This window comes from Telluria sp. LT1R51-2, from assembly GCF_059685775.1.
Window position 1 is genome coordinate 2,979,240 of record NZ_JCASIM010000001.1, and the last position, 57,671, is coordinate 3,036,910.

General features: G+C 64.0%; 45 protein-coding genes (2 of these 45 cut by a window edge). 5 read left to right on the forward strand and 40 right to left on the reverse strand.

The features are described from left to right. The 19 genes from AC56LH_RS13220 to AC56LH_RS13310 all read right to left on the reverse strand — a co-directional run. Positions 1–171, reverse strand: partial view of a cystathionine gamma-synthase family protein gene (locus AC56LH_RS13220; protein ID WP_499646693.1) — the 5' portion only. 1,071 nt of this gene lie to the left of the window's left edge; 171 of the gene's 1,242 nt are visible here — the first part of the coding sequence; it begins with the start codon at positions 169–171; the stop codon falls past the left edge of the window. Between the two features lie 2 nt (positions 172–173). After that, positions 174–1,694: an amidophosphoribosyltransferase gene (gene purF / locus AC56LH_RS13225; RefSeq protein ID WP_183555519.1), complete on the reverse strand. Its 1,521-nt coding sequence runs from the start codon at positions 1,692–1,694 to the stop codon at positions 174–176. A 76-nt stretch (positions 1,695–1,770) separates the two neighbouring features. Further along, entirely contained in the window at positions 1,771–2,259 is a 489-nt protein-coding gene (locus AC56LH_RS13230) for a CvpA family protein (protein WP_499646695.1), read from the reverse strand. A gap of 13 nt (positions 2,260–2,272) precedes the next feature. Further along, entirely contained in the window at positions 2,273–3,268 is a 996-nt protein-coding gene (locus tag AC56LH_RS13235) for an SPOR domain-containing protein (RefSeq protein WP_499646697.1), read from the reverse strand. Positions 3,269–3,280: 12 nt separating this feature from the next. After that, positions 3,281–4,579, reverse strand: a complete 1,299-nt coding sequence (gene folC, locus AC56LH_RS13240) for a bifunctional tetrahydrofolate synthase/dihydrofolate synthase (protein ID WP_499646699.1) — start codon at positions 4,577–4,579, stop codon at positions 3,281–3,283. A 139-nt stretch (positions 4,580–4,718) separates the two neighbouring features. Next, the gene (gene accD / locus AC56LH_RS13245; RefSeq protein ID WP_499646701.1) at positions 4,719–5,591 is read right to left on the reverse strand and encodes an acetyl-CoA carboxylase, carboxyltransferase subunit beta; all 873 of its coding nucleotides are present in this window, start codon (positions 5,589–5,591) and stop codon (positions 4,719–4,721) included. A 387-nt stretch (positions 5,592–5,978) separates the two neighbouring features. After that, on the reverse strand, positions 5,979–6,263 hold the full coding sequence (locus tag AC56LH_RS13250) for a hypothetical protein (protein ID WP_499646703.1): 285 nt from the start codon (positions 6,261–6,263) through the stop codon (positions 5,979–5,981). A gap of 321 nt (positions 6,264–6,584) precedes the next feature. Then, positions 6,585–7,385 carry a tryptophan synthase subunit alpha gene (gene trpA / locus AC56LH_RS13255; RefSeq protein WP_499646704.1) on the reverse strand — a complete coding sequence of 267 codons (801 nt, stop codon included), beginning with the start codon at positions 7,383–7,385 and terminating at the stop codon, positions 6,585–6,587. 75 nt (positions 7,386–7,460) lie between these two features. Then, positions 7,461–8,714, reverse strand: a complete 1,254-nt coding sequence (gene trpB / locus AC56LH_RS13260; RefSeq protein ID WP_499646707.1) for a tryptophan synthase subunit beta — start codon at positions 8,712–8,714, stop codon at positions 7,461–7,463. Continuing rightward, the gene (locus tag AC56LH_RS13265) at positions 8,683–9,390 is read right to left on the reverse strand and encodes a phosphoribosylanthranilate isomerase (RefSeq protein WP_499646709.1); all 708 of its coding nucleotides are present in this window, start codon (positions 9,388–9,390) and stop codon (positions 8,683–8,685) included. Before AC56LH_RS13265 ends, trpB begins: the two co-directional genes overlap by 32 nt. Before the next feature lie 8 nt (positions 9,391–9,398). Beyond that, entirely contained in the window at positions 9,399–10,199 is an 801-nt protein-coding gene (truA, locus tag AC56LH_RS13270; RefSeq protein WP_499646711.1) for a tRNA pseudouridine(38-40) synthase TruA, read from the reverse strand. Continuing rightward, positions 10,196–13,261, reverse strand: a complete 3,066-nt coding sequence (locus AC56LH_RS13275; RefSeq protein WP_499646713.1) for a motility hub landmark protein FimV — start codon at positions 13,259–13,261, stop codon at positions 10,196–10,198. The genes truA and AC56LH_RS13275 overlap by 4 nt, the downstream gene beginning before the upstream one ends. A 288-nt stretch (positions 13,262–13,549) precedes the next feature. Then, entirely contained in the window at positions 13,550–14,677 is a 1,128-nt protein-coding gene (gene asd, locus AC56LH_RS13280) for an aspartate-semialdehyde dehydrogenase (protein ID WP_499646715.1), read from the reverse strand. Positions 14,678–14,703: 26 nt separating this feature from the next. After that, a complete protein-coding gene (gene leuB, locus AC56LH_RS13285; protein ID WP_499646717.1) occupies positions 14,704–15,774 on the reverse strand; it encodes a 3-isopropylmalate dehydrogenase in 1,071 nt (356 codons plus the stop codon). A gap of 80 nt (positions 15,775–15,854) precedes the next feature. Then, entirely contained in the window at positions 15,855–16,502 is a 648-nt protein-coding gene (gene leuD / locus AC56LH_RS13290; RefSeq protein ID WP_499646720.1) for a 3-isopropylmalate dehydratase small subunit, read from the reverse strand. 10 nt (positions 16,503–16,512) lie between these two features. Continuing rightward, positions 16,513–16,635: a hypothetical protein gene (locus AC56LH_RS13295; RefSeq protein WP_258835162.1), complete on the reverse strand. Its 123-nt coding sequence runs from the start codon at positions 16,633–16,635 to the stop codon at positions 16,513–16,515. Between the two features lie 66 nt (positions 16,636–16,701). Continuing rightward, entirely contained in the window at positions 16,702–18,102 is a 1,401-nt protein-coding gene (gene leuC / locus AC56LH_RS13300) for a 3-isopropylmalate dehydratase large subunit (protein ID WP_499646722.1), read from the reverse strand. A 260-nt stretch (positions 18,103–18,362) separates the two neighbouring features. Further along, the gene (locus tag AC56LH_RS13305; RefSeq protein WP_499646724.1) at positions 18,363–20,282 is read right to left on the reverse strand and encodes a chemotaxis protein CheA; all 1,920 of its coding nucleotides are present in this window, start codon (positions 20,280–20,282) and stop codon (positions 18,363–18,365) included. Continuing rightward, positions 20,282–21,154: a protein phosphatase CheZ gene (locus AC56LH_RS13310; protein WP_499646726.1), complete on the reverse strand. Its 873-nt coding sequence runs from the start codon at positions 21,152–21,154 to the stop codon at positions 20,282–20,284. The genes AC56LH_RS13305 and AC56LH_RS13310 overlap by 1 nt, the downstream gene beginning before the upstream one ends. Positions 21,155–21,539: 385 nt before the next feature. Between AC56LH_RS13310 and AC56LH_RS13315 the strand changes: the two genes are divergently transcribed. From AC56LH_RS13315 to AC56LH_RS13325, 3 genes are all read left to right on the forward strand, one after another. Further along, positions 21,540–22,004, forward strand: a complete 465-nt coding sequence (locus AC56LH_RS13315; RefSeq protein ID WP_499646728.1) for a universal stress protein — start codon at positions 21,540–21,542, stop codon at positions 22,002–22,004. 143 nt (positions 22,005–22,147) lie between these two features. After that, the gene (locus AC56LH_RS13320; protein ID WP_183555538.1) at positions 22,148–22,792 is read left to right on the forward strand and encodes a response regulator; all 645 of its coding nucleotides are present in this window, start codon (positions 22,148–22,150) and stop codon (positions 22,790–22,792) included. A 422-nt stretch (positions 22,793–23,214) separates the two neighbouring features. Beyond that, positions 23,215–24,009: a Crp/Fnr family transcriptional regulator gene (locus AC56LH_RS13325; protein ID WP_499582047.1), complete on the forward strand. Its 795-nt coding sequence runs from the start codon at positions 23,215–23,217 to the stop codon at positions 24,007–24,009. 68 nt (positions 24,010–24,077) lie between these two features. On the opposite strand, the gene AC56LH_RS13330 is transcribed toward AC56LH_RS13325, so the two are convergent. From AC56LH_RS13330 to AC56LH_RS13430, 21 genes are all read right to left on the reverse strand, one after another. Further along, the gene (locus AC56LH_RS13330; protein WP_499646730.1) at positions 24,078–24,839 is read right to left on the reverse strand and encodes a hypothetical protein; all 762 of its coding nucleotides are present in this window, start codon (positions 24,837–24,839) and stop codon (positions 24,078–24,080) included. A gap of 83 nt (positions 24,840–24,922) precedes the next feature. Beyond that, positions 24,923–25,573: a ligase-associated DNA damage response endonuclease PdeM gene (gene pdeM, locus AC56LH_RS13335; protein ID WP_499646732.1), complete on the reverse strand. Its 651-nt coding sequence runs from the start codon at positions 25,571–25,573 to the stop codon at positions 24,923–24,925. Further along, complete coding sequence (locus tag AC56LH_RS13340) at positions 25,570–28,029, reverse strand: ligase-associated DNA damage response DEXH box helicase (protein WP_499646734.1); 2,460 nt, start codon at positions 28,027–28,029, stop codon at positions 25,570–25,572. The genes pdeM and AC56LH_RS13340 overlap by 4 nt, the downstream gene beginning before the upstream one ends. Further along, positions 28,026–29,660: an ATP-dependent DNA ligase gene (locus AC56LH_RS13345; RefSeq protein ID WP_499646736.1), complete on the reverse strand. Its 1,635-nt coding sequence runs from the start codon at positions 29,658–29,660 to the stop codon at positions 28,026–28,028. The genes AC56LH_RS13340 and AC56LH_RS13345 overlap by 4 nt, the downstream gene beginning before the upstream one ends. Then, on the reverse strand, positions 29,653–30,747 hold the full coding sequence (locus AC56LH_RS13350; protein ID WP_499646738.1) for a ligase-associated DNA damage response exonuclease: 1,095 nt from the start codon (positions 30,745–30,747) through the stop codon (positions 29,653–29,655). Before AC56LH_RS13350 ends, AC56LH_RS13345 begins: the two co-directional genes overlap by 8 nt. A gap of 8 nt (positions 30,748–30,755) precedes the next feature. Next, positions 30,756–32,462 (reverse strand): RecQ family ATP-dependent DNA helicase, encoded by a 1,707-nt coding sequence (locus AC56LH_RS13355; protein ID WP_499646740.1) that lies wholly within the window; start codon positions 32,460–32,462, stop codon positions 30,756–30,758. Positions 32,463–32,922: 460 nt separating this feature from the next. Continuing rightward, entirely contained in the window at positions 32,923–34,497 is a 1,575-nt protein-coding gene (gene ahpF / locus AC56LH_RS13360) for an alkyl hydroperoxide reductase subunit F (RefSeq protein WP_499646742.1), read from the reverse strand. 100 nt (positions 34,498–34,597) lie between these two features. Further along, positions 34,598–35,161 carry an alkyl hydroperoxide reductase subunit C gene (gene ahpC, locus AC56LH_RS13365; RefSeq protein ID WP_258835175.1) on the reverse strand — a complete coding sequence of 188 codons (564 nt, stop codon included), beginning with the start codon at positions 35,159–35,161 and terminating at the stop codon, positions 34,598–34,600. Positions 35,162–35,307: 146 nt separating this feature from the next. Further along, positions 35,308–36,510, reverse strand: coding sequence for a hybrid sensor histidine kinase/response regulator (locus AC56LH_RS13370; RefSeq protein WP_499646744.1), 1,203 nt, complete (start codon positions 36,508–36,510; stop codon positions 35,308–35,310). Then, positions 36,507–37,112, reverse strand: a complete 606-nt coding sequence (locus tag AC56LH_RS13375) for a chemotaxis protein CheB (RefSeq protein ID WP_499646746.1) — start codon at positions 37,110–37,112, stop codon at positions 36,507–36,509. The genes AC56LH_RS13370 and AC56LH_RS13375 overlap by 4 nt, the downstream gene beginning before the upstream one ends. Beyond that, the gene (locus AC56LH_RS13380; protein WP_499648474.1) at positions 37,109–37,900 is read right to left on the reverse strand and encodes a CheR family methyltransferase; all 792 of its coding nucleotides are present in this window, start codon (positions 37,898–37,900) and stop codon (positions 37,109–37,111) included. The genes AC56LH_RS13375 and AC56LH_RS13380 overlap by 4 nt, the downstream gene beginning before the upstream one ends. Before the next feature lie 35 nt (positions 37,901–37,935). Then, on the reverse strand, positions 37,936–41,454 hold the full coding sequence (locus AC56LH_RS13385; RefSeq protein ID WP_499646748.1) for a response regulator: 3,519 nt from the start codon (positions 41,452–41,454) through the stop codon (positions 37,936–37,938). 153 nt (positions 41,455–41,607) lie between these two features. Continuing rightward, positions 41,608–44,151 (reverse strand): excinuclease ABC subunit UvrA, encoded by a 2,544-nt coding sequence (gene uvrA / locus AC56LH_RS13390; RefSeq protein WP_499646750.1) that lies wholly within the window; start codon positions 44,149–44,151, stop codon positions 41,608–41,610. Between the two features lie 87 nt (positions 44,152–44,238). Next, positions 44,239–45,207: an IS1595 family transposase gene (locus AC56LH_RS13395; protein WP_499646752.1), complete on the reverse strand. Its 969-nt coding sequence runs from the start codon at positions 45,205–45,207 to the stop codon at positions 44,239–44,241. A gap of 116 nt (positions 45,208–45,323) precedes the next feature. After that, positions 45,324–46,235, reverse strand: coding sequence for a phytanoyl-CoA dioxygenase family protein (locus AC56LH_RS13400; RefSeq protein ID WP_499646754.1), 912 nt, complete (start codon positions 46,233–46,235; stop codon positions 45,324–45,326). Then, entirely contained in the window at positions 46,186–47,349 is a 1,164-nt protein-coding gene (locus AC56LH_RS13405) for a TIGR03088 family PEP-CTERM/XrtA system glycosyltransferase (protein WP_499646756.1), read from the reverse strand. Before AC56LH_RS13405 ends, AC56LH_RS13400 begins: the two co-directional genes overlap by 50 nt. Next, entirely contained in the window at positions 47,336–48,562 is a 1,227-nt protein-coding gene (locus AC56LH_RS13410; RefSeq protein WP_499646758.1) for a glycosyltransferase family 4 protein, read from the reverse strand. The genes AC56LH_RS13405 and AC56LH_RS13410 overlap by 14 nt, the downstream gene beginning before the upstream one ends. A gap of 116 nt (positions 48,563–48,678) precedes the next feature. Next, positions 48,679–49,941, reverse strand: a complete 1,263-nt coding sequence (locus AC56LH_RS13415) for a glycosyltransferase (protein ID WP_499646761.1) — start codon at positions 49,939–49,941, stop codon at positions 48,679–48,681. An 18-nt stretch (positions 49,942–49,959) separates the two neighbouring features. Then, on the reverse strand, positions 49,960–50,496 hold the full coding sequence (locus AC56LH_RS13420; RefSeq protein ID WP_499646763.1) for a pyridoxamine 5'-phosphate oxidase family protein: 537 nt from the start codon (positions 50,494–50,496) through the stop codon (positions 49,960–49,962). A gap of 135 nt (positions 50,497–50,631) precedes the next feature. Then, positions 50,632–51,114: a cyanophycin metabolism-associated DUF1854 family protein gene (locus tag AC56LH_RS13425; protein ID WP_499646765.1), complete on the reverse strand. Its 483-nt coding sequence runs from the start codon at positions 51,112–51,114 to the stop codon at positions 50,632–50,634. Then, positions 51,111–53,390 (reverse strand): cyanophycin metabolism-associated ABC transporter, encoded by a 2,280-nt coding sequence (locus AC56LH_RS13430; RefSeq protein WP_499646767.1) that lies wholly within the window; start codon positions 53,388–53,390, stop codon positions 51,111–51,113. Before AC56LH_RS13430 ends, AC56LH_RS13425 begins: the two co-directional genes overlap by 4 nt. A 300-nt stretch (positions 53,391–53,690) precedes the next feature. Here AC56LH_RS13430 and AC56LH_RS13435 point away from each other — a divergent pair, with 300 nt between their 5' ends. Both AC56LH_RS13435 and cphA read left to right on the forward strand, forming a co-directional pair. Further along, the gene (locus tag AC56LH_RS13435) at positions 53,691–55,868 is read left to right on the forward strand and encodes a cyanophycin synthetase (RefSeq protein WP_499646769.1); all 2,178 of its coding nucleotides are present in this window, start codon (positions 53,691–53,693) and stop codon (positions 55,866–55,868) included. 87 nt (positions 55,869–55,955) lie between these two features. Continuing rightward, positions 55,956–57,671 carry the 5' portion of a cyanophycin synthetase gene (gene cphA / locus AC56LH_RS13440; RefSeq protein WP_499646771.1) on the forward strand. Its footprint extends 858 nt past the window's final position, so 1,716 of the gene's 2,574 nt are visible here — the first part of the coding sequence; its start codon is at positions 55,956–55,958; the stop codon falls past the right edge of the window.

A 57,671-nucleotide genomic window follows, 5' to 3' on the forward strand; every position in this document is an offset into this window, starting at 1 on the left:
ACGGAAGCCCGGCTCCTTGCCCTGGAACACGGACGCCAGCTGACGCGCATCCGCGTAGCCGAACGCGACCGACGTGTGGATTGGCTTGTGCAGCGAACCGTGCTCGATCGGCTTGTGCCGGTCGTTGTGCAGGATCGTCGTGGTAAAGCCGTAGGTCTTTTTCTCGCTCATGCTTACTCGGCTGGAACGGCAGGGTTCAGATTCAGTTGGGTACGGACCTGGTCTTCATCCTTGGCAGCAGGATTGTGACGCGCGGTTTCCTGGCGATCGAGGTATTCCGGGGTCACGTCGCCCGTCACGTAGATGCCATCGAAGCACGATGCCTCGAAGTTCTTCAGTGCCGGATTGACGTCCGAAATCGAACGCTTGAGGGCGTCGATGTCCTGGTAGATCACGCGGTCGGCCGTGATCTCGCGGCAGACTTCCTCGGTCGTGCGGCCGTAAGCGATCAGCTCGTCGCGGGTCGGCATGTCGATGCCGTACACGTTCGGGTACAGCACCGGAGGCGCGGCCGACGCAAAGTACACCTTGCGCGCGCCGGCTTCACGGGCCATCTGCACGATCTCGCGGCTGGTGGTGCCGCGCACGATCGAGTCGTCGACCAGCAGCACGTTCTTGTCCTTGAATTCGGAAATGATCGCGTTGAGCTTCTGGCGCACCGATTTCTTGCGCATGCCCTGGCCCGGCATGATGAAGGTGCGGCCGATGTAGCGGTTCTTGATGAAACCTTCGCGGTATTCCACACCCAGTTTCAGTGCAAGCTGGATGGCGGCCGGACGCGACGAATCGGGAATCGGCATGACGACGTCGATGTCTTCGACCGGGATTTCACTGAGCACCTTGTCGGCCAGGTATTCACCCATGCGCAGGCGCGTGGCGTAGACCGAGGCGCCGTCGATCACCGAGTCCGGACGGGCCAGGTAGACGAATTCGAACGCGCACGGATTGAGCGATGGATTCTCGGCGCATTGGCGCTCGGACAGCTTGCCATCATTGGTGATGAAGACCGCTTCGCCCGGCGCGATGTCGCGCATAAAGCGGAAGCCCAGGCCCTCGAGGGCGACCGACTCGCTGGCCACCAGGTATTCGTTGCCGTTTTCGGTTTCGTTCACGCCCAGGCACAGCGGACGGATACCGAACGGATCGCGGAAGGCCAGCATGCCATGGCCGGCGATCTGCGCAACGACGGCGTAGGCGCCACGCACGCGGCGGTGCACGACAGCGACCGCCTTGAAGATCGCGTCGGCGTCGAGCGAGAAGCCATCGGCGGCTTCCTGGATTTCGTGGGCCAGCACGTTGAGCAGCACCTCGGAATCGGAATCGGTGTTGATATGACGGCGGTCGTTGCGGAACAGCTCATCCCTGAGCTGGGCCTGGTTGGTCAGGTTGCCGTTGTGCGCCAGCGTGATGCCGAATGGCGCGTTGACGTAGAACGGTTGCGCTTCCTCTTCGCTCGACGAACCTGCGGTCGGATAGCGGCAGTGGCCGATTCCGGTGTTGCCCTGCAGCGAACGCATGTTCCGGGTACGGAAAACGTCACGTACCAGGCCGTTGGCCTTGAACATCGAGAACATGCTGCTGTGATTGGTCGCAATGCCCGCAGCGTCCTGGCCGCGGTGCTGCAGCAGCAGCAATGCATCGTACAGAAGCTGGTTGACGGGAGACTGCGAAACGACGCCGACGATGCCACACATGAGGTGCTCCTAAAAGCTTGGGTGCAAAATGACAGAAAACTGCGAATACAGCAAATACTGGTCTGGTAATACGGATTCAGTAATTAATATGCTCCGCGAAGGCAGCGGGCAAGAATGGTTTGACGGTGCGCGCGCCGGTTTCGGCAATGGGTGACAACAGCGCCTCGCGCCAGAATGCCTGTTGCGGGATCTGCGTCATCCCGCACAATATGACGCCGGCCAGCACGATCACAATGCCCCGTGCCAAGCCGAACAGGCCGCCCAGACCCCGGTCCGCCAGCGACAGGCCGGTGGCGGCAACCACCGCACCGATCGCCATCGACAGCAGGCCCATCAGGATTCGTACGCCCAGGAACAGCACGATGAAGGCGGCCATCAGGCGCGCGCTCCCGCCCGGAATGACCTCGGGCAGCAAGGGTGCGAGCTGGGCGCCATAGACATTCGCCACCACGAAGGCGACGACCCAGCCCACCAGCGACAGGATTTCCTTCACCAGACCGCGCAGCGTGCTGATCACGACGGACGCGATCAGCACGAACAGCACCAGGTAATCGAAACTCGTCACGCGGCAGCGAGGATCAGAGCGGCACCATCGAGCCGGACAGACCGATGCCGCTCAGTTTGGCGCGCACTTTCTCTGCTTCTTCCTTGCTGAACGGGCCGACCCGCACGCGGATCAGTTCGCCAGACTTCTGGGTGAACGAGGCAACGCCGGCAGCGCGCAGGCGGCTTTGCAGCTCGGTGACTTTTTCCTGGCTGGCCAGCGCGGCAACCTGCACCACGAAGCGCGGTGCCGGACCTTCCGCCTTGACTGTTTTCGGCTCGGGCTTGGCGGCCGGCTTGTCTTCGAGGATCGCGATGGCGCGGGCGGCATCGTCCGGACTGGCCGGCTTGGCGACGTGCTCGGCTTTCGGATGCGACTCGGCGGCTTTCTCGGCGACCTTGACCGGCTTTTTCTCGGGCTCGGGCTTTTTCTCGGGCTCCGGTTTGCGCTCGGCCTTGACGGGTTCAGGCTTCGTCACCGGCTTGGCTTCGGGTTCAGCCTTCGGCTTGGCTTCAGGCTTCGGCTTGACAGTCTCGACTGGCTTGGCTGGCTCGAGCATGCGCATCGGTGGCACCTCGCTGGCCGCTGGCGCTGCGGCCACGGCGACCGGCGGCGTGCGCGTACCGGCCGGCGGCGCCGGGACCGGATCGATGATCTCTTCGTCGCTGTCGACGCTGGCTGTTGGCGCGACCTGTTCGGACGGCACCGGCAGCGGCGCAGCCTTGTCCTTGTCGGGGATGTGGATCGCGATGTCGGTGGCCAGCGGCTTGGGCTCGGAATCGAGCAGCATCGGCAGAGCCACGACGGCGGCCAGGACCAGCGCAATGGCGCCGACGAGGCGGCGGCGCGCGCGTTTTTTCTCGGGCAGGATCGGATCGCCACGGCTGGAGCGGCGACCGCCCTCACCGGCCGAGCTGGCGCGCTTGGAGCGTGCGCGCTCGGTGTAGGCGGCCTCATCGTCCTTGACGAAGTGACCGCTGTCGCGAACAGTTTCTTGCTTGTTTTTAGTGCCGAACGAGAACAAGCCCATGCGATTGAGGTATCAGTGTAGTGAGGATTTACGGGCCGCCATCACGCCGGCAACCGTGTAGAACGAACCAAAGACCACAATTCTATCATTCTCCTCAACCCGGCTCAGCGCATTCGCGTAAGCGTCGGCGGGCGAATCGAAGGCAGTCACCGAAAAATCACCCGCTTTCGCACCTGCTGGCTTCAATTGGGCGATCTTGTCGGCCAGCGCCGCAGGGTCGGCCGAGCGCGGCGAATCGAGGCGCGTGACGCACCAGTGGTCAATCACCGAGGCCATCGGCGCGATGACGGCATCAATGTCCTTGTCGTCCATGATGCCGAACACCGCGTACGTAAAACGGTGAAAGCCCATATTGCCAAGGTTCTGCGCGAGCGTCGCGGCGGCGTGCGGATTGTGGGCCACGTCCAGGACCTGGGTCGGGCGGCCGGCCAGCACCTGGAAGCGGCCCGGCAGCTCGACCATCGCGAGGCCGGCGCGGGTTTCCTGGGCGCCGCACGGCAAGGTCATGCGCAGCGCCTCGAGCGCAGCCAGCGCTGCCGACGCATTGAGCAACTGGTTGGCACCGCGCAGGGCCGGATAGGCCAGCGAATTGCGGCGCCCGGTGCGACCGGCAAAGCTCCATTGCTGCTGGTCGCCCTGGTAGTTGAAGTCGCGGCCGAGCAGCCACAGGTCGGCGCCGATGCTGGTCGCGTGGTCGATCAGCGACTGGGGCGGCACCGGGTCGCTGCAGATCGCGGTTTTGCCAGCGCGGAAGATGCCGGCTTTTTCGAAGCCAATTTTTTCGCGTGTGTCGCCCAGATAGGCCGTGTGGTCGATGTCGATGCTGGTGACGATCGACACGTCAGCGTCGATCACGTTGACGGCATCGAGTCGCCCGCCCAGGCCGACTTCGAGGATGGCGACATCGATCTCGCTCGTCGACAGCAGGTGCGTAATGGCCAGCGTCGTGAATTCGAAGTACGTGAGGTCAGTATCCCCGCGCGCGGCTTCGACGGCGTTGAAGGCGGCGACCAACACATCATCGGAGGCCATCTCGCCATTGATGCGGGCGCGCTCGTTGAAGTCGAGGAAGTGCGGCTTGATGTACAGGCCGACACGGTAACCCGACTGCAGCAGCACCGACTCGAGCATCGCGCAGGTCGAGCCCTTGCCGTTGGTGCCGGCCACCATGATCACGGGACACGAGAACGCCAGCTGCAGGCGTTCCTTGACGGCGCGGACGCGGTCCAGGCCCATGTCGATATGGGTTTCGGCATGACGCGATTCGAGCAGCGCCAGCCAGTCGGGCAAGGTAGTCGGAAGTGGGGACATGGGGCTTAGAAAAGAGGAAATCGGCAGGCGGTGCGGGGAATGTAAAAGGCGACCGCAGGGGCCGCCGTCTGGCATGCCCGCGCCGGTCGCCCCTGGCGATCATGTTCGCGGGTTGCCCTCGCGGCGGCCTGTGAATCGATCAGGCCAGGACTTCGGTCGCCTGGTTTTGCAGCAGGGCCAGCAGGCGTGCGATTTCTTCGCGCATCTTGCGGCGGTCGACGATCATGTCGACAGCGCCCTTCTGAACCAGGAACTCGGCGCGCTGGAAGCCTTCCGGCAATTTCTCACGCACCGTGTTCTCGATGACGCGCGGACCGGCAAAGCCGATCAGGGCCTTCGGCTCGGCAATGACGACGTCGCCCATGAACGCGAACGAGGCCGAGACACCGCCCATCGTCGGATCGGTCAGCACGCTGATGAACGGCAGCTTCTTCTCGGACAGCTTGGTCAGCATCGCGGTGGTCTTGGCCATCTGCATCAGCGACAGCAAACCCTCTTGCATGCGCGCGCCGCCAGTGGCGGTAATGCAAATGAACGGCACCTTCTGCTCGAGCGCAATCTGCGCGCCGCGCACGAAGCGCTCACCAACCACAGAGCCCATCGAGCCACCCATGAATTCGAATTCGAAGCAGGCCACAACGACCGGCAAGCTCATGATCGAACCACCCTGGACGATCAGCGCATCGGTCTCGCCGGTCGCTTCCATCGCCGCCTTGAGGCGGTCCGGATACTTCTTGCTGTCCTTGAACTTCAGGGTATCGACTGGCAAGGTCTCCTGGCCAATGTCGTAGCGACCGCCTTCATCGAGCAGCGCATCCAGACGCGCGCGGGCGCGAATGCGCATGTGATGCGAGCACTTCGGGCACACGTGCAGGTTGGACTCGATATCCGCCCGGTACAGCACCGACTCGCACGACGGACACTTGACCCAGAGGCCCTCGGGCATGGTCTTGCGGTTAGCGGCATCGGAGCGCTGGATCCGAGGGGGCAGCAGTTTTTCCAACCAACTCATATTCTCTCCTTTGCGGCAAATCTTACAGTGGGGCGTAGTGTAGCCGCTCGGAGGCAGCTTGTCGAATCATAGCAAGCCACCAATATTGCCAACTAGACATCCTCCATCACCCCGCATCTGAGCCCAAGGCGACCACCACCAAACAATGAGGGTCAGAGTCGAATTGTTTGACAACTTTCGATAATTTCCCAATAAATAGCACCGATCCTCGGCTGAATTCATGCAGCAACAGATCCTCTTTGCAATATCGGGGACAGAGTCACATGGATCAGCTGGATAATCAATTTCTCAATAATTAGGGTCAGAGTAGATTTATTGGGCAATTCCTCAAAGTTGTCAAACAATTCGACTCTGACCCTAATTTATTTGCGCGGCAATTTTCGGCGATTATTTTGCTGGCGAAGCGATTTCGTTGACGGTGTATTCAACGCCTCCCAAGCGCGCAGCCACGATGTTATAGATCCATGCACTTAGCATTCCGGCGAGATAGATGCTGATGATATACATCACTGCAAACAGGATCACCAGGCCGGTACCAATGGGCGGCATCTCTACGCCCGTCAGGATGGCGAGGAGAAATAGCGCCAGGACGGGGAGCAAAGCGACGAAATAAACTGCCGCCAGCATCTTTCCGAACTGGGCCACTGCAATGTGCTTGACACGCTTTTTCATCGAACACTCCCTCAGGTTGAACTACGAAGAGATCAATTTACTGAGGGAAAATGAAAAAGTCTTAAGCTTTCTCAATTAGCAGGACAGATGTGGCGGTATGCCTGTGAAAAACCCGTCGGCCATAACGATCGCAGCCGGACATTGACAGGATTCAAAGGGCAATCGCCAAAAGTTGTCAAACAATTCGACTCTGACCCTAATTGGATTGCAATAGCCGGGAGGCAATCACAGTGAGGGTCAGTGTCGCATTAAGTGACAACATTTTCCGGAGAAATTGCTCAATAATTCGACTCTGACCCTAATTGACATGACGGTGGCGGATTAGCGGGCGTCCAGGGCGGTGCGGATGGTGGTGGTGAAGGCGCGGACGGCGTCGACGGCCTGGTCTGGCGGGCTGTTTTCAATTTCCTGGATGATGCGGCTGCCGATCACGACAGCGTCGGCCACTTCGGCCACGGCTCTCGCCGTGACACCGTCGCGGATGCCGAAGCCCACGCCGATCGGCAGCTTGACGTGCTCGCGGATCGCGGCCACGCGGCGGGCGACGTCAGCGGTGTCGATGGTACCGGCGCCCGTCACGCCTTTCAGCGAGACGTAGTAGCTGAAGCCGCCACCGTACTGGGCCACTTGCTTGACGCGCTCAGTGGTCGACGTTGGCGCGAGCAAGAAGATCAGGTCCAGGCCGTTGTCGCGCATTTCGGTCGCGAACGCCGCGCATTCTTCAGGCGGGTAGTCGACGACGATGGCGCCGTCGGCACCGGCCTCTTTTGCGCAGCGGATGAATTCGGTCTGGCCGATACGTTCGATCGGGTTGGCGTAGCCCATAAGGACGACCGGCGTGTCGGGGTCGTTCTTGCGGAATTCGCGCACGAAGCCGAACACGTCTTTCAGGCCGACATTGAATTTCAAGGCGCGCTCGCAGGCGCGCTGGATGACCGGGCCTTCGGCCATCGGGTCCGAGAATGGCACGCCCAGTTCGAGGACGTTGGCGCCGCCCTCCACCAGTGCGTGCATCAGCGGGACGGTCAGTTCGGGGCCCGGGTCACCGGCCGTGATGAAGGTGACGAGCGCGGTCTTGTTGTGCGCCTTGAGCGCGGTAAAAGTCTGTTCGATGCGGGACATGCTGGGTTCCTCTGGTAATCGGAAAAGGCGACTGCCCCGGCTGGCCGGGGCAGGATGGCATGGTTGACGCCGGCATCAGCCGAAATCAAGCCCCATCCGCTGCGCCACCGTGTGCATGTCCTTGTCGCCGCGGCCCGACAGGTTGACCAGGATGATCTGGTCCTTCGGCAGCGTTGCCGCCAGCTTCACCGCGTACGCGATCGCGTGCGACGATTCCAGTGCCGGAATGATGCCTTCGATGCGGCAGCAGTCGTGGAACGCCTGCAGCGCTTCGTCGTCCGTGATCGACACGTACTCGGCGCGCAGCGTGTCCTTCAGCCACGCGTGTTCCGGCCCGACGCCCGGATAATCCAGGCCCGCCGACACCGAATGCGTCTCGATGATCTGCCCGTTCTCGTCCTGCAGCAGATAGGTGCGGTTACCGTGCAACACACCTGGCAGGCCGGAGGTCAGCGAGGCCGAGTGCTTGCCCGAATCCAGGCCCTCCCCCGCCGCTTCGACGCCCACCAGCTTGACGCCCGGTTCGCCGATATACGGATAGAAGATGCCCATCGCGTTCGAGCCGCCACCGATGCAGGCAAGGACGTAGTCGGGCTGGCGTCCCGTCATCGCAGGCATCTGCACGCGGCACTCTTCGCCGATCACCGCCTGGAAGTCGCGCACCATCATCGGATACGGGTGCGGGCCGGCCACGGTGCCGATGATGTAGAACGTGTTTTCGATGTTCGTGACCCAGTCGCGCATCGCTTCGTTGAGCGCATCCTTGAGCGTCTTCGAGCCCGATTCCACCGGCACCACGGTTGCGCCCAGGAGCTTCATGCGGTACACGTTCTGCGCCTGGCGCTTGACGTCTTCGCTGCCCATGTAGATCACGCATTCCAGGCCGAAGCGCGCGCAAATGGTGGCCGTGGCCACGCCGTGCTGGCCGGCGCCGGTTTCAGCGATGATGCGCGGCTTGCCCATGCGCCGCGCCAGCAGCGCCTGGCCGATCACGTTGTTGATCTTGTGCGCGCCGGTGTGGTTCAGGTCTTCGCGCTTGAGGTAGATCTGCGCGCCGCCCGCCATCTCGGACCAGCGCCGCGCGTGGTACACGGGCGACGGGCGGCCAACGAAGTGGGCCAGCTCGTAGCGGTACTCTTCGAGGAATTCCTGGTCTTGCGCGTACTTTGCGTAGGCTTCGCTCAGTTCGGCCAGTGCGTGCGTCAGCGTCTCGGCGACGAACGAGCCGCCGTAAGGGCCAAAGTGCCCCTGCGCGTTCGGCAGGGCGTAATCAGGGGTCTTGAACAGCGGGGCGGCGTTAGGCGCTGCCTTGAAGGGGATGTTCTGCATGGTATGTCTCGCTATGAATAGTGGCATCGGCTGCCCGCACGGCCGCGACAAACGCGGCCATCTTGCGGGCGTCCTTGATACCTTTTGCGGCTTCGACACCACTGCTGATGTCGACGGCAAAAGGCCGAACGCGTACGACACCGTCAGTGGTGTTGTGTACGTTCAAGCCACCACTCAAAACGACCCGAGGCGCGAGCTCTTTTGGGATGAGAGACCAATCGAAGACCTTTCCTGCCCCGCCATAAGCGTCCACGTAGGTGTCAAGCAGAAGACTTGAAAACCATGGACTGGCGGTGCGGTATGCAAGCTCACATTCTAGCAGCGTGCCAGGGATCGTGTCAGGCTTGACCCGAAATGCGCGCATGAACGGGCGCTGGACAGCTGCCGCGATCGCCGCGCACTGCTCGACCGTCTCATCGCCATGGAACTGGATCAGCGCGAGCGGCATCGCCGCTGCGACTTCCTGCACCTCGGCCAGGGTGGGATTGACGAACAGCGCGACGCCGCTGACGAATGGCGGCAGACCGGCGCACAGAGCGCCGGCGCGCGCTGGCGTCACATAGCGCGGGCTCTTCGGGTAGAACACGAAGCCCAAGGCATCGGCGCCCGCCGCGACAGCGGCGCTCAGGTCTTCTTCGCGGGTGATGCCGCAGATTTTGATACGGGTGCGTTGCATGAGTATCCTTACAACCAGGGCAGCGGCGCGACCGCTTCCTGCGGCAGCTTCCAGCAAGGATCGTACTCGATCTTCGCGAAATACAGGCCGTCGGGCATGAAGGTCGGCGCAGCGACGTCGCGCGAGCGGCTCTCGAGCACCTCGTGCATCCAGTCCGGCTCTTGCCGTCCCAGCCCGACATACACGAGCGAGCCGACGATATTGCGCACCATGTGATGCAGGAAGGCGCTGGCGCGCAGCGTGAAGACGATGATATCGCCATGGCGCTCGATGCGCACTTCGTGCATGTCCTTGACCGGGGTTTTGGCCTGGCAGCTCGAGGCCCGAAACGCCGAGAAGTCGTGCGTGCCGATCAGGTGGCGCGCGGCGTCGATCATGCGCTCGACATCGAGCGGCCGAAACATCCAGCCGGCGCGGTTCGACAGCAGCGCCGATGGCGTCGGATGGTTGTACAGCACATAGTGGTAGGTGCGCGAGCGGGCCGAGAAGCGGGCGTGGAATTCCAGCCCGTCCTCGCCCAGCGGCACCTCTTTGGCCCAGCGCACGACAATGGAATCGGGCAGGAAGGTGTTCACGCCGCGCACCCAGGCTTGGGTCGGGCGCACCAGATCGGTGTCGAAATGGACCACCTGCTCGATCGCGTGCACGCCGGTATCGGTGCGGCCGGCACACGTGGTGGCCAGCGGCGTGCAGGCGAACTTCTCGAGCGCCATTTCAAGACGGTCCTGGACCGTATTGCGTTCCGGCTGTTTTTGGTAGCCGTTCCAACCGGTGCCGATGTACTGGACACCCAGAACAATCCGCGTCACGCCAGCAGCTCTCGCATCGCGCTGGCACGGCCAACCTGCTCGGTGCTGCCGCCCTTGATGACTTCATCGAGCAGTTCGCGTGCGCCTTCCTTGTCGCCGATTTCCTGGTAGGCCACGGCCAGATCGAGCTTGGTTTCCATTTCCATGTGCTCGGGCGACAGCGGCGCCGGGGCTGGCGCCGTGTCATCGACCGGATCAGCATCGAACGCCGCTGGCGGCGGCGTATCGGCCATAGCCGACGCCGGCAGATCCAGGTCGAAGTCGAGCGAGTCGAGCGAATTGCGCTGCAGCGCCGGCGCATCGCTGACCGGCGGCGCCGGCAATTCTTCGGGCGCCGGCACGGGCGCCGGCGTGTCCGGCAGGTCGAACATGTCGAACGGATCGTCCTGGCGGGCCGCGAAGTCTTTCGGCTCGGCGCCGCCGGAAGCGCGCGGCTCGGCCGGCAGGCCGAAGTCCATCGCGTCCAGGTCGAACAGCGGATCTTCGGACACATTCGCGTTCGACGTCCCGCGCACGGCAGGCAGCGGATCATTCACGGGCGCTGGCGTGGCCGGCGTGACCGGTGCGCCGAAGTCCATCGAATCCAGATCGAACAGCGGATCGCTCGGCGCGGCGGCGGCGGGCGCCGGCTGCGCCGGGTTGGCCGGCAGCGACGGCAAGCCGTCGAAGTCCCTGGCCAGGCCGGCCATGTCGACCGGCGTGGCCTGCACTTGCGGCTGCGGCGTCAGGTCGAGCGAGAAGTCGTCGCGCAGGTCAGCCGGAACGGCCGGGGTGGCCGGGGTGGCTGCAGCGGTTTGCCCGGCAGGCGGCGCATCGAAGTCCATGTCGAATTCGAGGTCGTTGACGTCGGTCGACAGTGTCGACGCGGACGTGGCCGCCGCTGCCGGCGGCAGCATGTCGAAGTCGAGGTCAGGCACGGCAGTCGCATCCGGGTCGGGCAGGCTCGTGGTCGCCGGCGTCGGGGTCTCGTCGTGCGTAACCGGCTCGAAAGCCAGTCCACCCAGGTCGAAGTCGAGCGTGTTGTCATCAAGGCGTGGCGCCGGCACCGGCTCGGCATGCGGCGCTGCGGTCTGCTCAGTATCGTCCTTCGACAGCGAGAACGCCGATGCAGCGGCGACAGCACCGGCAGCGGTCGCGCCAGCGACGACGCCCGCGCTGGTGCCCGCATTGGTACCCGACATCGCGGAAGGCTCGTCAGCACGCAGCGCATCCTGGTATTGCTGCGACAGGATCGCCTGCTGGCTGCGCTCCTGCGCCGAAGGCGTCTGCGCAGGAGCCGGCGCGGCGTTTGCGTACAGCGAATTTTGCGGGTCGATGCCCAGGCCCAGCGCCGCGGCGTGCGCCCAGTCGTCGCCCTGGCCGTTCGTGAGCGCATGCAGCTCGCGCGCCTGCACCTCGAACGCGCGGGCATCCTTGCGCGTGGCGTAGATCTCGAGCAGCTTCAAGCGCACCGGATGACGGTCCGGGTGCGTGCGCAGCGCTTCCTTCAGGATTTCCTCGGCCTGCGCGTCGCGGCCGTAGGCGATGTACACGTCGGCTTCGGCCACCGGGTCGACTTCATTCGTATCGAGCTGGCTGGCCGATGGCGCGAAGCTCGAGTTGAAGACGCTGTTGTTGGTGTCGACGCTCTGGCCGCCACTTTCGGCGAACAGCGACTGGGCGCTCGCGCCCTGCCCGCCCAGCACCGACGGTTCGGTCGGCGCCGGCGCCACCGGCTTCGCATTGCGCTTGCGGCGCTGCGCGATGCCGAACAGGATCAAGAGCAGCACCAGCAGCGCTGCGGCGATGTAGAGCATATTGTCCAGCAGTGTGTCGACCAGGCCTTTTTCTGGTTCCGGTTCGGGAACCGGTTTTTTCAGACGTGGATGCGTGACCGGTTTGGCCGGCGTCGCCACGACGGGCGCCGCTGCAGCCTGCTCGGCTTCCGCGCCCGCGCGGCTTGGCACCGTCATCAGGTTTTCCAGTTCGCCGACGTTCTTTTCGAGCTCCTTGACGCGGGCCTCGGCCTGTTCGAGTTCGCGCTGCTTGGCCAGCGTGTCTTCGACGCTGGCGGTGCCGTCCTGCGGCGCGGCGCCGGTGCCCGGCGTGGCCTTCGACAGGCGCAGCTTGTCCTGCGCTTCGTTGGCGGCGGTCGGCTGTTCTTCCACCCGCGCGGTCACGCGCCCGGTGGCGCTCTGGCCGCCCTGCGGCGCGCTGGCTGGGGTGCTGGCGGCGACCTGGCCGGCGAGCTTGTTGCGGTAGGCGTCAAAGTCCGCCGCATGCGCCACGACCACGCCGCGCGCTTCGCTCTGACTCGCGCCGCCACGCAGCGCGTCGCTATCGGGCACGCTCAGGATCTGGCCCGACTTCAGGCGGTTCATATTGTTGCCGATGAAGGCGTCGGGATTGGCGCGGTACAGCGCCACGAGCATCATGTCGAGCGAAATCTGGGCCGGCTTCACGCGGGTGGCGATGCCACTGAGCGTATCGCCGCGCCGCACACGGTAGGTGCTTTCGGCGGCAGCATCGCGCTGCGCCGCCTGGCGCTGGGCGCCTTCGCGTGCGGCAGTGATGCGGGCCCGCTCGGCCGCGTCAGCCGCCGGTGCAGCAGAAGCGGCAGCAGGGGCTGCGGCCGCCGGCTGCGACGCCGCGCGCGGCGCCGGGCTGCCAGCCACCTGCGCCGGCTGCGTCGTGCGCAGTTCGGCCGGATCGAGCAGGAACGTGTACTCGCGCACCAGGCGCCCGTTATTCCAGGTCAGCTCGAGCAGCATGTCGACGAACGGTTCATTCAACGGCTGGCTGGACTCGACGCGGATAACCTGGCGGCCACCGCGCTGCTCGACGGCGAAACGCAGCGACAGCAGGGCCGGATTGAAGTCGATGTTCGCGCTGCGGAAGGCTTCGGGCGTGGCCAGCTTGACGGCCATGCTGGCCGGGTCTTCCCCGGCGCTGGTCGTCAGTACGATTTCGGCGCGCAGTGGCTGGCCAAGTGCCGACAACACGGTCAATTTTCCAAGCCCGGCCGCACTGGCGGCGGAAGTGACGAACACTGCGCTGGCGATCGCTGCAGTGAGGGTTTTCAACGCAGGTGCCATGAGCTGAGATTGTTCCGAAAAATGCATAGTGAGCAGCGAGTTAGTTGGCCGAGGGAAAGACGGTTTCCCGGAGTCTCAACATAACATCATGCTCTAGGGCACGCAAGCGATGCGCACGTTTACAGCAGGGGGAACGGGGTATTTTGTGGCCTGTGAGACATGCCTTTACGGGGTTCGATAACCACCAGACATGGTAGTTGCAATGAATGCAACCGGCGATGACGAACTGGAAATAACGGGCTGGCCGCGAGGCAGCCAGCGCGGTGTACAAGGCGTTTAACGCTCCAGCACGATGCGCAGCATGCGGCGCAGCGGCTCGGCCGCGCCCCACAGCAACTGGTCGCCGACCGTGAACGCCGACAGGTAATCGTCACCCATCGACATCTTGCGCAGACGGCCCACCGGGATGGTCAGCCCGCCCGTGACGGCGGCCGGCGACAGGTCGCGCATCGATGCTTCGCGGTTGTTCGGCACGACCTTCGTCCACGCGTTGTGCGAAGCGATGATGTCGCTGATCTCGTCCAGTGGCACATCGCGGGTCAGCTTGATCGTCAGTGCCTGCGAGTGGCAGCGCATTGCGCCGATGCGCACACACAGGCCATCGACCGGAATGGGCTTGGCGTCGAAGCCCGCGCCGCGACCGAGGATCTTGTTGGTCTCGGCGCCTGCCTTCCACTCTTCTTTCGACTGGCCGTTGCCCAGGTCCTTGTCGATCCACGGGATCAGGTTGCCGGCCAGCGGCACACCGAACTGCTTGGTTTCGTCGCTTGACAGACCATGCTGGGTGGCCAGCACGGTGCGGTCGATTTCCAGGATCGCCGATGCCGGGTTGTCCAGCAGCGGCTTGATCGCACTGTTGATGGTACCGAACTGGGTGAGCAGCTCGCGCATGTGCTGCGCGCCGCCGCCCGATGCTGCCTGGTAGGTCATCGACGTCATCCACTCGACCAGGCCAGCTTCGAACAGGCCGCCCAGGCCGATCAGCATGCATGACACGGTGCAGTTGCCGCCGATGTAGTTCTTCACGCCGCGCGACAATGCCGCGTCGATCACGGCGCGGTTGACCGGGTCGAGCACGATGACCGCGTCGTCGTTCATGCGCAGCGTGGACGCGGCGTCGATCCAGTAGCCGTTCCAGCCGGCCGCGCGCAGTTGCGGGAACACCTCGCTCGTATAGTCGCCGCCCTGGCAGGAAATGATGATCTCGCATTTGGAGAGCTCGGCGATGTCGCTCGCGCTCTTCAGGGTGGTTTCATTCTTCGCCATCGCCGGCGCGGCGCCGCCCGGATTCGACGTCGTGAAGAACACCGGCTCGATGTGGTCGAAATCGCCCTCTTCCTGCATGCGCTGCATCAGGACCGAGCCAACCATGCCGCGCCAACCTACCAGACCAACTAATTTCATCGTCTTCTTTCAGTGTGATTACAGTGTTATCCGAGCGCCGCGACGACCGCATTGCCCATCTCTTCGGTGCCCACGCGGGTGGACCCTGCTTCGTGAATGTCCGGTGTGCGCAGGCCCTGGGCCAGCACGCGCTTGACGGCGTTGTCGACGCGGTCCGCCTGCTCCGTCAGGCCAAAGGTAAAGCGCAGCATCATCGCAGCCGACAGGATCGTGGCCAGCGGATTGGCCACGCCCTGCCCCGCGATGTCCGGGGCCGAACCGTGCGACGGCTCGTACAGGCCCTTGTTGTTCGCGTCGAGCGAAGCCGATGGCAGCATCCCGATCGAGCCGGTCAGCATCGCGGCGGCGTCCGACAGGATATCGCCGAACATGTTGCCGGTCACGAGCACATCGAATTTTTTCGGCGCGCGCACCAGTTGCATCGCGGCGTTATCGACGTACATGTGATCGAGTTCGACGCCGGCGTATTCCTTGTGGACGTCGGTGACGATATCGCGCCAGAACTGGCCCGTTTCGAGCACGTTGGCCTTGTCGACGCTGGTCACGCGTTTGTCGCGTTTCAGCGCGGCCTGGAACGCCACGTGCGCGATGCGGCGGATTTCGCCTTCGGCGTAGCGCATCGTGTCGAAGCCTTCGCGCTGGCCCTTGAACAGACCGTCCGGGCATTCGCGCACGCCGCGCGGCTTGCCGAAGTAGATGTCGCCCGTCAGTTCGCGGATGATCAGGATATCCAGGCCCGACACCACCTCGGGCTTGAGGGTCGACGCACCGGCCAGCTCCGGGTACAGGATGGCCGGACGCAGGTTGGCGAACAGGCCCAGTTCGCGGCGCAGGCCAAGAATCGCCTGCTCGGGGCGCAGCGCGCGCTCGAGCCCATCGTATTTGTAGTCGCCTACGGCGCCGAACAGCACCGCGTCGGCATCCTTGGCCAGCCTGAGCGTGCTGTCGGGCAGCGGGTGGCCATGCGCGGCGTAGCCGGCGCCGCCCACTTCGGCGGTGTCCATCTCGAAGCGCTCACCGAGCGCGTTCAATACCTTGACCGCCTGGGCGGTGATCTCCGGGCCGATGCCGTCACCCGGCAGGATCGCAATCTTCATGCTCGTCTTTCTTGTCTTGGTTTCTTGCTTTGGTTTCTTGCTTTGGTTTCTTGCTTTGGTTTCTTGTATCGGCGCTGCAATCAGATCGCGTTGGCCAGCCAGGGCTGGGCCGCGAGATGGCGTTGTTCGAAGGCGCGGATGTCGTCCGCATGGCGCAGCGTCAGGCCGATGTCGTCCAGGCCATTCAACAGGCAGTACTTGCGGAAGTCATCGATGGCAAAGCCGAACGACAGGCTGCCGTCATGCGTGCCGATGCGCTGCTGTTCGAGGTCGATCGTCAGCTGGAAGCCCGGCTGGCGCCCGACTGCCTGGAACAGCGCCTCGACTTCGTCTTCGGTCAATGCGATCGGCAACAGGCCAATCTTGAAGCAGTTGTTAAAGAAGATGTCGGCAAAACTCGGCGCGACGACGGCGCGAAAACCGAACTGCTGCAGCGCCCACGGCGCGTGCTCGCGCGACGAGCCGCAGCCGAAGTTCTTGCGCGTCAGGAGGATCGACGCGCCCGCGAACTGCGGCTGGTTCAGCACGAAATCGGGATTGAGCGGGCGCGCACTGTTGTCCTGCCCCGGCTCGCCGTGGTCCAGGTAACGCCATTCGTCGAACAGGTTCGGGCCGAAGCCGGTGCGCCGGATCGATTTGAGGAACTGCTTCGGGATGATGGCGTCGGTGTCGACGTTGGCGCGGTCGAGCGGCGCCACCAGGCCTTCGTGTACGGTGAACTTATCCATTTTGGGGGCCCTATTTGCCGCCGGCACCGGTCACGACCTGGCCGACTTTCGAGACATCGCGGCCGATGCCCGAAACGGTGTTACAGCCGGCCAGCAGGATGGCGACGAGGGAGAGTGCGAGAGCTTTTTTCATGATGTCCTGAACGAGAAAATGGTCGTGGAATTGGTCGTGGAATCGATCGCAATACGCCTTAACGCATCAGAGCGCGCGTACGTCGACAAAGTGCCCCGCAATCCCTGCGGCGGCGGCCATTGCGGGCGACACCAGGTGCGTGCGGCCACCCTGGCCCTGGCGGCCTTCGAAGTTGCGGTTCGACGTCGACGCGCAGCGTTCGCCCGGTTCCAGGCGGTCGGCGTTCATCGCCAGGCACATCGAGCAGCCCGGCTCGCGCCATTCGAAGCCGGCGGCCAAAAAGATCTGGTCGAGGCCTTCGCGCTCGGCCTGCTCTTTCACCAGGCCCGATCCTGGCACCACCATCGCCAGCTTGACGTTGGGCGCGCGCTGACGGCCGCGCACGACATCGGCGGCGGCGCGCAGGTCTTCGATGCGCGAGTTGGTGCACGAGCCGATGAACACCTTGTCGATCGCCACTTCGTCGATCGGCGTGCCCGCCGCCAGGTCCATGTAGGCCAGCGCTTTTTCGATGGCGCCGCGGCGCACCGGATCGTGTTCGTCGAGCGGGTTTGGCACGCGACCGTCGATCGCGATCACCATCTCGGGCGAGGTGCCCCAGGTGACTTGCGGCTGGATGTCGTGCGCGTCGAGTTCGACGACCGTGTCGAACGCGGCGCCGTCGTCGCTGTGCAGCGTGCGCCAGTAGGTCACGGCTTGTTCCCACTGATCGGCCGTGGGCGAGAGCGGCCGGTCCTTGACGTAGGCGATCGTGGTGTCGTCGACCGCCACCATGCCGGCGCGCGCGCCCGCTTCGATCGCCATATTACAGACCGTCATGCGGCCTTCCATCGACAGCGCGCGGATCGTCGAACCACCGAATTCGATCGCATAACCAGTGCCGCCAGCCGTGCCGATACGGCCGATCACGGCCAGCACGATGTCCTTGGCGGTCACGCCGGGGCGCAGGTCGCCCTCGACCCTGACCAGCATCGCTTTGGATTTCTTGGCCAGCAGCGTTTGCGTGGCCAGCACGTGCTCGACTTCCGAGGTACCGATGCCATGCGCCAGGCAACCGAAGGCGCCGTGGGTCGACGTGTGCGAATCGCCGCAGACGACCGTCATGCCGGGCAGCGTGGCGCCCTGCTCCGGCCCGATCACGTGCACGATGCCCTGGCGCAGGTCGTTCATGTTGAAGTACGTGAGACCGAACGCTTTGGCATTGGCATCGAGCGTTTCGACCTGCAGGCGCGACGTGGGGTCGGCGATGCCCTGGGCGCGGTCGGTGGTGGGCACGTTGTGGTCGGCCACGGCCAGCGTGCTCGATGTCCGCCATAGTCCGCGGCCAGCGTCGCGCAGGCCATCGAAGGCTTGCGGGCTGGTCACTTCGTGTACCAGGTGCCGGTCGATATACAGGACGGTGGTGCCATCGGCGTCGGCACGCACGACATGGGAATCCCAGAGTTTGTCGTAGAGCGTTTTTTGCATGGTCAGTCCATTGATGCGGTGTGAGGGCGCACAGGGGGTGCGCGCGGTCGCCGGGACAGGGTGCCCGGCAGCCGGGTTTTCGATTATGCCATAGTTGTGCTGTGGTGCACCATGCCGGGGCAGCGCATGTTTATGCCAAGGACCATAACATGTGGCAAATTAAGTTTGCAAGGGCTTTGCCATGCACAAATAAAAAAAGCCCGGATCAGTGACCCGGGCTTTTCCCTGCGCTTTTGCCGCCGCGCGGCATTGGCGTTGCTTTACGCTGCCAGACGCACGCTGCTGCGGCAGCCATCCATCAGGAACGACAGGCCCACGACCAGTACCAGTTCACCCTCGGCCGAACGCGCCGTGCCGGTGATGCCTTCGACCGACAGTGCGGTCATCGGCTTGATGACCAGATCGGCCGTGCCATCGACCGCTTCCATCGCCAGGATGTACGGTTGTGGTGCATTGATGACGATACCGACCTTTTCGGAACCGGCCTCGTAGCCCAGCGCCAGCGCCAGCGAGCGCACCGGCAGCGGACGGCCCTGGTCTTTCAGCACCGGAGCGCCGCCGACACAGGCGAATTCGTCCGGCAGTTCGACGACGCGCTCGACGACCGCCATTGGCAGCGCCAGTTGCGCGCCCGAGGTCGACACCAGCATCGTCGGCACGATCGACAGTTCGATCGGCAGGCGGATCGCAAAGCGCGTGCCCTTGCCCATCTGCGATTCGATGCGAATAGCGCCGCGGTTCTTCTCCACCGCCGTCTTGACCACGTCCATGCCCACGCCACGGCCCGAGACCGAGGAAGCGACTTCCTTGGTCGAGAAGCCCGGCAGGAACACCAGCTGGTAGGCATCTTCGTCGCTCTGCGCGCCGTTTTCGCCGATCAGGCCCTTGTCCATGGCGATCTTGCGCAGGCGGCTCGGGTCCATGCCCTTGCCGTCATCCTGCAGCACGATCATGACGCTGTTGGCTTCCTGCCAGGCTTTCAGCAGGATGAAGGCCTTGGCCGGCTTGCCGTTGGCGACGCGGTCGGCAGGCGATTCGACACCGTGGTCCAGCGCGTTACGCAGCATGTGCACCAGCGGATCGTACAGGCTGTCCACGACGACGCGATCGACTTCGGTCTCGGCGCCTTCGATGGTCAGTTCGACGTCCTTGCCCAGGTCTTTCGCCAGCTCGCGCACGAGGCGCGGGAATTTCTGGAACAGGCGACCCACCGGCTGCATGCGGGTGGCCAGCGTGGCGCGCTGCAGCTCGGCCGAATAGCGCGAGGCGCGTTCCAGCGTTTCGGCCAGCGTGGCGATCAGCGTTGCGGCCTGGCCTTCGAACTTGAATTGCTGCAGACGTTCGAGCAGCACGGCGGCCTGGTTCGCGGCCTGGACCGATTCACCGGCCACTTCGAGCAGCGCGTCGAGCTTGACCGCATCGATACGGATGCTTTCGTCCTTGGCCGGCGCATTGGCGACCGGCTTGGCGTCGTTGCGGCGTTCGGTGCCGTCCCAGCCTTTGCCGCCGGCGACAGGGGCAGTCGTGGTGGCGACTGCCGTGGACGGGGTGGCGGCTGCGGGTGCGGCTTGCGCAACTGCAGGCGCTGCGGTGGCCACGGGCGCAGAAACGGTGGTAACAACAGCTGGTGCGCCGGCGATAGCGCTGGCAGCCGGTACCACGGTGTTGTACATGCCAACCCAGTCCAGGCCATCGTCGCCGACGACCGGTGCGACGGCTGCAGCAACCGGCGCAGCTGCGGCTGCGACGGGCGCTGGTGCCACCGGTGCGGCGACTGGCGCCGGTGCGCTGTTGCCCTTGCCTTCGATCGCGTCCATCAGGATGCGTTCGAGGTCGGCCGGCATCTGCGCCAGGCCTTCCGGCGGCGTGCCGTTGTTCAGGTCACCCAGCTGGTCGGCCACGAAGCCCGATGCCTGCAGCGCTGCTTCGATCGCGATCGGCGTGACCGGCGCGGCGCCGGTGCGCAGCGCATCGAACAGGTTCTCGGTCAGGTGGCAGGCCGCGACGAGCGCAGGCAGGCCCATGAAGCCGGCGCCGCCCTTGATCGTGTGGAACGACCGGAACACCGCGTTCAGGGTTTCCTTGTTGTCGGGATCGCGTTCGAGGCGCAGCAGGTGCTCTTCGACGTTGACCGCCAGATCCATCGCCTCGACGACGAAATCCTTCAGCATATCGTCCATTAGAATCCCAGATCGGCAAGAAGATCGTCAACGTTGTCCTGGTTCAGCGCCGCTTGCGGCACTGACGGGCCTTGCATCAGTGGTTCCGGTACTGCCTGCTTCTGCGCCAGCTTTTCCTTGATGTCAGGCGGTGCATTGTCGCGCAGCAGCTGGGCCAGTTCGCCCTCGACGGCCTGCGTGATCTTGACCACTTTCTTGATCAGCTGGCCGGTGATGTCCTGGAAGTCCTGGGCCATCATGATTTCGAGCAGGCGTGCTTTTTCGGCTTCGGTGGCTGCCGTGACGCTGGTGGCGAACTGGCGCGAATCGCCGGCCAGCGCCTTGAATTCGTCCAGGCTCAGCTTGCCATCGAACAGGTCGCCCCAGCGCAGTTCCATGTCCTTCGACTGCTTCGACAGCACGTCCTGGGCCGGCATGCCTTCGTCGAGCGTGTTCAGGACCTTGTTGGCAGCCTGTTCGGTCAGCGTGGCGACGTATTCGAGACGGTCCTGGGCATCGACGATCTGCGACGACGCTTCATTGAGCGCCTTGTCGTAGCCCAGTTCGCGCAGCGAATCGTGCAGCAGGCGCACGATGCCGCCAAGGCGCTCGAACATGCCACCGTTTTCAGTACCCTCTTCGCCGGCAGCGGGGGCCGTGGCGGTGGTTGCCGCTGCAGCGGGTGCGGCAGCGGGTGCGGCGACCGGTGCTGCGGATACGGCAGTGGCCGATACCTGGTCGAACAGCGAATCGAGATCGTCCTCATCGTTGCTGGCAGCGGCCGCGGGGGCAGGCGCTGCAGCAGGGGAAGTAGCAGGACTTGGCGAGGCGCTGGTGCGCTGCGCCGCCACTTCCTCGAATAGTGCGTCGAAATCGTCAGCGGCGTTGGTCATAATCCCTGCTTCTCCATAATATAAATTCGCAATCAGCTCTGCAATACTGGGGGTGTTGCGTCCATCGCGCCGGTCATCTCCGGGTCCATCGATGGGACTAGTGTTGCCTGCGAGTGTATCAGCGTGGTTGCCGTAGGTAAATCTAAGAGAAGGCAATGCAACAAAATGGGCATGAAAACTTAGTTCCGCGACAATTAAAACGTGCAATTCCTGATCGTTTTTATATGCTTGGTGTTGTATTTTGTGATCGCACTGTTGTTTTCCGTGAGAAAGTGTCGCATCGGGACGGTTACCTGACGTTTGAGCAAGCTCAACACTTTGCATTTTCAACACCCGCCATTCGGCATACAGTTGTCAGAATGGAGAGGCCCTGAGGAGAATCATCATGTACCGAAAAATTCTGATCACAACTGACGGGTCGGCCGTCTCGCAGCACACGGCCTGCGCCGGCGTCAAGTTTGCCCAGCAGTTGGGCGCTGAAGTACTGGCCCTGTTCGTCGCCCCCGAATACCAGTACCCGGTGTACGTCGAAATCATCCCGCCCTCCTATCCCAGCGAAGAAGAATACGTGGCCCAGATGCGCCGGATGGGCGAGGAATACATGGGCAGGATCACACGCTCGTGCGCCAGCGCGAATCTCGCGCACCAATGCCTGACGGCATTTTCCGATACGGCGGCCCTCAAGATCGTCGAGGTCGCCGAAGAGCATGGTTGCGACCTGATTTTCATGGGCTCGCACGGTCGCAGCGGCTGGAACCAGCTGTTGTTGGGCAGTGTCACGAACAAGGTGTTGTCGCATACCGCCAAGCCCGTGCTGGTGCACCGCCTGATTGCCGAACCCGCCGTCTGAACCAGACGCGACCGGTCATCACTCCGCACAAAAGAGCACCAGGGCAACCCGCAGTGTTGATAGCAGGACTTGCCCCGATAAACCGTGTTTAATTGAACAACGGTTTTCGGGGTAGGAAAACTCTTAATGTGTGAGGAATCGAAATGGTCAGAATTGTCATCGCCGATGATCACACGATCATGCGCGAAGGTCTCAAACGTATCCTGGAGGGCGCCGAAGAAGTTGACATTGTCGGCGAAGCAACCAATGGGTTCGAAGTGCTGGCCCTGGTACGCCAGGGCGGCTTCGATTTGCTGTTGCTCGACTTGTCGATGCCCGGGCGCAGCGGTGTCGACCTGATCCGTCAGGTGCGCAGCGAAGCGCCCAAGCTGGCCATCCTGATTCTGACGATGCACGAAGAAGAGCAGTACGCGGTGCGCGCGATCCGGGCTGGCGCCCAGGGCTACCTTACGAAGGAGAGCGCAGGCACGCAACTGGTGGGCGCCATTCGCAAGGTTGCCTCCGGACGCCCCTATATCAGTACGGAAGTGGCGGAGCAATTGGCCCTCAACATCATGGCCCCCAGCGAGCAATTGCTCCACAAGCAGTTATCTGACCGTGAATTTGAAGTATTTTCCCATCTCGTCGGTGGGAAATCGATTACAGAAATCGCCAATGGTCTGCATCTCTCGGTCAAGACAGTCAGCACCCACAAAACCCGCATCATGCAGAAGATGGGGATGAGTTCGCTCTCAGAAATGGTCCAGTACGCTGTCGCGCACCGCCTGCTTTCGCCAATGAAAGCATGAATACGGCATATGCCGCTCCCCTGCGATCGTCGCCATGCGATGTTGCACAACAACTGCATCCTTGAATACGTTTGTCCAGGAACAAGGTTCTGAACTTCCTGTTTTACCTCTCCGCCAGTCGGGCAACACCCCTGGATAGTAGGAATATTCCTACAACCCTACCATCTGTCCTACCTACATATTCAGGCAACGCTGATAGTCGTGCCGGGCTCGTGTTGGCATACTGAATTCACCGTTTCGACTTGCTCGCGATCCAAGTCACGGCGTCAGCCGATAGCAATCAATGGCATGGCAGATGTGCGTCACCATCGGCTCTGCCGCCGGGGTCGCCTCAAACCCTGAGTTTCTTACCGGAGAAGAGCATGCAGTCTCAGCCACCGTCAGAACAACGCAACGCCACCCAGCCGACCCTGCATTCCCCGATGGAGGCCGGTCGCCAGCGCCAGGGACGACTCTGGTCCAATCTCAAGGAAGTCTGCGACCTGCTGCGCATCCAGGCCAGTGTCTCGGTAAGCTCCGAAGAATTGTTGTTCCAGCACGTCCAGTTCAAGACCGGCCAGCGCGTCCACACGATCGGGCAGGCCTTCGACACCCTGTACATCGTCAACTCGGGCTTTCTCAAGACCGTGCTGATCGACGAGTTCGGCAACGAGCAGGTGCTGAGCTTTCCGATGAAGGGCGACATGCTGGGCGTCGATGGCATCCACACACGCCACTATGCGTCCGAGGCGGTGGCCCTGTCCGACTGCGATCTGATCCTGCTGCCGTTCAAGAAACTGACCGCGCTGGGCCGCGTGCACAACGAGCTCGAGAACATGATGTACGGCGTGATGAGCCGCGAGCTGGTGCGTGAACAGACGATGATCGGCATGCTCGGCGCCCTGTCGGCCGAGGCGCGGGTGGCACGCTTTCTCGTCTCGCTGGCCGACCGCTTCGCCGCGATGGGCTATTCCAGCAAGCTGTTCAACCTGCGCATGACCCGCCACGAGATCGGCAGCTACCTGGGCCTCACGCTGGAAACCGTCAGCCGTACGCTGTCGGCCTTCAACGAGATCGGCATGATCACCGTCGACCAGCGCACGATCGGCATCAAGGACGCCGAATCGCTCAAGACGCTGCGCCGCCTGCCGCCGTCGCGTGCACGCATCAAGGCCAGCGCCAAGCAGAAGGCCGAGCTCGATCAATCGGGCGACGATCAGGTGCTGGCCACGGCCTGACCCGGGCTCGTGGTACGACCAACGCCCGCCAGTATGGCGGGCGTTGTCATTGGTACGTACTGCCTGGATTACTCTTGCTTGTCGAGCGTCAGCACGCCATCGCTGACGCGCACGCGGTCGCCGTTGCGGTAGCCTGGATTGTTGGCAAACTCCAGCACCTGCGTGGTGTCGGTTGTATTCATGCGCACCGTCACGCGGAAGTACTGGCGCGCGGTGGCGTCGCTGGCCAATGGCCGTGGATTGGGCAAGGCGCCCTGCACGGTTTCCACTTTCTCGATAATGCCGCAGCTGGTGCAGTAACGGGCCACGCGCGGGCGTTCGGTCGTACGCGGGGCTGGCGGTGGCGCCGCGCCGGGCGCGGCGGCGGCGATGCGGGCGTCCTTCGTGGCCAGCTGGCGCGTGTCGTCCGCGGGCTGCGCCACGTCGCTGCGCACGAGCGACTCGCGCAGCACGCTCGTGGCGACCTCGTTCCCCATGCGCAGCTCGGCCGTCACGCGGCTGTCGGCCTTCAGGCGGTCACGCGTGCCGATCACGTACGAACCCGTGTACTGGCCAGGCTCGACTTCGGTCAGGTGCAGCGAACGGTTCGCGCCATCGAGGTTCAGCGTAACATTGCCGCCCGGCGTGCCGTACAGATCGAACTGCAGGCGCACACCCTGGTCGAGCCGCGCGACTTCCTCGACATTGAAGCCATTGATTGCCGGCGTGGCCGGCGTGACAGTACGGCTTTGCGGCGCAGGCTGCGCCAGAGCAGTACCGCTGGCAGTCAACAGTACCGTGGCGGGCGCCATGGCGGCGGCGATGGTGCACATCATGAGGCGTAGTTTCATCGGTGTTCTCCTGGCATCGGCTGAGTCATGTCCGACCTTATCGCGACCGCGGCGCCGGGTCGGTACGCTGACGTACGAAGCTGCTAGCCGACGCCGTGCACCATATCGCCCGAGGTCACGTAGATCCGGTCGCCCGGCCCCGGCTTGACCGCATGACCACCCGTGAACGCGCCGAACGATGGCAGGAGCAGGCCCTGCGTGCCGACGACAAAGCACGGCAGGCGCAGTGCATCGAAGCGCGTGGCCAGCACGTACACCGGATGCACGTGGCCCGCCAGGCCATAGCCCGCCGCATCGACGCCCGGATGGTGGCAGAACGCAAACGGCCCGATCGCATGTGGCTCATCGACCAGTTCGATCTCCAGCGCCTCGGCCGGATCACCGGCGTGCAGGTCGTGATTGCCGCGCACGAGCGTCAGGGCCAGGTCCGGGTGGCGCCCGCGCCAGGCCAGCATTGCCAGCTGGGTCGAGCTGGCATGGGCCGCCCGCGCATGCAGGAAGTCGCCAAGAAACGCGACGTGGCGCGCATCGTGCTGCGCGACCAGCGCGTCCAGGCCGGCCAGGTTTTCCGATGTTGTCCCGCGCGGCACCGGCACGCCCAGCGAACGAAACGCCGCCGCTTTACCGAAGTGGATGTCGGCGACGATCAGCATGCGCCGGGCGGGCCAGTACACGGCCTTCTCAGGCAGCAGCAGCAGCGTCTCGCCCGCCACCTGGATGGTTGCATGCGTCATGCGGCCGCTTTCTCGAGTTCGCGCACCATGCGCGCGACGCGGTCGCTCAGTTTCTCGGTGCTGACTTTTTCGCGGAAACGCTCGACCATCAGCGCGAAGCCAAACGGCGTGGCGCGCTTGACCTCGCGGTACGCCACGCGACGCGCGTGCAGCTCGAGCAGCGTGTCGCGCAGGCGCGTCAGTTCCAGCTCCTGCTCCATCACTTCGCGCTCGGCCTGCGTCAGCAGCAGATTGCCGGCGTCGTGCTTGCGAAACACCTCGAAGAACAGCGACGACGACGCCTGCAACTGGCGGTTCGATTTCGGCTGACCCGGATACCCCTGGAACACGAGTCCCGCGATGCGCGCCACTTCGCGAAAGCGCTGCTGCGACAGCTGCGTCGCGTTCAGACTGTCGATGACGTCTTCGAGCAGGCGCTCGGTATCGAACAGCGCCACGCCCGCCCCGGTGGACGCGGCGAACATGCCTGTCCAGTCCACCGGCTCGGGCGACATCAGCTCGAAACCATAGTCGTTGATCGCAATCGAGAACGTGATCGGCTGCACGCGCCCGACGCGAAACGCCATCAGCGAGGCCAGGCCCATGTGCACCGAACGCCCGGCAAACGGGTACACGAACAGGTGATACCCTTCGCGGCTCTTCATCGATTCGAGCACCAGCGTGTCGCTGGTGGGCAGCGCCGACCAGCGCTGCTGGATCTCGATCAGCGGCGCCAGCGCCCGCATCTCGGGGCCGTCGAACACGCCCGCATCGGCCAGCCGCAGTTCTTCCAGCGCGGCGTGCGCCAGTTCGTTCGACATCGGCATCTTGGCGCCCTGCCAGCGCGCAATCGCCCCGCGCGTACCGGTGGCGCGCCGCACGAACGCCGTCAGTTCGTGCACGCGCACGAATTCGAGAATGCGCCCGCCGAACAGGAAACGGTCCCCCGGTTTCAGGCGCGAGATGAACGATTCCTCGACGCTGCCGATGCGCCCGCCCGACATGTACTTCACCTGGATCGTCGCATCGGACATGATGGTGCCGATGCTCATCCGGTGCCGGCGGCCGATGGCGGCATCGGGCACGCGGTACACGCCCTCCTCGTCCGGCAGCACACGCCGGTATTCGGGATACACGGTCAGGCTCTGGCCGCCGCGCGCGACAAAGTCGAGCGCCCACTGCCATTCTTCCAGCGTCAGGTGCCGGTACGACCAGGCCTGGCGCACTTCGTCGTACAGTTCTTCGGAGCGAAAGCCCCCGCCCAGTGCGACCGTCACGATATGCTGGACCAGCACGTCGAATGGCTTGTTCGGCACGTAGCGGCCCTCGATGCGGCGCGCCGCCACCGCCTTGCGCGCGCCCGCGGCTTCCAGCAATTCGAGGCTGTTGGTCGGCACCAGCGTCACGCGCGAGACGCGCCCCGGCGCGTGGCCGCTGCGCCCTGCGCGCTGGAGCAGGCGCGCCACGCCCTTGGCGCTGCCGATCTGCAGCACGCGCTCGACCGGCAGAAAGTCCACGCCCAGGTCCAGGCTCGCGGTGCAGATGACGGCCTTGAGGATGCCGCTTTTCAGCCCCAGCTCGACCCACTCGCGCACCTCGCGATCGAGCGAGCCATGGTGCAGCGCGATGACGCCAGCCCAGTCGGGCCGTGCCTCGAGGATGTTCTGGTACCAGATCTCGGACTGCGACCGGGTATTGGTAAACACAAGGGTCGCCTCGTGTTTTTCGATCTCATCAATCACGGGCTGCAGCATCTGCAGGCCCAGGTGCCCGCCCCACGGAAAGCGCGACACGTTCTCGGGAATCAGGGAGTCGACGACGATCTTCTTTCGCGTGTCGCCCTCGACCAGCACGCCCGCATCCGCGCCAAGCAGCACCTGGCGCGCCAGGTCGAGATTACCCATCGTCGCCGAGATGCCCCAGACCAGGAGCTCGGGCCGCCAGCGCCGCAGCCGCGCCAGCGCCAGTTGCACCTGCACGCCGCGCTTGCTGCCCATCAGTTCGTGCCACTCGTCGACGATGATCATGTCCAGGTTGCGGAACTGCTCCAGCGCCGCCGCATTGCTGATCATGAGCGTCAGGCTTTCGGGCGTCGTCACCAGGGTGGCCGGCATGCTGCGCGTCTGGCGCGCCCGCTCGCTGGCTTTCGTATCACCCGTGCGCGCACCGATGCGCCACTCGGGCATCAGCTCGGCGGCGGAGTCTTCCAGCGCGCGCTGCGTGTCGGCCGCCAGCGCCCGCATCGGCGTGATCCACAGAACCCGCAAACCCGCCTTGTTACGGCCCGACGCCAGCCCCGCGCGCTGCAACGCCGCGAACCAGACGGCGAACGTCTTGCCGGCGCCGGTATTCGCATGCAGCAGGCCCGATTCGCCTTTCAGCGCCGCTTTCCAGACATTGCGCTGGAACGGAAACACCGTCCAACCACGACCGGCGAACCATGCGTCGACCCGGTCTTTGACTTCATTGCGACTCATGCCCTTGCCGCCTCCAGCAAACCCTTCAGGGTGTCGAGCGTGTCGGCTTCTTCGACCGGTTTGTCCGTGCGCCGGCGCAGGATGCGGGGGAAGCGCACCGCGATGCCCGCCTTGTGGCGCGGCGAGAGCGCGATGCCCTCGAAGCCGATCTCGAACACCATCGTCGGCTTCACCGACCGCACCGGCCCGAATTTTTCAATGGTCGTGCGCCGGATCACGTTATCGACCTGCCCGATCTCGGCATCGGTCAGGCCCGAATACGCTTTCGCGAACGGCACCAGCTTGCGCTCGTCGCCCTCCCCGTCCCATACGGCGAACGTGTAGTCGGTGTACAGCGACGCGCGCCGCCCGCTGCCCGGCTGCGCATACAGCAGCACTGCATCGATGGCATACGGATCGATTTTCCACTTCCACCAGGTGCCGACATCCTTCGTGCGTCCGACGCCATACTGCGCCGTGCGCGCCTTGAGCATCATGCCCTCGACGCTGCGCGCACGCGAACCGGCGCGCAGCTCGGCCAGCGCTTCCCAGCTGTCGGCCTCGACCACCGGCGACAGCCGCAACTGGCGCTGATCGAGCTTGGCCACTTCGACTTCGAGCAGCGCGCGCCGCTCGTGCTGCGGCAAGCCGCGCAGGTCGACGCCGTCCAGTTCGAGCAGGTCATAACAGCACAGCACGGCCGGCAGTTCGGCCAGCAGTTTGGCGGACAAAGTCTTGCGGCCGATGCGCTTTTGCAGATCGGCGAACGGCGACGGCATCGCCGCATTGGGCTGCCAGATCAGCACTTCGCCATCGAGCACCATGCCGTCCGGCAGGCGCGCCGCAGCCAGTTCAGGGAACCGCTCGGTGATCAGGTCTTCGCCGCGCGACCACAGGAAACTCTGGCCGTCGCGCCGCACGAGTTGCGCGCGGATGCCGTCGTACTTCCATTCGACGATCCAGTCAGACGGCTCGCCCAGGCTCGCCGGTTCGGCCGCCAGTTGATGCGACAGGAAGAATGGATACGGCTGGCCGCCGCGCAGCTTGTGTTCTTCGGCCGACTGCTCGGCGATCAGTTGCAGGAAGCCGGCCGCGGTCGGTTTCACGCGTCCGTCGGTCCAGCCCATCAGGCGCTGCGCAATGAGCTTGCTGTCCACTGCCGCGATCGCCGCCAGCGCGCGCGTGACGAGCAGGCGCGAAACGCCCACGCGGAATCCGCCGCCAATCAGCTTGACCAGCAGGAAGCGTTCGCGCCAATCAAGTTCGTTCCAGTAGCCGAACAGTGCCTCGCGGATGCGGCCCGGATCGGCGCCGCGCAACGGGCCGATGCGCTCTTCCATCCACTCGGCCAGGCCAATGTCGGAGCGTTCGGTCGGCGGTGGCAGGATGTGCGCGATGGTTTCGGCGAAGTCGCCCACGGCCGAGTACGACTCGTCGAACAGCCACTCGTCCAGCACCGCGTACTCGATCGCGTACTGGCGCAGCAGTTTGGTCGGCACTGCCTGGCGCGGCTTGCCGCCGGCCAGGAAGTACACGGCCCATGCGGCGTTCTCGGGCGCGGCGTTGGAAAAATACGCTTGCAGTGCTTCGAGCTTGCGGGTGGTCGACGTGGTTTCGTCGAGGTCGGCGTACAGGCGGGCGAATTCACGCATCGGCCGCTCCTGCCGACTTCTGGGGCACAATCGTTTCCCCGGGCGCCACCGGTTCCTCAGGCGTAGCCGGTTCCTTCGGCGCGCCATCCGATGCAGCCTCGCCTGCCTCTTCATCGCCATACTCGGTTTCAAAACCGGACGCTTCCAGCCCGTTCTGGTTCAGCCAGCGCACGAGCGTCGGAATCGAGCCGTGCGTGACGATCACGCGCTCGGCCTCGGTGGCCTTGATGGCGCTCATCAACCCCGGCCAGTCAGCGTGGTCCGACAGCACGAAGCCGCGGTCCACGCCGCGCCGGCGGCGCGCGCCGCGCAGCAGCATCCAGCCGCTGGCGAAGGCATCGCTGTAGTCGCCGAAGCGCTTCATCCAGGTGGAGCCACTGGCCGATGGCGGCGCGATCACCATCGCGCGCCGCAGCAGCGCCTTCTCGACCTCGGTCACCAGCACGGTCGGTGGAATATCGACACCTTCAGCGCGGTAAGCGCGGTTGAGCGGCTCGACCGAACCGTGGCAGACGATCGTGCCGATGCTCGCGTCCAGCCCCGCCAGGATGCGCTGCGCCTTGCCGAACGAGTACGCAAACACGACGCTGCAACGGCCCTCGTCGGCATTCTTGCGCCACCAGGCGTTGATCTCGGCCATCAGCTCGGCCTCGGGTTGCCAGCGGTAGATCGGCAGCCCGAAGGTCGATTCGGTAATGAACGTGTCGCAGCGCACCGGCTCGAATGGCGCGCAGGTTTTATCGGGCTCGACCTTGTAGTCGCCCGACGCAACCCAGACTTCCCCGCCAACTTCCATGCGCACCTGCGCAGAGCCCAGCACGTGGCCGGCCGGATGCAGCGAGATCTTCACGCCGTTGTGGGTGACCGACTGGCCGTAGTCCATCGCGTCAACCGTGATGTCTCCCAGGCGCGACTTGAGAACACCAATGCCGGGCGCGGCAGCCAGATAGTGGCCGTGGCCGACGCGCGCATGGTCGCCATGCGCGTGCGTGATCACGGCGCGCGGCACCGGGCGCCATGGATCGATATAGAAATCACCCGGTACGCAGTACAGGCCCTCCTTGCGGACAACGACCATGTCTCCCATGGCCATCCTTACGCCGGGGTGAGGAAGTCGACCATGAAGGTCCGGCTTTCTCCATCGGCAAAATCAAGCGTGATCTGGTCGCCGGCGACGGCAGTCACGACACCTTCGCCGTACTTGGCCGAACAAGCGTGCGCGCCGATGATGAACTTCGGCACCGGTGCTGCGGCTGCCGGCTCATGGTCGAACTCGTCGTCACGGATCTCGATGCCTTCGGTCAGCGACAGCTCGGGTGGATTGAGGCAGTTGTCGCACTTGCAGCAGTTCTGGAAGCCTGCCACTTTGTCGTCGAAATAGTCGAGGATCAGCTTCCAGCGGCAATAGCCGCTGACCGCGTAACCCACCATCTGTTCGAGCGCGTGCTTGTCGTGCTCCTGTTTCTGGATGTAGATTGCGGCCAGCTTGTCGAAGATACCGGGCTTCGGCTCGGCGCTGGCGGCAGTGTATTCGAGCTTGCGGTTCTGGCGAATGAGCTTGGCATCCTTGAGCAGCTTGATGCAGACCTTGATGCTCGATTCGGCCAGATCTTCCAGTGCTTCTTCGAGGCGCGCCGGGGTCACGGGACCGGAGTCGCCCAGCCCGCGCACGGTGCAATGCACCAGTTGCAGCTCTTGCGCACACGGGTAGTGCTTCATCAGGAAGAACTGCTGCAGGCGCTTGTCGTCGCGCAGGTACAGCAGCGTGCAGGTAGCGTCCAGTCCGTCGCGCCCGGCGCGGCCCGATTCCTGGTAATACGATTCGAGGTTCGGCGGAATCTGCAGGTGGATCACGAAGCGCGTATCGCACTTGTCGATCCCCATGCCGAACGCATTGGTGGCGACCATCACGCGGCGCTCGCCGTCCATGAACAGGTCCTGGTTCTGCTTGCGTTCTGCGGCGGGCAGTTTACCGTGGTAGATGGTGACCGATTCACCCGCTTCTTCGAGCACGGCCAGCATGTCTTCGGCTGCCTTGACGGTGGCAGCGTAGACGATGCCGACGCCTTCGGAGGCCTGCACCAGGCGTAGCGCGGCCTGGTATTTCTCGGCCACGCTCGTCACCTGCTGCACCGCGTAATGCAGGTTCGGGCGGTACACGCCGGTATTGATGACATTGAGCTTGCGGCCCAGCTGCTTGTTGATGTCGGCAATGACTTCATCGGTCGCGGTGGCCGTCAGTGCAAGCACCGGCGGACGGCCGATCGCTTCGATGGCTCCACCCAGACCAATATAGGCCGGGCGGAAGTCATGCCCCCACTGCGAAATGCAGTGCGCCTCGTCGATGACGACGATGTCGAGCTTGACCTTTTGCAGCGTTGCGATGAACTCGGGCGAGACCATGCGTTCGGGCGTGCAGAACACGATCTCGCAGGTTTCCTGTTCGATCGCCGCGATCGCCGCATGTTCTTCTTCAGCATTCAGACAGCTGTTGACCTGCACCGCGCGCACGCCCAGTTCCTCGAGTTTCTCGAGCTGGTCTTTCATCAGGGAGATCAGCGGCGAGACGACCACCGTGATCCCTTCGAGCATCTTGGCCGGTATCTGGTAGCACAGCGATTTGCCGCCACCCGTGGGCATGATGGCCAGCGTGTCCTTGCCGTCAAGGACGCTGTCGATCACGCGTTGCTGGCCGTCACGCAGCCTGGCGATGCCGAAAACACCGTCGAGAAGGCGCTTGATGGAGTGGCGACGCACGGCCATGAGGCCGCGGTGCATGAGGGTGGGGTCGTGTCGTGTCATGGTGATATCGACTGTAGGTTGACCGCCCCGACTCGACTATAGGACGCCACCTACTTCGGGCGTAGGAGCGTCACCTTCCAAAAATATTGTCGATTAGATCTCAATTGTGCGACATAAATTCGCAGGAAGGTTTAGTCCTACAGCACGACGGAGTATTTACCGATGCCCAGGGCGCAATTGGCGACTTAAGATGTAATCCACATTCACGTACTGCCACCACCCAGGAGATTCACCATGCGCCGCCACCCAATGACCTGGACTGCCGTCCATCTGGCCCTTGCCAGCGCTGCCACCTGGTTCTTGCTGGAGTCGGGCGCCCTCGCCTCGACGGTACTGTTCTCTCTGCACTAAATAAAAAAACGCCATCTTCCACTGGGAAGACGGCGTTCATTCTCATTGCGAGCAAGCCTGTCGGCTCGCTCCAACTTCTTCGGCAGCGGGCCTCTCGGCCCGCGCCTCATCATGCAGCTTTCTGCTCTTCCTCTTCCACTTCCACCGGCTGGCGGATCAGGTAGTCAAAAGCTGCCAGCGATGCTTTCGCACCCTCACCCACTGCAATCACGATCTGCTTGAACGGCACCGTCGTCACGTCGCCAGCGGCAAACACGCCTGGCATCGAGGTGTGGCCACGGGCATCGACTTCGATTTCGCCGTGCGCCGACAGATCGATCGAACCCTTCAGGAATTCCGAGTTCGGAATCAGGCCGATCTGCACGAACACGCCTTCCAGATCGATGCGGTGGATGGCGCCGGTGTTGCGATCCTTGTAGCTCAGGCCGTTGACGATCTTGCCATCACCGTGGATCTCGGTGGTCTGCGCCGACTTGATCACCTTCACGTTCGGCAGCGAGGTCAGCTTGCGCTGCAGGACCGCATCGGCGCGCAGCTCGTTGCCGAATTCGATCAGCGTGACTTCCTTGACGAGGCCGGCCAGGTCGATCGCCGCTTCCACGCCCGAGTTACCGCCGCCGATCACCGACACGCGCTTGCCCTTGAACAGCGGACCGTCGCAGTGCGGGCAGTACGCCACACCGTGGTTCTTGTACTCTTTTTCGCCCGGCACATTGATCTCGCGCCAGCGGGCGCCCGTGGCAATGATCACCGACTTCGATTTCAGGACCGCACCGCTCTCGGTGTGCACTTCGATCAGGCTGCCGCCCACTACCTTGCTGGCGCGCTGCGTGTTCATGATGTCGACGTCGTAATCCTTGACGTGCTCTTCCAGCGCGACGGCGAATTTCGGGCCATCGGTTGCCTTGAGCGACACATAGTTCTCGATCGCCAGCGTATCGAGCACCTGGCCGCCGAAACGGTCGGCCAGCACGCCGGTACGGATACCCTTGCGGGCGGCGTAGATTGCCGCAGCCGCGCCGGCAGGGCCACCGCCAACGATCAGCACATCAAAGGCTTCTTTCTCGCTCAGTGCAGCCGCTTTTTTCGCGCCGCCGCTCACGTCGATCTTCGACAGGATCTCTTCGACGCTGGTGCGGCCCTGGCCGAAATGCTGGCCATTGAGGAACATCATCGGCACGGCAAGGATCTGCTTGCTCTCGACTTCCTGCTTGAAGACACCGCCATCGATCGTCACGACCTTGATGCGCGGGTTAATCACCGACATCGTGTTCAGTGCCTGCACGACTTCCGGGCAGTTGTGGCACGACAGCGAGATGTAGGTTTCAAAGACATAGTCACCATCCAGGGCAGCGATCTGGTCGATGACCGCTTGCTCCAGCTTGATGGTGTGGCCGCCCACGTGCAGCAATGCCAGCACGAGGGAGGTAAATTCATGGCCCAGCGGGATACCGGCGAAACGCACGCCGACATCGGTGCCGACGCGGTTGATCGCGAACGACGGGGTGCGCTCATTGGCTTCCTGGCGCACGGTGATCTTGTTGCTCAGCTCTGCGATTTCACGCAGCAGCTCGTCCATTTCGCGCGCTTTCGGCGAATCGTCCAAGGATGCAACCAGCTCGATCGGCTGCACCACTTTTTCCAGATAGGCTTGCAACTGTTTCTTGAGGGTCGCGTCAAGCATGATGGTTTCCTTAAACTCTTTGAATCAATAAATGGAGGGCGATAAAAGCACCGGGCCGCCGCAGCGGCCCGGTCAGGGGGCTACCAGACTACCGCGTTACTTAGATCTTGCCGACCAGGTCCAGCGATGGGGTCAGGGTCTCAGCGCCTTCGGTCCACTTGGCTGGGCAGACTTCGCCTGGGTGAGCGGCGACGTACTGGGCAGCTTTGACTTTGCGCATCAGTTCCGATGCATCGCGGCCGATGCCGTTGTCATGCACTTCCATGACCTTGATCTGACCTTCTGGATTGATCACGAAGGTACCGCGCAGTGCCATGCCTTCTTCTTCGATCATGACTTCAAAGTTGCGCGACAGGGTGCCGGTCGGGTCGCCGATCAGCGGGTAGTTCACTTTCTTGATCGCGTCCGAGGTGTCGTGCCATGCCTTGTGAGCGAAGTGGCTGTCGGTCGAGACGCCGTACACGTTCACGCCCAGCTTTTCAAATTCAGGCTGGAACGAGGCCAGATCTTCCAGTTCGGTTGGGCAGACGAAGGTGAAGTCGGCCGGGTAGAACATCACCACCGACCAGGTGCCCTTGAAGTTTTCTTCGGTCAGGTCGATGAATTTGCCATTCGCGTAGGCGGTGGCTTTGAACGGTTTGATCTGGGTATTGATAAGGGACATGTATTCTCCTGTTTGTGGTGGATGAAACGTATGACAAGCAGTGTACCGCTCAGCTCGTCTTTTGGGAAATTGATTGATTGGATACTGTTGATTGATTTTGACTATCAAGCAGACGACGGCATGCCGGCTTGACCGCGACTATGCCGTCAAGCACAGACCGGAACGGCCGCGCACGGCAGCATCAGGCTGAAGGTCGAGCCTTCACCTGGATTGCTCGTCACGCGCAACTCACCGCTGTGCGAAATCGCCAGCTGGCGCGAAATGTACAGGCCCAGCCCCAGCCCCTTCGGTTCGCCATTGCGGGCGCCGCGCTCGAAGGGCTCGAAGATGCGTTCCAGGTCGCCTGGCGCGATGCCCTTGCCGCCGTCGCGCACGTCGATGCGCACGCACTCCCCCATCTGCTCGACACTCACCTGCACCGGCTGGCCACCGCCATAGCGCAGCGCATTGGTGAGCAGGTTGACGATCACCTGCTCGACGCGGAACTCGTCCCAGCACCCACTGACGGGATCGTGCGGCTGCAAGGTCAGCGAACTGCCTGTCGTGGCCGCCTGCAGCGACAGGTCGCTGACGATCCGTTCCAGTAAACTCATCAATTCAACCTGCGTCGGGCGGATCGAGAGCTTGCCGCTGCGCATGCGCGAAACGTCCAGCATGTCGTCGATCAGGCGGATCATCGACTTGATCTGGCGCTCGTCGCGCTGGACCATCGCTTCCATCTGCTGCGGGGCGAACGCGGCCGCATTGCCGCGCTTGATCTGCAGGCTGCGCATCTGGGTCTCGAGGAACAGCGTATTGAGCGGCGTGCGCAGCTCATGGGCAACGAGCGACATGAATTCGTCGCGCATCTTGAGCGAGCGCTGCAGCTCCTGCTGGGTTTGGTTCAGCTCGCGCAGCAGCGTCTCCTGCTCTTGCCGGCTGCGCTCGAGTGCCAGCATCTGGCGCCGCGTTTCACGGCGCTGCTGGTCGAGCGCGACGAACACGGCGACCTTGCTGCGCACTGCGCCCGGATCGATCGGCTTGTACAGAAAGTCGACAGCGCCGTTCTCATAGCCCTTAAAGGCGTAGTCGAGCTCGCGCCCGGCCGCCGAAACGAAGACGATCGGAATATGGCGCGTGCGCGACGTCGAGCGCATCACTTCGGCCAGTTCGAAGCCGTTCATGCCCGGCATCTGCACATCGAGGATGGCGAGCGCAAATTCGTGCTCGAGCAGCAAGGCCAGCGCAGCATCACCGGAATTGGCCTGGTGAATCACGCGCTGGTCGTGACGCAGCAGCGCCTCGAGGGCCTGCAGGTTCTCGGGCAAGTCATCGACAATCAGGATTTTGCTTAGTTCATGGGCGCTCATGGGGTCTCCAACAGGGGCAGCGCGGCGCGGATCGCAGCCAGCGGCAGCACCAGGTGTGGTGCGCAACGCCGGATGGCTTCTCTCGGCATCGTACTGGCGTGCGCTTCTTCAGGATCCTGGACAATGGTCAGCCCGCCGTGTTCACGGATACTGCACATCCCTTCGGCGCCATCAAAGTTGGCGCCGGTCAATAGTATACCTGTCATTGCCGGTCCATACACGCTGGCGGTCGATTCCATCAGGACATCAATCGACGGCCGGGCGTACTGGACAGGCGCTTCGCAACTGAGCGAAAAGCTGCGGTCCTGCTCGATCGACAGATGGTACCCCGAGCCGGCAAAATACACGACGCCCGGCTCGATCGGCGCCTTGTCGCGTGCTTCGCGCACCGGGAGCATCACGCGCGCATCGAACAGTTCGGCCAGCCGGCTCTCGCGGTCGCCCGGCACATGCAGGATGCACACCACGGCCGGCGTATAGCCCGGCTGCAGCGACGGCAGCAAGCTCAGCAGCGCATCGACGCCGCCGGCCGAGCCGCCAATCAACACCAGCTCGATGCGCCGCTTGCCCAGTGCCGCCGCCACTTGCTCGTTCAGGCTCATGGCACGGCCTTGCGATACACCCGCTCCCGCCGCGCCAGCGGCTCGAAGCGTCCGGAATAGCTGGAAAAGTCGATGCTTTCCTTGCTGCCCAGGCCCAGAAAGCCCCGGTAACACAGCGATTCATGGAACAGCCCGAATACGCGGTCCTGCAGCGTGCGGTTAAAGTAGATCAGCACATTGCGGCAACTGACAAAGTGCGTTTCCGAGAACACGGTATCGGTCGACAGGCTGTGATCGGCAAAGGTCACGTTCTCGATCAGGCTACGCTCGAACAGCGCGCCACCGTAGGCCGCCGTGTAATAGTCCGAAAACGCGGCCTTGCCGCCCGATTTCTGGTAATTCTCGGTGTACAGGCGCATGCGGTCGATCGGGTACACGCCGCGCCGCGCCGTCTCGAGCGACTTCGGATTGATGTCGGTCGCGTAGATGATGCTACGTTCGAGCAGCCCTTCTTCTTTCAGCAGGATCGCCAGCGAATAGACTTCTTCGCCCGTGCTGCAGCCGGCCACCCAGATCTTGAGCGACGGATAGGTCTTGAGGAACGGCGCCACCTGCTCGCGCACCGCCCTGAAGTAGTCCGGATCGCGGAACATCTCGGTGACGGGAATCGTCAGGTATTGCAGCAGCTGGGCAAAGCCATTCGGATCGTGCAGCACGCGCGACTGCAGTTCCGAAACGGTGGTGCACCCCATCTCGCGCATGGCCACCAGCACGCGGCGCTTTTGCGACGCGCCGGTGTAGTTGCGGAAGTCATAGTTGTATTTCAGGTAGACGGCTTCGACGAGCATCCGCAGCTCGATGTCGAAGTCGCTCGGCGTATGGCTCAAATGCGCTCCAGGGTCGGCATCCAGACCCGCAACAGGGAGTACAGGCGGGACAGGTCAATCGGCTTGGCCAGGTAATCGTTGGCGCCGGCGGCCAGGCATTGTTCCTGGTCGTCCTTCATCGCCTTGGCCGTGATGGCGATGATCGGGAGGCGGTCGAAGCGGCCGTCGGCGCGGATGCGGCGCGTCGCTTCCATGCCGTCCATCCCCGGCATCATGATGTCCATCAGCACCAGGTCGATGCCCGGTACTTCATCGAGTTTTGCGATCGCTTCAAAGCCGTTACGGCCCACTTCGACCTTCGCGCCGCGCTGCTCGAGCGCCGCGGTCAGTGCAAACACGTTGCGCACATCGTCGTCCACCAGCAGGATGGTACGGCCTTCGAACACGCGGTCGCGCCCGCGCACGGCCTTGAGCATGCTCTGGCGCTCGGTCGACAGTTCAGATTCGACCTTGTGCAGGAACAGCGTGACTTCGTCGAGCAGGCGCTCGGGCGAGCGCGCGCCCTTGATGATGATCGAGCGCGAGTAGCGCAGCAGCTGGGCTTCTTCGTCGCGGGTCAGGTTGCGACCCGTGTAGACGATCACGGGCGGGAACGAGCACAGCTCTTCATGCGACATGCGCTCGAGCAGTTCGCCACCCTGCATGTCGGGCAGCTTCAGATCGATGACCATGCAGTCGAAGATTTCGGCGCGCAGCAGATTGAGCGCTTCGTTGGCCGTGCCCACTGCCGAGATCTGCACGTCGTCGTCGGCGATCAGCGCCACGACGCTTTCGCGCTGGCGTTCGTCGTCCTCGACCAGCAGCACGCGCTTGATCTTCTGCGCCGACTTCTCTTGCAGCTTGCGGAACACTTCTTCGAGTTCTTCGCGGCTGGCAGGCTTGAGCGCATAACCGATCGCGCCCAAGTGCAGCGCCTCGCCGCCGTTCTCGATGCTGGAGATGATGTGCACCGGGATGTGGCGCGTGGCCGGGTTGTCCTTCAGTTGCTGGAGTACGGTCAGGCCCGAGCGGTCGGGCAGGCGCACGTCGAGCAGCACGGCGTCGGGCCGCTGGCTGATCGCCAGCGCCAGGCCTTCTTCGGCGCTCATCGCCACGAGGCAGCGGTAATCGAGCTCGCGCGCCAGGTCGTACAGGATGCGCGCGAACGCCATTTCGTCCTCGACCACCAGCACGCTGCGGCGGCCATCGGCCGGGCGGTCGCGGTCATCCGGGAAGCTTTCGTAATGGTCGGTCACGACCGGCGCGGGCGCTGGCGCCGGTGCCGGTGCAGGTGCTGGCGCAGCAGCGCGGACCACCGGGGCCGGCGCATGGTACGGCTGCGCACTGGTCACCACGGAGGCCGACATCGACGAGGCAGACGAGAGCTGGGAATCCGGCAGGCGCTGCGGCAGTGTCAACGTAAACACACTACCCTGGTCCGGCGCGCTCGACACGGAAATGCCGCCGCCCAGCAGGCGCGTGAGGTCGCGTGAAATCGACAGGCCCAGGCCCGTGCCGCCAAAGCGGCGGCTGGTGGTGCCGTCAGCCTGGTGGAAGGCGTCGAAAATCTTGTCCTGCTGGTCGGGCGCGATGCCGATCCCGCTGTCCTGCACGCGGAACGCCACGGCGCCATCGGACGTGGTGAGCACCGACAGCGTGACGGCGCCCGCGTCGGTGAACTTGACGGCGTTCGACAGCAGGTTCTTGAGGATCTGCTCTATGCGCTGGCGGTCGGTGTTGATCGCAGCCGGCACGTCGGGCGCCACGTCGATGCGGAACTCGAGCGACTTCTGGCGCGCGAGCGGCTCGAACGTGCGCGCCAGGCCTTCGACGACGCGCCGCACCGGCACGTCTTCGGGCACCAGTTCCAGCTTGCCCGCTTCGACCTTCGAGATATCGAGAATGTCGTTGATCAGGTGCAGCAGGTCATTGCCGGCCGAATAGATGGTTTGTGCGAAGCGCACCTGCTCGTCGCTCAGGTTGCCCGGCGTATTGTCCGACAGCAGCTTGGCCAGGATCAGCGAGCTGTTCAGTGGCGTGCGCAGCTCGTGCGACATATTGGCCAGGAACTCGGACTTGTAGCGGCTCGCGCTTTCCAGCTCCACGGCGCGTTGCTGCAACTGGTCCTGCGCCGACTGCAGCGCCGAATTCTTCATGTCCAGGCTGAGGGCCTGTTCGGCCAGCTGGTCGTTGGTGGTGCGCAGCTCTGCCTGTTGATTTTCGAGCGCCGACTGCGATTCCTCGAGTGCGCGCGACTGTTCTTCGAGCTCTTCGTTGGCGGTGCGCAGCTCTTCCTGCTGGACTTGCAGTTCTTCGTTGAGCGTCTGGCTTTCTTCGAGCGAATCCTGCAGGCGCTGACGGTACAGCACCGCCGCCATGGCCGCCCCCACCGCCTGCGCGATGAAGCCGAGGAATTCACGGTCGCGCAGTTCCACCGGACGCAGGAAGGCGATCTCGAACACGCCCTTGACCTTGCCGTGGTTGTAGAACGGCGCAATGATCAGCGCGCGCGGGGCGGTCTCGCCCAGGCTCGAGCTGACCTTCATGTAGTTGGGCGGCAGTTCGTCCAGCACCATCAGGCGGTTTTCCTGCGCTGCCTGGCTGGCCAGCGACGCGCCAGGCTGGATGAATTCGGCACGTTCGGACGGGGTGTGGTTGAAGCCATACGCGCCAATGCGGCGCAGCACGCCGTCTTCGCTACGCACGTACATGGCGCCCACGACGCCGTCGAGATACTTGACGACGTACGGCAGCACCGCATCGGCCAGCGGCTCGAGGTGGTGGATGCCGGCGCTGCGTACGGTCAGTTCGTTCTGGCCGGTACGGAGCCACTCCTGGTGGCGCAGTTTTTCATTGTGCTCGGCTTCGTGGCCCAGCACTTCGTTATAGGTATTGGACAGCGTCATCAACTGGCGCCGACCGAAGATGGCCAGACCGCCACCAACCAGCGCCGAGAGCAGCAAAAACAGCGCCACAGACCAGAAGGTCGTGCTGCGCGCGTTGTCGCTGCGCTCCTGCAGCAGCCGGGCTTCGGCCGCCAGCACCAGGTCGAAATTGCGGCGCATCTCGTCGGTGAGCAAGCGGCCGCGGCCGCTTCTGACCGCGTCGATGTAGTTCAGGTCATTGGCCCGGCGCCGCGCGATCATCTCGTCGGCAAACGCCTCCCACTGCTTCTGGACCTGCGCAATGCGCGTAATGCGCTCGGCCTGCGCGCCATTGTCCTTGACCAGTTCGCCCAGCGTATCGAGGCTGCTGCCCATCCGCTGCGCCGACAGCAGATAGGGTGTCAGGAACTCTTCGTCGCCCGCCAGCAGATAGCCGCGCATGCCGGCTTCCATCTCGGCCGACAGCTTGCGTATCTCGTGCGCATTGCCGATCACCTTCTGGGAATGCTCGACCCAGGTCAGGTTATTGATCAGGTAGGCGATGATGCCAACGAACACGACCGCACTGACAATGCTCATGCCTAACGGCAGTGCGACATTGCGGGAAAGGATGCGGCGAAATGCGCTGTTGTCGATGGTTGGACCGGGCATGCCTGTTGTTCTGTTAGAAAAAAAATATCCCAAGTGTAACGCAAATGTGTCATCGCGCCCACACGAAATGCGCACGGTCGTGCCAAAGCGCGACCGTGCACAACACCGTAATCTTAGCAAAATGGATACGCGCCGGGCGCACCGCTTCGCGTGCTACCTGGCCTCAACCAGATGCGGCTTGAGGTACTGCGCGGTGCGGCTTTTCTTGTTGCGTGCGACATCCTGTGGCGGCCCGGCGACCACGATATTGCCGCCAAGATCGCCCGCACCGGGACCGACATCGATCACCCAGTCGCTGCCGGCGACCACGCGCATCGTATGTTCGACCACGATCACCGTGTTGCCAGCGTCCACCAGGCGGTTCAGTTGCACCATCAGGCGGTCGGCATCGACCGGGTGCAGGCCGGTGGTCGGCTCGTCCAGCACGTACAGCGCATTGCCGCGCGTGGCGCGCTGCAGCTCGGACGCCAGCTTGATGCGCTGCGCCTCGCCGCCCGACAGCTCGGTGGCCGGCTGGCCCAGGCGCAGGTAATCCAGCCCCACCTCGTTCAGCACTTCCAGCGAGCGCTCGACCAGCGCCTCATCTTTAAAGAAAGTGATCGCCTCGCCCACCGTCATGCCCAGCACCTCGGCGATATTCTTGCCCCGGTACGTCACTTCGAGCGTCTGCGCGTTGTAGCGCGCGCCGTCGCAGGTCGGGCATGGCGCGTACACGCTCGGCAGGAACAACAGCTCGACCATCACGAAGCCTTCGCCGGCGCAGTGCTCGCAGCGGCCCTTGGCGACGTTGAACGAGAAACGGCCAGCGTCGAAACGGCGTTTCTTCGCGTCCGGCGTGGCCGCAAACAGCTTGCGTACCTGGTCGAACAGGCCCGTGTAGGTGGCCAGGTTCGAGCGCGGGGTGCGCCCGATCGGCTTCTGGTCGACCCGCACCAGACGCCGCACGCCTTCCATACCGGCCACGATGCGCCCTTCCAGTGGCAAGGCTTCGTCGCGTTCGAGATCCGGTTCATCGGACTGCTCTTCGGCCACGGCACTACCCTGCCCCAGAGCCGCGCTGACCAGCTCGACGAGCACCTGGCTGACCAGGCTCGATTTACCGGAGCCCGACACGCCCGTCACGCTCGTGAGTACGCCAAGCGGGAACGCGACGGCGAGATCCTGCAGATTGTTGCGGCGCACGCCTTCGAGCTTGAGCCAGCCGGTCGGTTCACGCGGCGTGCGCGGGTCCAGGGCCGCTTCGCCGAACAGGTAACGCCGCGTTTGCGATGCTTCCACGTCGCGCAAGCCGTCCGGCACGCCGCTGTACAACACCTGGCCGCCGCGCTCGCCTGCCAGCGGGCCGACGTCGACGATCCAGTCGGCCTGGCGGATCACGTCCAGCGCGTGCTCGACGACAAACAGCGAATTGCCGGCCGCTTTCAGTTGCGCGAGCGCGTCGAGCAGTGCTTCGGCGTCGGCCGGATGCAGGCCGGCCGACGGCTCATCGAGCACGTAGACGACACCAAACAGGCTTGAACGCACTTGCGTGGCCAGGCGCAAGCGCTGCAGTTCGCCCGGCGACAGACTCGGCGTGCTGCGATCGAGCGCCAGATAACCGAGGCCCAGCGCCAGCAGCACCTCGATGCGCGCCGACAGGTCGTCGGCGATGCGCCGGCGCACGATCAGCTGCTCGGCGTGCAAGCCTTTCTCGACCTTGCTGGTCGCGCGGGTGTATGGCGCCAGCAGTTCAGCCAGGCGCGCCAGTGGCAGGCGCGAGAGTTCGGCGATGTCCATGCCGGCAAACGTCACCGACAGCGACTCGCGCCGCAGACGCTTGCCTTCGCATTCCGGACACGCGGTGCTGACCATGTAACGCGCCACGCGCTTTTTCATCGACGCGCTTTCGGTATTGGCAAAGGTCTGCATCACATAGCGGCGCACGCCGGTGAACGTGCCTTGGTAGCTGGGCGTGTCCTTGCGCTTGAGCGCGGCGCGGGTTTCCGCAGGCGTCAGGCCGCCGTACACGGGCACGCTCGGGCTTTCGTCGGTGTACAGGATCCACTCGCGGTCTTTCTTCGGCAGATCGCGCCACGGGGTGTCGACGTCGTAGCCCAGCGTCACCAGAATGTCGCGCAGGTTCTGGCCGTGCCAGGCCGGCGGCCAGGCGGCAATCGCCCGTTCGCGGATCGTCAGGCTGTCGTCCGGGACCATCGATTGCTCGGTCACCTCGAACACGCGCCCCATGCCCGAACAGCGCGGGCACGCGCCCTGCGGCGTGTTGGGCGAGAACGATTCGGCGTACAGCAGCTCTTGCCCGGCCGGATAATCGCCGGCGCGCGAATACAGCATGCGCAGCGAATTGGACAGCGTGCTGACACTGCCGACCGACGAGCGGGCCGTGGGCGTGCCGCGCTGCTGCTGCAGGGCGACAGCCGGCGGCAAGCCTTCGATCGTGTCGACCTCGGGCACCGGCATCTGGTGGAACAGGCGGCGCGCGTAGGGCGAGACCGATTCGAGGTAGCGGCGCTGCGCCTCGGCGTACAGCGTCCCGAAGGCGAGCGACGATTTACCCGAGCCCGAGACACCGGTAAATACGACGAGCTGTCCGCGCGGGATGTCGAGGCTGACGTTTTTCAGATTGTGTTCGCGGGCGCCGCGGACATGGACGAAGCCGTCTTCGGCAGCGTTCTGGGTGGTGGTTTTCTTGCTGGGCATCTGCCCTCCGGCGTGAATAGCGATCACGCATTGAACGACGGCAGGCAGACGGTGTCGGTGCGCTTGTCAACAATGGCGCATTCAACGTTATCTGTTGATGACGCCGATTGCGATGATCAGCAATTGTTCTGCGGAACTAACCCGGCTGCCGTCCAGTGCCCAGCGCCAACCCAGATAATTGGGCAAATAGCGTGAAGCAACACCACGAAAGCCCGATAGCCAGTCCTTGAAGCGCTGGTGATAAGCGTTCACGTTCTGGACGTGGATGGCGCGGTTGCCCGAATGGCGGACCCTGACGCCGGCGCGTAGGTTGACCGCTTCGTGCGCGATCCGGTGCTTGCGTGCAAAGGCGCGATAGGCGCGATGGCCGTCGCTCACCAGCAGCGCCTGCGGATCGAGCCGGGGAAGCAGATCGCGCTCGAGTTGGGCGGCGGTGAGTGCACCGCGGCCGGTAACGGCATCGACCGTGCGCCCGTTGCGGTCGCGCGCCACCAGGATGCAGTCGAGCTGCGTTGAAATGCCACGCACGCTGGATCGCCCGCCGCGCCGGCGTGGCGGGCGATCCAGCGTGCGTGATCCTTCTTGTGATTCGAGCAGGAACGTTTCGTCAGCCTCGACGATGCCATTCAGGGATGCAGGCCGGTCGAACTTCACCCAATCGAGGAAGCGGTGACGCCATCGGAAGGCGGTATTGCGATGCACGCCAACCCGATCTGCGCCCTTGCGCACTGACAGTGAGTCAAGCAGCACTTGGGAATACGCGAGCCACTTGGCCTTGAGCCTGAGCCGTGCCAGCGGTGTGCCGCTCAGGTCATTGAATGTGCGCCCGCAGGCGCAGCAGCGAAAGCGCTGCAGGTCGTTGGCGAAGCCGTGCCGGTGGCAGCGCCCGTTGCCACAGCGGGGACAGCAGCGGCCAGGCGCTCTGGCCTGGGCGATCAGCGCCACCACTTGATCGAGACCGACCGCAGGATGCAAGGCATCGAGCACTTGCCGGCGCTGCGGCTGATTCAGCGATGGCAGACTGGCGAACCAGCTCTTGAAACGTGGCGCTTTCATGATCGATTCCTGGTGCTGGGGACAGGGGTTCGACCACCGGGCTGCTCATCAGTTCAAAGTTAGCCTCTATTTAACGTTGACTGCGCCTCAACAATTGACAGGTGAATGGTGCACCGTCACGCCCGTGGCGGCGTGCGCACGGTAGGAAACAGCCGGTGCGCCGCACGCGCGCCGGTGTCTTTCAGCCGCTGCAGGCGCGTGGGCGGCGTCAATCGGTCCAGTCGCCGGGCAAAATGACTGATCCCGGGCAGTTCCACACCGAACAGTTGCTGGCGCTGCGGGGACGCGGCGAACTGCGCCAGATCGGCCGGCGCCGCATTGCCATGCGACTTCATCCAGAAATGTCCGTAGGTATAGATCAGGGACGTACGTACATGCGGGGACCGGTTGTCCTCGGCCATGTGGAGCACGTGCGTGTTGAACAGCACGGCGTCGCCGGCGCGCGGCACGATCCGGGCAACGGCGGCCGATCCGGACAGTGTCACCCGGTGTGGATTGACGTGGTGTGGTGGAAAGTGCTGGCTGCCGGGAATGAATGCAAGGCAGCCCTGATCAGGCGTCAGATCCTCGAAAAACACATGCAGCTTGACCAGCAGATTCGGTGTGTGGGCATGATTCACCCCGAGCACATTCGCCAGATCGGAATGAAACGGGCTGGTGAAGGTCGGCCCCGGATAGAACAGCCGCGCACTGGTTTCGTTGAGCGCCAGGTCTTCCCCCACGGTCATGCGCAGCAGCGGCAGCAAGGCCGGCAGATCCACCAGATCGACAAAGACCGGATCGGCATCGAGAATGCCCGGCAGGTCGATAAAACGGGCCCCGTCAGCGCGCTGTTGCTCGATGAATGCGCTGCTGCGCTCGCGCGCGCCAGCGAACGCACCCCGCACGCGTTCGGTCATGGATGGTTCGAGAAGACCGGGCAGATGGACGAAGCCCTGCGTGTCGAATTGCAGTTTCAGGTCAAGAAGATGGTCAGCGCTATACATGGGTCTGGTGTGAAGAAGAAAGCGGCCGTCGGTGCCGGCCATACAGGGTGTCGTACTGCATCACCATCGTATCGACGCAAAAATGGGCCTGGACACGCGCCCGGCCCGCCGCGCCATGGCGCCCGGCCAGCGCCGGATCGGCGATATAGGCGCCAATGGCGCCGGCAAGCGAGTGCGGATCGGCGGGGTCGGACAACAGGCCGGTCTGTCCGTCCAGCACCAGCTGCGGCACCCCGCCGACCCTGCTTGCGACCACCGGCAACCCGGTCGCCATCGCCTCCATGATGGTCACCGGCGTGCCTTCGGACAGCGAAGGCAACACGAACACGGAAAAGCTGCGCATGATCTGCGCCACATCGGCGCGTGCGCCGGGCAGCCAGACCTGGTGTCCCCACGCCTCGCGGGCGACGCGCTCACGCAGGGCCGGCAGCAGCGGGCCATCGCCGACGATCGCCAGGCGCAGGTCGGCCTGTTGCAGCGGGAACGTGGCGAGCAGCAGGGCAAAGGCGTCGAGCAAACCGTCATGGTGCTTGATGCGGTCAATCCGGCCGACGGTGCCGATCCAGATCGTCCGGGTCGCGCCTGGCTCATGTTCGGGGCCAGGCGTGAAGTGCGTCGTGTCCACGCCATTGGCGATCAGGCGGATCTTGTGCTGCGGCACACCGACGGTATGACGCAGCCAGGCGCCCAGGTCGGCCGACACCGGGACGAAGGTGTCGATGAACGGCGCGAGCAGGCGCCGGAGCGTGTTGTACTTGCGATGCCTGCCGCTCATTTCAACGCTGTCGCGGCCGTGCTCGGCGTGGATGCGAAGCGGCACGCCGGCCAGCCAGGCGGTCAGGCCATACTCGATCGTGCTGATGTTGTAGGTGTGGAGCACGGCGGGACGCAGCCGGCGCAGCAGCGTCCACAGTGCCCGGTGCGACGAGAAGCTCTGCCCCGGCTGCTTGTCGAGTGTGTAGAACTGGACGTCCGGCCTGTGCACGAGATTGGCATAGGCCGTATGGCCTGCAAGGCAAATCACCGCGTGCCGGTAGTGCTGCGCCGGCATGCGGTTGATACATTGCGCCAGCAGCGTCTGCAGCCCGCCGACCTCGAAGCGGTACAGCACATGGACGACGAGCGGGGCCGTCAAATCGGCCTCAGTGCAGGTCACGAATGGCATCCGCGTTGCAGGCCGCCGGACGCGCCAGCGGTAATGGGCGCATCGCCGCGTTGTGGAACAACCGGATCTGGCCGCGGGTCGTCTCATCCCAGCCGAAGTCTTGCGCATAGGCGCGCGTGGCCGCATGGTCCGGGTAATTGGCGCGCAAGCGTCGTACGCCATCGGCCACGCCCTGCGCTGTCAGCGTGTCCATCAGCACGCCGGCCGCCGGTGCGCGTACGACCTCCGGCGTGCCCCAGACATTGCTGGCCACCACAGGGGTGCCGCACGCCATGGCTTCGAGCAGGACATTGGCCCACCCTTCGCGGCTCGACGCCAGGACGAGCGCGTCCGCCGCACCGTAGTACTGGCACAGGACATCCTGCGTCAGTGGTCCGAGGAACGTGACCCGCCCGGCAACGCCAAGGGCTCTGGCCAGCGCTTCGAGCCTGCCCCGCTCCGGCCCGCTGCCAGCGATCATCAGGCGCACGCCGGCCAGTTGCGGCAGCGCCTGGATGACGAGGTGGTGTCCCTTGCGGGGATCAAGATAACCGACCGACAGCAGGGTGAACCCGTCCAGGCCCAATGCGCGGCGTGTTTCCTCACGGCCCACGGGCTTGAACAACTGCAGGTCGACGCCATTGCGCAAGGTCGTAATGCGCCGGCCATCGGCACCGTACCTGATCATCTCGGTCCTGAGCGCTTCACAGACGGTGATGACCTCTGCTGCCTGCGCGGCCGCCCACAGGATCATGCGCCGGGGGATGGGATAACGGAGAATCAGATTGATGTCGGTGCCCAGCGCCGATATGACGACCGGCTTGTTGAAGTACTTGCCGAGCAGCGCAGCGGCGACACCGTCGGGATAAAAATAATGGGCATCGATGACATCGAAGTCATACCCTTCGTCGAGCAGACGGCCGATGACGCCTTTGGCCGCGCAGGCAAGACTCATCGGCGCAAGATGCATGCCGATCTTGGGCAGCACGGCGAAGCGCGGGTGGTGCACGTCCACGCCAATGCGCGTTTCGGTCTTCGGCGCCCTGGCCAGCACGCTGTAGCCGCCAAACATGTCGCCGCTGAATGGAAACCAGGGAATCGGCGCCACGACCTTCGCGGTGATCTGGCCTGTCTCGAGCTGATGCCGTAACGTCGTTTCGGTAAAAATCCCGTGGTGTGGCTTGGCGGCGTTAGGAAACAATGTGCTGAAGGTCAGGATTTTCATGATCACGTATTCGGCACCAGCGCAGGACGGCTGATGCAACGGCAATCAGGAATTTTCTCACCCGTTCAGGATTGTTTCAATAATTATATTTACTTTTTATAAATTTTTTAAAGTAACTATCCATGCACGTGGGATGGATGCGACACCAGCGTTTCCAGCGCCGCGCACAAGCCATCGATCCCGGGCCCTTGCGCCTGCGACATTGCAATCTCGGCGCACCGGCGGGCGTATCTGTCATCGTCGATCAGTGTCGAGAGTGCATCGGCCATGCGGCGCGCTGTCACCTTCGTCGCATGCAGGCTCACGCCCGCGCCCAGCGCGACCACCCTCGCCGCATTATCGAACTGATCGTGCGCGAGCGGCACCACCAGTTGCGGCGTGCCGGCGCGCAGCGCTTCGGCCGTGGTGCCGATGCCGCCGTGGTGGACCAGCGCAGCAACATGTGGCAACAAGGCCTTGAGCGGCACGTAGTCTTGCCAGCAGATGGATGGCGGCAGCGAGCCAGGTAACTGCTCGCGGTGCGGCGTCAGAAAAATCGCCCGCAGGCCCAGTTGCGCAACGGCGTGCGCCGCCGCTTCAAAATAGCGCCCTGCCTGCCGGTTACCGGTGCCTGGCGTGAACACCACCGGTGGCGCACCGGCAGCAAGAAACGCCCGCAGCGTGGCGCTCGGCGCAGCGTCCGGGTCAGGATCGTACAGCGGAAAGCCAGCCTGATAGAGCGGCTGCGGCCAGTCCGGCACGGGCGCAGCAAACCAGTTGGGAAACAGCGCCAGCGACAGGTCGGGAATGGTCTGGATGTAGTCGATCAGGCTGCGCACGCGGGGCAAGCCCCGCTCTTCACGCGCCGCGTTCAGGCCGGGCAAGGCAACCGGATCGATGAAGCGCGCGGCAAGCGTGCGCCACAGCCAGCGCCGCACGCTGTGCGGCACCCAGGTCGGCACGGGCCAGGGCCCCAGCAGCAGCGGATCGTGTACGGTAGGCAGGTTCGACGGCGCCAGCCAGGTCGCTGCAATACGCAGCCCAGGCTGGTTGAGGCGGCACAAATCCGCTTCGGGCAGCGCCAGTGGATGCACGAGCAGCAAGGTGTCCTTGCCACTGTCGAGCGCAGCCACCATCGCAGGTAGCTGCGCCATCGCCGGACGCGTTGCATCCCACACCACAGCCAGGCCACGGGTAGGATGCCACAGGTCGGGATGGTCGAGCACGGCCGGGTCGGCCGGCAACCCATGAAACGTCAGGCCAGCCGCATCGACGTACAGCGCATGCAGGTCGGGCCCGAGAAAATCGACGCGGTGCCCGCGCTCGCGCAGGGCCCGCCCGATCCACAGGAACGGGAACAGGTCCCCGGCCGAGCCCATCGTCACCAGGATTACATGCATGGGCCCGCCCTTCTTGATTTAGAAGGTCAGCGTACCTTCAATGGAATCATCCAGCGTCTTGCCGAGCACGGCGCCGATCGCCATTTTTGCACCGGCCACGATACCGCCGTGCTTGTTGTCCCAATAATAACCGGACTTCGGGGTGACCTTGATCACGATGATGCGCGGGTCGTCCTCGCCTTCGGTGAACCAGGTTTTCAGCAGCGGCTCCCACAGTTGCTTGATGCGGGCCTTGTCCTGCGAGACTTCGGCGTGGCCGTCGAGTTCGAGAAATGCGGCGTTTTCGCCTGACTGGAAGAACAGTTTGACGGTCGGATTGGCTTGCAGTTCCTGGTTCGTGTGGCTGTCGATCGCGCCCAGGTACCAGATGGCGCCGTTGTCGTCGGTCTCGCGCACGCTCATCGGGCGTACGCCGCGGCTGTCGCCGGTGCCGCCGCCGGTGATGAAGAAGCCGGTCTCGGCATCGTCGATGATGTCCTTGATGCGTTCGATGGCGTCAAGACCTGCCAGATCGCGGCGGTTTTCTTCGGGCTGGTTGCGGTTGATGGAATCCATGGTCGTCTCCTGTTAGCGAAGGCCGTGTGGCCGATGAGACAACTGTAACGTCATCTGCACCGGCGGTATGTTGGCCGACGAACGTACGGGACCACATACCGCCTCTGACGGGTCAAAGCGGGGACGACTCGCCCGTCACAGGAAACGGTCAAGGATCTTGCGGCTGTGCTTGTCGATCTTGAACATGTCGCGCACCAAAAAGTTGATGCCGTGACTGTCGGCCACCAGCAGCGAGGCTTCGCCGATACGGCGGATATCCTCGTCGAGCTTGAGCACGAACTCGGTATCGCCCCGGTCGGTCGTCACATACCAGGTACACGGCGTGGCAAAGCTCGATACATCCTTGATATTGATGATCTCGGGGATGAACTCGCGCCCGCCGATTTCATCGCTGACGAGCGTGCGGATATCCTCCGGCATCGTGGCCAGGTCGTCGATCCAGGCGACTTCCTTGCCGCCGTCGCGCACGAGCGAAATGCCCTTGGTCGGCGCCTGGATCGGGAAGGCGCGCACGGGCGTGATGCCCACGTATTCTTCGCCAGTCGCCAGGGTGATCACCAGCTTGCCGAAAGGGTCGCGGCGCAGCTGGAACGGGGTGGTCGAAACGGTACTCATCATGCGTCCTTGTCGTCGAGGTCCTGGTCCACGTTGCGCGCTTGCGCTTCGTACAGGCGGTGGTAGGCGCCTTCGCGCGCCATCAGGTCATCGTGGCTGCCCTCTTCCACCACCACGCCGCGGTCGAGCACGACCAGGCGGTCGGCGCGGTGCAGCGTTGACAGGCGGTGAGCAATGGCAATGGTCGTGCGGCCCTGCACCAGATTGTCGAGGGCCTTCTGGATTTCCTTCTCGGTTTCCGAGTCCACCGACGAGGTGGCCTCGTCCATGATCAGGATCGGCGGATCGATCAGCAGCGCGCGCGCAATCGAAATGCGCTGGCGCTCGCCGCCCGACAGGCCCTGGCCGCGCTCGCCGACCATCGAATCGTAGCCTTGCGGCAGGCGCAGGATGAATTCGTGCGCATGCGCCGCCCTGGCCGACGCGATGATGTCTTCGCGCGAGGCATCCGGCTTGCCGTAGGCGATGTTCTCGGCAATGGTACCGAAGAACAGGAACGGTTCCTGCAGCACCAGACCGATATTGCGGCGGTAATCGGCGACGGCGAACGAGCGGATATCCTTGCCGTCGAGCAGGATCGCGCCCTCGGACACATCGTAGAAACGGCAGATCAGATTGACCAGCGTGCTCTTGCCCGACCCACTGTGGCCAACCAGGCCAACCATCTCGCCGGCCTTGATGTTCAGCGAGATGCCGCGATTCACGGCGCGGTTGCCGTAGCGGAAACCGACTTCGCGCAGCTCGATATTGCCTTCGACCTTGGTGACCTGCACCGGGTTGACCGGATCGGGCACGCTCGAGACGTGATCGAGAATGTCGAAGATGCGCTTGGCGGCCGAGGCCGACTTTTGCGTGACCGACACGATGCGGCTCATCGAATCGAGCCGCACGTAGAAGCGCCCGCTGTAGGCGATGAAGGCGGTGAGCGTACCGACCGTGATGTCGCCTCGCGAGACTTGCCAGATACCGAAGCACCAGATCACCAGCAAGCCCAGTTCGGTCAGGAACGACACGCTCGGCGAGAACAGCGACCATACGCGGTTGAGCTTATCGTTGACGTTCAGGTTGTGCCGGTTGGCTTCGCGGAAACGGGCCGCTTCGCGCTTTTCTTGTGCAAATGCCTTGACGACGCGGATGCCGGGGATCGTGTCAGCCAGCACATTGGTCACCTCGCCCCACACGCGGTCGATCTTTTCAAAGCCGGTACGCAGTTTGTCGCGCACCAGATGGATCATCCAGGCGATGAATGGCAGCGGCGCAAGCGTCACGAGGGCCAGCCACGGATTGATCGAGAACAGGATCACGCCGGTCATGATGATCATCAGGACATCGGACAGGAAGTCCAGCAGGTGCAGCGACAGGAACACGCAGATGCGGTCGGAACCGCTGCCGATGCGCGCCATCAGGTCGCCCGTGCGCTTGCCGCCGAAAAATTCGAGCGACAGGCGCATCAGGTGTTCATAGGTGGTTGAGCGCAGGTCGGCGCCGATGCGTTCGGAGGCCAGCGCCAGCACATAGGTCTTGGCCCAGCCCAGTGCCCAGGCCAGCACGGCCGAGGCCAGCAAGCCGCCCATATACAGATACACGAGGCTCTTGTCGATCTGCTGCCCGTTCTGGTACGGGATCAGCACATTGTCCATCAGCGGCATCGTCAGGTATGGCGGAATCATGTGCGCCGCGGTCGAGCCCAGCATCAGCAAGAAGCCCAGGAACAATTGCCCCTGGTACGGCCTGGCGAAGCGCCACAGGCGGAACAGCGTCCACGTCGATGGTGGCGTGTGCAGCACTTTTTCGCAGATCGGGCAATCGTCCTGGTCAGCGTCGAGGGGCGCCTTGCAACTTGGACAAGTGTGCTGCTCGGGCGGCTGGATGGCCACGCCGGTCAGCGCGCTTTCCATCTGGTCCTGGAACTGGTCGGCCACGCGCACGGCGTGCAGGTTCTGGCCCAGCGTGAAGCGCCAGCCGGCCAGCAGGCCATGCGCATCGGTCAGTTCGAGATGCCCGACACCGGCGTGATCGTGGTGGCGCAGCGCGAGTCCTTCGCGGTATGGCCAGTCGCGCCACGCCGTTTCGCCCGGCGCACGGGCCAGCAGGCGCCGGTCCGTCACGAGAATTAATCCTTTTGAGAAATGTAATTTCGCATCGAGGTCAACCTCCACGCTGCTTAAAACGTTTTCCCCTGATGCAAGCTGTTTCGCGACGTCACTTTCCCAGTTATCTGGCAAGAAATTGGCGGCTATTGCCAGCGACGACGGATTGGCAAGTTGTTTTGTTGTCATGGTCTGCGCCCGATATGGGCTTTAATTCGGCAAAGATTCGGTATGGGTAAAGCGTGCGGCGGTTGTTGTTATGCCAGGCATGAAACGCTCTACAGAGCGCTAGAACGTTTTTGGGCAGAGTTTGGATGACACGAAATGTGTTTTGACGAAAATATTGCGGCTAAGTAAAAGCCGCAACTGGATCAGATCAGCGCGTGATGTGCGCTGCGATTGGCGAGCTTTCGCTAACGTAGTGACACCTCAGGCATACAAGGACAAGTCGCCGGTGTGGGAGTAGCGCCAGGTGACCAACGTATTTACATGACGAAAAAGAACGACATCAAATTCCTGCGCATCACTTATCTGGCAGGACCGAACATCTGGACCTATCGTCCCGTGCTCGAGGCCTGGCTCGATATCGGCGAACTGGAAGACTATCCCTCGAATCTGCTCCCCGGGTTCACGACGCGCCTGACCACGTGGTTGCCCGGCCTGATCGAGCATCACTGCGGCGTCGGTTACCACGGCGGCTTCATCGAGCGTCTGAACGAAGGCACCTGGGCCGGCCACATCCTCGAACACGTCGTGCTCGAAGTACAAAGCCTGGCCGGCATGAAGACCGGCTTTGGCAAGACCCGCTCCACCGGCGAACATGGCGTCTACAAGATGGCGTTCCGCACGCGGGACAACGTCGTCGGCCGCGCTGCGCTCGAGGTCAGCCACCGCCTGCTGATGGCCGCGATCAACGACGAGCCGTTCGACCTGCCGGGCGCGATCGCCACGCTCACGGATATGGTCGACCGCCTGTGCCTGGGCCCGTCGACCGCGCACATCGTGGATGCCGCTACCGACCGCCGCATCCCGTCAATCCGCCTGACCGACGGCAATCTGGTGCAACTGGGTTACGGCGCCGCGCAGCGCCGCATCTGGACCGCCGAGACCGACCGCACCAGCGCCATTGCCGAAGGCATCGCCAGCGACAAGGACATGACCAAGAACCTGCTCGCCTCGTGCGGTGTGCCGGTGCCGGAAGGCGCCATCGCGCGCAGCGCCGACGCAGCCTGGGAAGAAGCGGCCGACATCGGCCTGCCCGTGGTCGTCAAGCCGGTCGACGCCAACCACGGCCGCGGCGTCTCGCTGAACCTGAACACCGAAGCCGAAGTGCGCGCCGCTTACGTGATCGCCTCCGAAGAAGGCGAAAGCCGCTCGGTGCTGGTCGAACGCTTCATCACGGGCAGCGAGCACCGCCTGCTGGTCGTCGGCCGCAAAGTGGTCGCCGTCGCGCGCGGCGAATCGCTGTGGGTGACGGGCGACGGCCGCCAGAATGTGGCCGAGCTGTGCGACAGCCAGATCAATATCGACCCGCGCCGCGGCGAAAGCGAAGAATTCCCGCTCAGCCCCGTGGAGCCGCGCAAGAGCGAAGAAAACCAGTTGCAGCTCAAGCGCCAGGGCCTCACGCCCGACACGGTGCCACCGGCCGGCCAGAAGGTTCTCATCCAGATGAACGGCAACGTCGCCGACGACGTCACCGACCAGCTCCACCCGGACGTCGCGCACGCTGCGGCACTGGCTGCACGCATCGTTGGCCTCGACATCGCCGGCATCGACCTGGTGTGCGAAGACATCAGCCGCCCACTGCTCGAACAGCGCGGCGCGATCATTGAAGTGAACGCGAGCCCGGGCCTGCTGGCCCACACCAAACCGGCCAGCGGCACCGCCCGCAACGTCGGCAAGGACATCATCGAACACCTGTTCGCGCCGGACGACACGGCGCGCATCCCGGTGGTCGGCGTGACCGGCTCGCTCGGCTGCAGCCTGATCACGCGCCTGATCGGCTGTCTGGTCAACATCACCGGCAAAGAGGTCGGCGTGGCCAACGGCGAAGGCCTGTACCTGAATGCCCGCGTGATCTCGAACCGCGACAGTACGGGCGTCGAAGCCGGCCAGCGCATCCTGATCAACCGTAACGTGCAGACGGCGGTGTTCGAATCGAACGCCCGCTCGATCCTGCAGGACGGCCTGCCGTACGACCGCTGCACCGTGGGCGTCGTGACCGACATGGCGGGCCTGGCCGATCTGGCCGAGTTCCATATTCACGACGACGACGCGCTGCGCAACGTGATCCGCACCCAGGTCGACGTGATCCTGCCGGATGGCGTGGCCGTACTCAACGCCGCCAATGAACAGGTTGCGGCGCTGGCCGAACTGTGCGACGGCGGCGTAATTTTCTACGCCTTCGACGAACACAATGCGGTGCTGGCAGCGCACCGCGCGGCCGGTGAGCGCATTGTGTTCGTCCGTGATGGACGCATCATGCTGGCCGAAGGCGACACCGAGACGCGTCTGAACACGCTGGACACGATGAAGCCGTCGACCGTGAAGTACCCCGAAAACGTGCTGGCGGCAGTGGCGGCGGCGTGGGCACTTGGCGTGCCGAGCGACCTGCTGTGCGGCGGCCTGCGCGCGTTCGACGCGACACCAAAACAAACGACCTATTGAATGACATTGCCCGGCAGCCTGCCGGGCCTGGTGCCCGCCCCCGCGCATGTGCGCACGGTGCGCGGCCCGCGAAAGGAATGACGGTTTATGGAAGTATCTCGCGTACGGGCCCTGCGTGGCCCCAATCTCTGGAGCCACCACACCTCGGTCGAGGCGATCGTGACGTGCACGCCTGAGGAAGAATCGATCGGCGAACTGCCCGGTTTCGAATCGCGCCTGCGCGTGCGCTTCCCGCAGATCGGCGGCCTGCAGCCGTTCGGCCACTATGAAACGATCCCGCTGGCCCACGTGCTCGAACTGGTCGCGCTGCACCTGCAGGCCGAAGCCGGCTGCCCGGTGACGTTCAGCCGCACCACTGCCACGCTGGAAACCGGCACCTACCAGGTGGTCGTCGAATACAGCGAAGAAGACGTCGGCCGCCAGGCCCTCGAACTCGCGCAGCAGCTGATCGAAGCGGCCCGCAACGACACGCCGTTCGACGTGCCCGCCGCGCTGGCGCAACTGCGCGCGACGGACGAAGACGTGCGCCTTGGGCCATCGACCGGCTCGATCGTGCAGGCCGCCGTGGCCCGCAACATCCCGTTCCGCCGCCTGACCGAAGGTAGCATGGTCATGTTCGGCTGGGGCAGCCGCGCGCGCCGCATCCAGGCCGCCGAGATCGACGCCACCGGCGCGATTGCCGAATCGATCGCGCAGGACAAGGAATTGACCAAGAAGCTGCTCGACGCAGCCGGCGTGCCGGTGCCGCAGGGCCGCGGCGTCTCCGACCCTGACGACGCCTGGGCCGCCGCGATGGAAATCGGCCTGCCGGTGGTGATCAAGCCAAAGGACGGCAATCAGGGCAAGGGCGTGACCGTCAACGTCACCACCCGCGAACAGCTCGACGCCGGCTTCAAGGCCGCCAGCGAATTCCGCGACGACATCCTGGTCGAACGCTACCTGCCGGGCCATGACTACCGCCTGCTGGTGGTGGGCGACAAGCTGGTGGCCGCCGCGCGCCGCGAACCGCCGCAGGTGGTAGGCGACGGTGAGCGCAGCGTGCGCGAACTGGTCGAACAGGTCAACCTGGACCCGCGCCGCGGCGACGGCCACGGCACGTCGCTGACCAAGATCCGCTTCGACGACATCGCCATCGGCACGCTGGCCCAGAACGGCTTGACGCCGGACTCGGTGCCCGCCATCGGCCAGCGCGTGGTCCTGCGCAATAACGCGAACCTGTCCACCGGTGGCTCGGCCACCGACGTCACCGACGACGTGCACCCCGAAGTCGCGGCGCGCGCCGTCGCTGCCGCCCACATGATCGGCCTGGATATCTGCGGCGTCGATCTGGTTTGCGACAGCGTCCTGCAACCGATCGAAGACCAGAACGGCGGCATCGTCGAAGTCAACGCTGCACCGGGCCTGCGCATGCACCTGGCGCCATCGTTCGGCAAACCGCGCCCGATCGGCGAAGCCATCGTCGACACGCTGTTCAAGGACGGCGACGATGGCCGCATCCCGATCGTGGCCGTCACCGGCACCAACGGCAAGACGACCACCGTGCGCCTGATCGCACATCTGCTCACCGCTTCCGGCCTGCGCACCGGCATGACCAACACCGACGGCGTCTACATCGAAGGCCGCCGCATCGAAAGCGGCGACTGCAGCGGCCCGCGCAGCGCGCGCAACGTGCTGCTGCACCCTGACGTCGACGCCGCCGTGTTCGAAACGGCGCGCGGCGGCCTCCTGCGCGAAGGCCTGGCCTACGACAAGTGCCAGGTCGCGGTGGTGACCAATATCGGCTCGGGCGACCACCTCGGCCTG

Excerpts from the sequence above, each read along its gene's own strand:
- purF (WP_183555519.1), bottom strand. The coding sequence starts at position 1,694 with ATGTGTGGCATCGTCGGCGTCGTTTCGCAGTCTCCCGTCAACCAGCTT.
- AC56LH_RS13235 (WP_499646697.1), bottom strand. The coding sequence starts at position 3,268 with ATGGGCTTGTTCTCGTTCGGCACTAAAAACAAGCAAGAAACTGTTCGC.
- folC (WP_499646699.1), bottom strand. The coding sequence starts at position 4,579 with ATGTCCCCACTTCCGACTACCTTGCCCGACTGGCTGGCGCTGCTCGAA.
- accD (WP_499646701.1), bottom strand. The coding sequence starts at position 5,591 with ATGAGTTGGTTGGAAAAACTGCTGCCCCCTCGGATCCAGCGCTCCGAT.
- AC56LH_RS13250 (WP_499646703.1), bottom strand. The coding sequence starts at position 6,263 with ATGAAAAAGCGTGTCAAGCACATTGCAGTGGCCCAGTTCGGAAAGATG.
- trpA (WP_499646704.1), bottom strand. The coding sequence starts at position 7,385 with ATGTCCCGCATCGAACAGACTTTTACCGCGCTCAAGGCGCACAACAAG.
- trpB (WP_499646707.1), bottom strand. The coding sequence starts at position 8,714 with ATGCAGAACATCCCCTTCAAGGCAGCGCCTAACGCCGCCCCGCTGTTC.
- AC56LH_RS13265 (WP_499646709.1), bottom strand. The coding sequence starts at position 9,390 with ATGCAACGCACCCGTATCAAAATCTGCGGCATCACCCGCGAAGAAGAC.
- asd (WP_499646715.1), bottom strand. The coding sequence starts at position 14,677 with ATGAAATTAGTTGGTCTGGTAGGTTGGCGCGGCATGGTTGGCTCGGTC.
- leuB (WP_499646717.1), bottom strand. The coding sequence starts at position 15,774 with ATGAAGATTGCGATCCTGCCGGGTGACGGCATCGGCCCGGAGATCACC.
- leuD (WP_499646720.1), bottom strand. The coding sequence starts at position 16,502 with ATGGATAAGTTCACCGTACACGAAGGCCTGGTGGCGCCGCTCGACCGC.
- AC56LH_RS13295 (WP_258835162.1), bottom strand. The coding sequence starts at position 16,635 with ATGAAAAAAGCTCTCGCACTCTCCCTCGTCGCCATCCTGCTGGCCGGC.
- leuC (WP_499646722.1), bottom strand. The coding sequence starts at position 18,102 with ATGCAAAAAACGCTCTACGACAAACTCTGGGATTCCCATGTCGTGCGT.
- AC56LH_RS13305 (WP_499646724.1), bottom strand. The coding sequence starts at position 20,282 with ATGGACGATATGCTGAAGGATTTCGTCGTCGAGGCGATGGATCTGGCG.
- AC56LH_RS13310 (WP_499646726.1), bottom strand. The coding sequence starts at position 21,154 with ATGACCAACGCCGCTGACGATTTCGACGCACTATTCGAGGAAGTGGCG.
- AC56LH_RS13315 (WP_499646728.1), top strand. The coding sequence starts at position 21,540 with ATGTACCGAAAAATTCTGATCACAACTGACGGGTCGGCCGTCTCGCAG.
- AC56LH_RS13320 (WP_183555538.1), top strand. The coding sequence starts at position 22,148 with ATGGTCAGAATTGTCATCGCCGATGATCACACGATCATGCGCGAAGGT.
- AC56LH_RS13325 (WP_499582047.1), top strand. The coding sequence starts at position 23,215 with ATGGAGGCCGGTCGCCAGCGCCAGGGACGACTCTGGTCCAATCTCAAG.
- AC56LH_RS13330 (WP_499646730.1), bottom strand. The coding sequence starts at position 24,839 with ATGAAACTACGCCTCATGATGTGCACCATCGCCGCCGCCATGGCGCCC.
- pdeM (WP_499646732.1), bottom strand. The coding sequence starts at position 25,573 with ATGACGCATGCAACCATCCAGGTGGCGGGCGAGACGCTGCTGCTGCTG.
- AC56LH_RS13340 (WP_499646734.1), bottom strand. The coding sequence starts at position 28,029 with ATGAGTCGCAATGAAGTCAAAGACCGGGTCGACGCATGGTTCGCCGGT.
- AC56LH_RS13345 (WP_499646736.1), bottom strand. The coding sequence starts at position 29,660 with ATGCGTGAATTCGCCCGCCTGTACGCCGACCTCGACGAAACCACGTCG.
- AC56LH_RS13350 (WP_499646738.1), bottom strand. The coding sequence starts at position 30,747 with ATGGGAGACATGGTCGTTGTCCGCAAGGAGGGCCTGTACTGCGTACCG.
- AC56LH_RS13355 (WP_499646740.1), bottom strand. The coding sequence starts at position 32,462 with ATGACACGACACGACCCCACCCTCATGCACCGCGGCCTCATGGCCGTG.
- ahpF (WP_499646742.1), bottom strand. The coding sequence starts at position 34,497 with ATGCTTGACGCGACCCTCAAGAAACAGTTGCAAGCCTATCTGGAAAAA.
- ahpC (WP_258835175.1), bottom strand. The coding sequence starts at position 35,161 with ATGTCCCTTATCAATACCCAGATCAAACCGTTCAAAGCCACCGCCTAC.
- AC56LH_RS13370 (WP_499646744.1), bottom strand. The coding sequence starts at position 36,510 with ATGAGCGCCCATGAACTAAGCAAAATCCTGATTGTCGATGACTTGCCC.
- AC56LH_RS13375 (WP_499646746.1), bottom strand. The coding sequence starts at position 37,112 with ATGAGCCTGAACGAGCAAGTGGCGGCGGCACTGGGCAAGCGGCGCATC.
- AC56LH_RS13380 (WP_499648474.1), bottom strand. The coding sequence starts at position 37,900 with ATGCTCGTCGAAGCCGTCTACCTGAAATACAACTATGACTTCCGCAAC.
- AC56LH_RS13385 (WP_499646748.1), bottom strand. The coding sequence starts at position 41,454 with ATGCCCGGTCCAACCATCGACAACAGCGCATTTCGCCGCATCCTTTCC.
- uvrA (WP_499646750.1), bottom strand. The coding sequence starts at position 44,151 with ATGCCCAGCAAGAAAACCACCACCCAGAACGCTGCCGAAGACGGCTTC.
- AC56LH_RS13395 (WP_499646752.1), bottom strand. The coding sequence starts at position 45,207 with ATGAAAGCGCCACGTTTCAAGAGCTGGTTCGCCAGTCTGCCATCGCTG.
- AC56LH_RS13400 (WP_499646754.1), bottom strand. The coding sequence starts at position 46,235 with ATGGCCGGCACCGACGGCCGCTTTCTTCTTCACACCAGACCCATGTAT.
- AC56LH_RS13410 (WP_499646758.1), bottom strand. The coding sequence starts at position 48,562 with ATGAAAATCCTGACCTTCAGCACATTGTTTCCTAACGCCGCCAAGCCA.
- AC56LH_RS13415 (WP_499646761.1), bottom strand. The coding sequence starts at position 49,941 with ATGCATGTAATCCTGGTGACGATGGGCTCGGCCGGGGACCTGTTCCCG.
- AC56LH_RS13420 (WP_499646763.1), bottom strand. The coding sequence starts at position 50,496 with ATGGATTCCATCAACCGCAACCAGCCCGAAGAAAACCGCCGCGATCTG.
- AC56LH_RS13425 (WP_499646765.1), bottom strand. The coding sequence starts at position 51,114 with ATGATGAGTACCGTTTCGACCACCCCGTTCCAGCTGCGCCGCGACCCT.
- AC56LH_RS13430 (WP_499646767.1), bottom strand. The coding sequence starts at position 53,390 with ATGACAACAAAACAACTTGCCAATCCGTCGTCGCTGGCAATAGCCGCC.
- AC56LH_RS13435 (WP_499646769.1), top strand. The coding sequence starts at position 53,691 with ATGACGAAAAAGAACGACATCAAATTCCTGCGCATCACTTATCTGGCA.